A 51,231-nucleotide genomic window follows, 5' to 3' on the forward strand; every position below is an offset into this window, starting at 1 on the left:
CGAGCACTACACGCGCATTGCCGCCGGGCTGTACGCCGGTGCGCACGGTCTGGACCAGGCCTTTTCCTTCACGCGTGGCTTTCAGCGCCTCGACCCGGCGCGTCTGGCTGATGTCGATGACCACGCGCTCGGGGTTGTCCAGCGTGAATACGCTGTACTCGACCGGTCCGCTGAGATCGAACACGATGCGGGTCTGCTCGGGGCCGGCCCACAGCCGGATATCCTGCAGGCGCGCCAGTTCGGCCGCGCCCGCCGGCAATGCGCACAGCACCAGGACTGCCCACACTGCTCGCATCATCAATTGCCCGCCTCCACTTCGAGATAGAACCCGCGATGTCCGGTATCGCGACCGCCCCGTCGGTACCGTCGGCTCTGGGTCTATGCCGTGAACTGTAGTCCCGCGAGCCGGGTTCTGCAAGTATTTTTCGTTCAGAAACAGGGGGTCTTACAGCAATTCTGTAAACAAGCTTGAGAAGGCTTTCGTATCTTGCTACTAGATCGGGTGTGCTCAGGCCGATAAGCCACTAAGGATTGTGTTCCCCCGCAAGGAAACCCCAAGCAGACGGGCTTTGCGTCCCGCGGCCCAATGCTGCAGTTCGACCTGCAGATCGGCGGCCGGCAGACCCCCCTGCCCCCGTTCCGGCCATTCCACCAGGATCAGGTCCTGGTCCGGATCCAGATCCCGCAGCCCGAGGTACTCGAGTTCCTCTGCACCCGTGAGCCGGTAAAGATCCAGGTGGAAAACGCGGCGGCCAGCGATTTCATAGGGCTCCACCAGTGTGTAGGTGGGGCTGCGTACCCGCCCGGTATATCCGAGCGCCTGCAGCAGCGCGCGGGTCAGGGTGGTTTTGCCGGCACCCAGTTCGCCGCTGAGGTAGATCACTGCACCGCAGGGGCCCAGTGCCCGCGCCAGCGCCGCGCCGAGATGCTCCGTGTCCGCGGCGTCGGCCAGCGTGAAGTCGCGCGCGTTCATGGGTTGGCCAGGGCGCGGATCGACGGCAGCAGGTCGCTGGGCAGCAGGCCGCGCTCACCGCCCTGCGCCGCGGCCCTGTCGCCGGCCCGCGCATGCACGAACACGCCGATCCGTGCCGCAGTCGCGGTATCGAGACCTTGTGCACGCAGGCCTGCGATAACGCCGCACAGCAGATCGCCCATACCACCGACCGCCATGCCGGGGTTGCCAGCGTCGCACACATGCAGGACGCCACCGGGCGCCTGTACCAAGGTACCCGAGCCCTTGAGCACGGCGACGCCGCCATAACGTTCCGCCAGCGCCTGTACCGCGGCCGGACGATCCGCTTGTACGGCCGCGTTGTCGATGCCGAGCAGGCGCGCGGCCTCGCCCGGGTGCGGGGTCAGGATCCAGTCCTCACGTCGCCCCGGCTTCTGCGCCAGCAGGTTGAGCGCATCGGCATCCACGACCAGCGGTTGCACGCAGTTCCGCAGCCGCTCCCAGACGGCCCGGCCCCACTCCGACTGTCCCAGGCCGGGGCCGATCGCCACCACGCTGGCGCGCGCCAGCAGCGGCTCCAGCACGGAGAGCTGCTCGATGCCGTGGCACATCAGCTCGGGCCGCGCCTGCGGAATCAGCGCCGCATGCGCTGCACGGGTGGCGATACTGACCAGGCCGGCGCCGCTGCGCAGGCAGGCCTCGCCGGCCAGGCGGATGGCGCCGCTCATGCCGGTGTCGCCGCCGACCAGCAGCACATGGCCGAACCGCCCCTTGTGCGCATCGCGCGCGCGCGGCGGCAGCGCGGCGCGGCGATCGTCATCGCCGATGCGCCGTGCCGCAGGCTCGATGCCCGCGTACACCGCGGCCGGCACCTCGAGTCCTGCGAACACCAGCCGCCCGCAGTGCTGCGGCCCGGCGCCGGTCAGCAGGCCCAGCTTGAGGCCGATGAAACTGACGGTGACATCGGCCTCGACGGCGGCGCCCAGCACGCAACCGCGATCGGCATCGAGCCCGGAAGGAATATCCACCGCCAGCACACGCGCGCCGGCGGCGTGCCGCCGGTTGATCGCCTCGATCAGCTGCCGGTAACGGCCTTCGACGGGACGCGTCAGGCCGGTGCCCAGCAGCGCATCGACGATGACCTCGGCGTCGGCCAGTTGCTGCGCCTCGCCGGCTTCGATTCGCACGCCAGCCCGGTGGCAGGCCTCCAACGCCTGGGCCGCATCGCCGTGCAGCGCATTTGGCTCGGCGGCCAGCAGCACGCGCGCCTCCAGCCCTTCCGCGTGCGCCTGCGCGGCCAGCAGCAGGCCGTCGCCGCCATTGTTGCCGGAGCCGCAGAGGACCGCGACGCGCCGCGCATCGGGCCAACGCCAGCGCAGCTCGCGGAGCGCCGCGGCGGCGGCGCGCTGCATGAGCGTGTAGCCGGCGATGCCCTGCTGCTCGATCGCGCGCCGGTCCAGCTCACGGACCTGTGCGGCGCGGTAAAGCTCGGCGGGCAGGAGGCTCATCCGGCGGCCCGCAACCGTTCGAGCAGGGCCGGGAGGTCGGCGTCGGCCGGCCCGTCCAGCCCCGCTTGCATGCGGCCGGCCAGCTGCTTGCCCAGTTCCACGCCCCACTGGTCGAAGGCGCAGATGTTCCACACCAGGCTTTGCACATAGACCTTGTGCTCGTACAGCGCCAGCAGCGCACCCAGCGTGGCCGGCGACAGTTCGGGCATGAGCAGCAGGCTGCTCGGCCGGTTGCCCGGGAAAACGCGGTGCGGGATGGCGGTCTCCAGTTCGACACCGGCCAAGCCCCGTGCCGTCAGCTCGGCGCGGACCTCGCCGGCGGTCTTGCCGCGCATCAGCGCCTCGGCCTGCGCCAGGCAGTTGGCCACGCGTTGCCGCTCGCGCTCGTCATGGCGTCCCGAGAGCGGCAGGATGAAGTCCACCGGCTGCGGCTGCGGGCCCTGGTGCAGCAGCTGGAAGAAGGCGTGCTGCGCGTTGGTGCCGACATCGCCCCACACCACCGGCGCGGTGGCATAGTCCACCGGGTTGCCGTCGCGGTCCACCGCCTTGCCGTTGCTCTCCATCTCCAGCTGCTGCAGCCAGCCCGGGAAATGGCGCAGCACCTGGCTGTACGGCACCACCACCTGCGTCGGCAGGCTGAGAAAGTTCACGTTCCAGATGCCCAGCAGCGCCAGGAGCACGGGCAGGTTCTGCGCCAGCGGCGCGTCGCGGAAATGCCGGTCCATGGCATGCGCGCCAGCCAGCAGTTCGCGGAACGCGTCCATGCCCAGCGCCAGCGCGATGGACAGGCCGACTGCCGACCACAGCGAGTAGCGCCCGCCGACCCAGTCCCAGAACCCGAAGCAGCTCTCCGTGGGGATGCCGAAGGTGGCGGCCGCATCGAGATTGGTCGTGACGGCCACGAAATGCCGCGCCACTGCCTGCTCGTCGCCGAAGCTTTCCAGCAGCCAGGCGCGCGCCGCACGCGCGTTGGCCAGGGTTTCGGCGGTGGTGAAGGTCTTGGAGGTGACGATGAACAGCGTGCTCGCGGGCTTGAGCCCCGCCAGCACGCGGTCCAGCTCGTCCGGGTCCACATTGGCGACGAAATGCGCGCGCAGCCCGCTGCCGGCCGGCGGCGCCAAGGCCTCGCAGACCAGGCGCGGGCCCAGGTCCGAGCCGCCGATGCCGATGTTGACCACGTCCCGGATCGGGCGCTCGGAATAGCCGCGCCAGCGGCCACCGCGCACCGCTTCGCTGAACGCCTGCAGGCGCGCGAGCACGGCGGCGATATCGTCCATGACCGGCCGGCCCTGTACCGCCAGCGGCCATTCCGGCCGCCCGTCTGCGCCGAAATTGCGCAGGGCGACATGCAGCGCGGCGCGATTTTCAGTCGGGTTGATCGTGTCGCCGGCAAACATGGCCGCGATGCCCGCCTCGACCTGGCGGCTGCGGGCCAGATCGAGCAGCAGATCGAGGCTGCGGTCGGTGAGGCGCTGGCGGGAATAGTCGAGCCGGATGTCGGCGGCCTCCAGAGACAGGCGCTGGCCGCGGCCGGCGTCCTGCGCAAACAGCTCGCGCAGGTGCAGTGCATCGATCTCGCGCCGATGCGCCTGCAACGCCCGCCACGCGGGCGACTCGGTCAGTGCGGACATCATTCCTCCCGGAAGGATGCCCGACAGTCTAACCCAGTGAAGTCGGAAACCATCACGAACGTCATTCCGGCGCAAGCCGGAATCCAGCGCCTTTAGCAGGCTGTTGAAAAACACCACTCAGTGCCACGTGACCGTGTGGCAGGCAAGGCCCCGGCTTGCGCCGGGGTAACAGAAGGTCTGCAGTTCTCAGGCAGCCTGGACGGGAATGGCGTTGGTCGTGCGCACCACGTGGTTGTGCTGATCGAGGTAGATCAGCCGCGGCTTGTACACCGCCGCCTCGCCGGCCGGCATCTGGCCGTAGGCGCAGATGATCACGCGGTCCCCGGGACGCGCCTTGTGCGCGGCGGCGCCGTTGACCGAGATGATGCGCGAGCCTTCCTCGGCGCGGATGGCATAGGTGGTGAAGCGCTCGCCGTTGGTGATGTTGTAGATGTCGATCTGCTCGAACTGCAGGATGCCGGCCGCGTCCAGCAGGCGCCCGTCGATGGCGCAGGAGCCGTCATAGTCGAGTTCGGCGTGGGTGACGCAAGCCTTGTGCAGCTTGGCCTTGAGCAAGGTCAGGAGCATGGCGTATCTCGTCTTGACTAGTGGAGCGGGTGGCCCACCAAGACATACACCCGGCATCCAAAGGTTTTAGTTAGGCGGGCGGCCCACTAAGACATACGCCCGGCAGACCACGGCCTTGCTGCGGTCTGGGACTCGGAGTTTAGCCGATTTTGCGATTGCACAAAACAATTTTTATTTTCCTGCAATATCAGCGTAGTACGCGCAGATTGTCGATCAGCCGCGCACGGCCCAGCCAGGCCGCGACCAGGATCACCCGCTCCGCATCCCCCGGCGCCGGCGGGGCCAATTCGGGGCCCAGGATGCGGTAGTAGTCGGGCCGGAAACCGGCCTGCCGCAGGACCTCGGCCCCCTGCGCCTCCAGGCCGGCGAAGTCCTGGCTGCCGGAGCGCAGCTGTGCAGCGGTCGCCTGCAGGGTGCGGTAGATCAACGGCGCCAGGCGGCGCTCGTCCGCGCCCAGGTACTGGTTGCGCGAGCTCAGCGCCAGCCCGTCGGCATCGCGCACCGTGGGCACGCCGATGATCTCGACCGGCAGGTGCAGGTCGCGCGTCATGCGCCGGATGACCAGCAGCTGCTGGTAGTCCTTCTCGCCGAACAGCGCGACATCCGGCTGCGCCATGTTGAACAGCATGTTCACCACCGTTGCCACGCCGCTGAAATGCCCGGGGCGGAAGGCGCCGCAGAGGATGTCGGAAATGCCCGGCACTTCGATGCGGGTCTGCGCCTCGATCCCCCGCGGATAGACCTCGGCAACCGTAGGCATGAACAACAGGTCCGCGCCCGCGGCGCGCAGCCGGTCGGCGTCGGCCTCCGGCGTGCGCGGGTAGCGGTCGAAGTCCTCGTTCTTACCGAACTGCAGCGGGTTGACGAACACGCTGACCACGACGCGCGCCGCGTGCTGGCGCGCGCGGTTCACCAGATCGATATGACCGGCATGCAGGTTGCCCATGGTCGGCACCAGCGCCACGCGCTCGCCGGCGCGGCGCCAGGCGCCCACCTGCGCACGAAGTTCAGCGAGCGTGTCGAGAATCTGCATGGCGGTGGATTGTCGGGGAAAGGCGCGCGCCGCGCCAGACGCCGGGGGCGGTCAGCCGAAGCAGTGCTCCGGCGCGGGATAGCTGCGGTCCTTGACCGCGCGCACATAGGCCTGCACCGCGGCCTCGACACTCGCGGCGCCCTCCATGAAGTTGCGCACGAAGCGCGGCCGGCGACCGCCGCCGATGCCGGTCGGGATGCCGAGGATGTCGTACAGCACCAGGATCTGGCCGTCCACGTCCGGCCCGGCACCGATGCCGATCACCGGCACGCGCGCCTTGCGCGTGATCTCCGCGCCCAGGGCCGAGGGCACGCATTCCAGCAGCAGCATGTCGGCGCCCGCCTCCTGCAGTGCCTCGGCGTCGCGAAGCATGGCCCGGGCCGCGGCCTCTTCGCGCCCCTGCACCTTGAAGCCACCAGTCTTGTGCACCAGCTGGGGCTTGAGCCCGATATGCCCGCAGACCGGCACGCCGCGCTCGGTGAGGTAATGCACGATGTCGGCCTGGATCTCGCCGCCCTCGAGCTTGACCATCTTCGCCCCGCCCTCCTGCATCAGCCGCCCGGCATTCATCAGCGCCTGTTCGCGCGTGGCATAGCTCAGGAACGGCATGTCGGCCATCAGGAAGGCGCGCGCCAGCCCGCGTGCGGTCACGCGCGTGTGATAGACCATGTCGTCCATGGTCACCGGCACGGTGGTGGTCAGACCGTGGATCACCATGCCGAGCGAATCGCCCACCAGCACCACGTCCACACCGGCGCGGTCTTCCAGCGCCGCAAAGCTGGCGTCATAGGCGGTCAGGCAGGCGATCTTCTCACCCTGCGCGCGCTGGTTGCGCAGATCGCTCAGGGTGAGCGCCTTGGCGGTGTCAGTGGCCATCGAGGGCGCACTATAACCGAAGCCGCGCAACACAGCAGCCGGCGTTTTCAGCCCGCGATGCGCACGGGGGATGGGAACGGGGGTGCCTCAACCCGGCAGCTGGATCACGGGGTCGTCCGTGGCCAGCGCTTCCAGCAGTCGCTCGAAGTCGCACGGCGCGCTGACCAGGTCCATGCGCGCGCTGTCCACCGTGATCAGGCGCGCCGCGCGGTAACGGCCGAAGAACGCGGTATAGGCGGTCGCCACCTGGTTGAGGTAGAGCAGCGACAGCGCGTGTTCCTCGGGCCGCGCGCGCTGGCGCACGCGCTGCATCAGCACCTCGATCGGCGCGTGCAGGTAGATCACGCAGTCGGGCTGCGGCGCCTCCCAGGCCAGGCGCTGCCAGATCTGCTCGTACAGGTCCATCTCGTGGCCGTCGAGGTTGAGCTGGGCGAAGATGCGGTCCTTCTCGAACAGGAAGTCGGCCACCCACTGGCGCTGGAACAGGTGGCCCTGGCGCAGCTGCTCGAGCTGGCGTGCGCGCTGCAGCAGGAAGCACAGCTGTGCCGGCAGCGCGTTGGCGCGGCGGTCCTGGTAGAAGCGCTCCAGGAACGGGTTGTGCTCGGGCTGTTCCAGCAGCGGCTCGACGCCCAGCGCCGCCCCGAGCCGGTGCGCCAGCGTGGTCTTGCCGGCGCCGATCGGCCCATCGATCGCGATATAGCGCAGCGACTCTAGTCCCGCCATGACTCAAGACCCGTATCGTTCAGACGCTGTGTGAGCTCGCGCACCCGGCCGAGGCCGGGGATCTCGAGTTCCGGCGCGATGTCGCGCAGCGGATACAGCACGAAGTTGCGCTCGGCGAGACGCGGGTGTGGCAGCTTGAGTCCCGGCTCGTCCAGCACCGTGTCGCCATGGACCAGCAGGTCGAGATCCAGGCTGCGTGGCGCCCAGCGCGCGCCGCGCCGGCGGCCGTGCGCCGCCTCCAGCGCCTGCAGGGCCTGCAGCAGCTCGCGTGGGCTCAACCCAGTCTTCAAGAGCGCGACGGCGTTGCAGAAATCGGGTTGCGGCGCGGGACGGCCGTCCGGGCCGACGGCGACGCTGCGATACAGCGGTGAGCGGACCAGTAGCCGGGTGCGCGGCAACTGGCCGAGCTCGTCCAGCGCACGCCGGACGTGGATGGCGGGCTGGTCGAGATTGCTGCCCAAGGCAACCGCCGCGCGCGCAGCCTCAGCCGGGGGCATTGGGCGTAGCTCCCTGCCCGCCACCACGACGCCGGCGGCGGCGTCGCCGTCCGCGCCGCTGCGGAGGCTCGCCGCCCGGCGCCTGCGCCGTCATGCGATCGCGCACCTCGGGCGTGGCGGTCTGGAACTCGGTCCACCACTGCGCCAGCGCTGGATCGGCCTCGCCGGACTCGGCGCGCAGCAGCAGGAAGTCGTAGGCGGCGCGGAAACGCGGATGTGCCATCAGCCGGTGCGGGTTACGGCCGCGGCGGTTGTCGAAGCGCAGCTGCTGCTGCCAGATCTCGCGCATCGGCACGCTGAAGCGCTTGGGCAGCGCAATGACGGCGTTCTGCTGCTCGACCACGTCCTGCGCCGCCTGGGCCAGCGCCGCGTGCGGGTGCTGCCCGGCGGCGATGGCGCCCTCCATGCGCAGGCGCACCGGCTCCCACAGCAGCGCCGCGAACAGGAAGGTGGGCGTGACCGGTTTGTCCTCGGCGATGCGCTGCTCGGTATTGCGCAATGCACGGGTCAGCAGCGTCAGCGGGAAATCGCCGAGCTGCTGGGTCAGCGCCGCCTCGGTGAGCGGGAACAGCTGAGCGAACAGGCCGTAGTGCCGCAGCTTCTCGAAGGCCTCGAGGGCGTAGCGCGACAGCAGCAGCTTGAGGATCTCGTCGAACAGCCGCGCCGGCGGCACCTCGGCCAGCAGGGGGCCGAGCCGGAACAGGGGTGCCTCGGTGTCCGGGTGGATGTTGAAGCCGAGCTTGGCCATGAAGCGCACCGCGCGCAGCATGCGCACCGGGTCCTCGCGGTAACGGGTCTCGGCGTCGCCGATCAGGCGCAGCACGCCGGCCCGGATGTCGGCCATGCCGCCGACATAGTCCACGATCGAATAGTCCGCGATGTTGTAGAACAGCGCGTTGATGGTGAAGTCGCGGCGGAAGGCGTCGTCCTCGCGCGTGCCATAGACGTTGTCGCGCAGGATGCGCCCGCCCTGGTCGAGCTCGGCGTCGTCGTCCGGTGTGCGCGGCGCGGCGCGAAAGGTGGCCACCTCGATGATCTCGGGCCCCATGCGCACATGCGCCAGCACGAAGCGCCGGCCGATCAGCCGGCAGTTGCGCTTGAACAGCGCCTGCACCTCCTCGGGCCGCGCCGAGGTGGCGACGTCGAAGTCCTTGGGCTCATGGCCGAGCAGCAGGTCGCGCAGGCCACCGCCGACCAGATAGGCCTCGAAACCGGCGTCCTTGAGCGTGTACAGCACCTTCAGCGCGCCGCGCGAGATGCTGGCGCGCGAGATCGGGTGATCCGGGCGCGCGATGACGGTAGGCAGGGTAATGGCTGGAAATCCGAGTGTTGTGAGCGGCTTGTGCCCCCGCGGGGCGACGGTATAATACACGGCCGCCGCAATCCGGCGCATCCTCGCTCCCATCGTCTAGAGGCCTAGGACGGAGCCCTCTCAAGGCTTAAACCGGGGTTCGAATCCCCGTGGGAGCGCCATCTTCATGACGCAATCTGCCGCACAACCGCCTGTCCTTTGTAGCAAAAGCCTTCAGAAATTGAAGGCTTTTCGTTCAATTCGCTTGATGCAGACTTTACGTTCTGTGCCCCTTCAGGTCGCGGGAATCCCGTAGTACGGCACGCTGTGCTTGCACAATTTCATTGGAGATCTCATGGCACTGCAGTACGACCCACATACCTCAGAGATCAGCTACGAAGGCAAGGTTATCGGGAAATACGTATATATCGAGGGGGTTGCCAGGGTACAGTTCGACATCACCTACGAATGCGGCCAGGACGAGTGGGTTGTCCCATTGTCATGGTTCGACTACGGGCTTAATCAGCTGGAGAAGCACAAGCCGCGGAACCCGGTCATTGCACTGGTAGTAGAAACGTCGTCCAGTGACATCGAGGAGGAGTTTGAGGTAGTCCGCTTCCTGACAGAAAAGACGGTGAAGCAGGATGGATACGTCTGGCGCTTTCACAAGACGGACTCGGATACTTGGCCTTCTCTGCTTCATGCACACGACTACGATCAGAAACTTGTCCTTGATGCTCTGACCGGCGACATATACGACACAATGACGCGTCAACGTTGCAAACGTCTCAGCCAGAAAGGTCTCGAACAGATCTATCAGAAACTGCGGGCCTCCCGTGACTTTGCTGACAAACTTAATAAACTCGTCACTTAGCTGATCCGCTTCCGCTGTGTGTCGCTGGCACTGCGAGCAGCATTGACCGCCTCACGCCAGATGCCAAGATGCTCTTGCCGCCACCAAGTTTGAATTCCTTGTTTATGAAGTAAACGTTCTACCTTCCGTCTCGTGGGGGAGGCTCCGACCTTCACTAGTTCTCGAACTACACGGTTGATTACGGTCACGAAACGTTGATGCTTCTCGCGACGGCTCCTCTCGGTGAAATCTACATATCTTTTTCTCAGTAGTTCGTATTGGGCGGGAAATCGCGCTTTCAAAGATCCTGCGTCCACTTGCAGCAATCGCGCGATACGGCCTGGTGCGATACAGGCATCTGGACTTTCGCTATTGCAGAGTCGCAGCAACTTCACCGAGACATCGTTCCAATCCTTGAATTCGCGCGTGTCTCGCTGGGACCATACCCCTTTCGGTGCGGTTGCAGCACCAATATGGGGCTCCTCCGCCTCAATTAGCAAACTGTGTAGCGGTGTTCCGGAAACCCAGGCCAAGCGCGACAGATACTCCAAGGTGGGGACGATGTCAGATCGGAACCACATCCATACTGTATTCTTGGGTGCACCGATTAGCCTAGCCAGTTGAGTAATGTTTCCATCCGTCAGCTGTTCCAGGACGCGTTCAAGACACCTGAGCAAGCTGCTTGCCGTGCGCAATTGCGCCCCTGCGCTTGTCAATTGAATCGTTTTTGCCATCTCCTTCGCAGTCCAAATCTCCCACTCAGTAGCCCGCTCAACCCCGGCGCGAGTCCCTAGGAACGCCCCGCAGACAGAACAGTGGCCTGGCCTGTAGGAAGCTCCCAGCGGCCTCATCTGGGTCCCGCACCTGTGGCACGCCGTTGACAGAAGAACACCGTGATCTGGGCATGCGAAGACTGAACCCACCGACCATAGCAACTGCTCGTACAATGGTTCTTTGCGCTTCTCAACATCGTCCAAACAAAGAGCGCACCATGCTCGTTTCCGCCTGGATATACTTCCTGGCTGCATCATCACGTAGAGTCCGATCGTTGTACTCCGCAGATTAGCCTGCCCCGTTAGCTGAGTAAGGACGTCGAGCACGTCCGCAGTTACCCCGTTTCCAATGTTGATGGTGTTGTTGAGCAGCTTCGCACGCAGCGTTGGATAACGCGTTCCCTGATTCACCCTAGTTGAGCGCTTACCTACAGCGAGGCTCATGAGGTTGGTAACTGTTACATGGTGCGCTTCAGCGAGCCGCGCCACATAGCTCGCAAGACTCTCGACACGAGTGGTACCAAGGCCAAAGGGCCTCAGCCCGTACAATACGGTGCGAGGAGGCACTATCGGCTCATCGATTCTGGCTGCGAGAACAGCGGGTTTACGCGCCAAGTGCAGCCACCCCAACGGGATCGCGAACCGGATTTCGCGTGCCTGGACGCCTCCGGTCGCGTCTACGTGACTGCTTCACCGCTGATTCAACTGGCGCTGGTTGCGGGACTTTGACAGCTGACATCTCCTTCAGTAAAACATCGTTCGACGGTCCACCCAGACTCGATTCCCCCTGCGAAATCTCTTCCAGCATCATCGCAAGCTGGCGGTTGGTTAGCGCCCGGTTTTCAAGCACGGATTGGCCAATACTGCGGTCCCCCCTCTCGAGTGCTGTTCGCAATGCGTCACAAAGCCAGTCTTTGAGTACGCCTACGCAGCCGAGAGTCTTTAAAAACACCAAGTCCAGGTCCTGTAGGAAGCGTGCTGGCAGCTTCAGAGGCAGGTCAGCCGCCAGTGTGTCGAGAGCAGATGCAAAGGCGTCACGGTCGTCCGCAAGATCCGGAAAGTATCGAGGAATGTGAACAAGGTTGCGCCGCCGACTCAACTGGCCACTCAGATCAAGACCATCGAGCAGCTCATATGTACCGGACAGCACATGCTTGACGCCCGTAAGAGAAGCGCGAGTCTTGATGGTGTCAAGCTGACCGCGTAGACCGCGATTACTCGCAACCCGCAGAACATGCTGCGCTTCGTCAATAAACAATGCCTGGAGGCGACGGTGGGTCATGGCACTGTCGGCCGAATCCCTGAAGATGCTCAATGCCGGCGTCTTCGCCGTGCAGTTAGCCAGCAGAAAACGCGTTTGCGGGTCGAGCTCCACCTTCCGCTTCTTGTCGAGCATCGGTTCATTAAGCGCTTTAAGGATGTCCCGATAGAAGAGAACCCAATCGAAGATTCCGCGCTCCGGATGACGTAGCTCGACAAACACCACGGGTACGTATGACGGATCGGCTTTCATGGCTGCCAACTCTTGTTTCAGAATATTGGCGATGCAGATACGAATTAAACGTGTCTTACCGACACCGGTGGGTCCAACGAGATAGGTGATGGGCTTGTTCGGTGTGCCGCAAAGGATCGACATCAACTCGTCTTCGGCATCAGCCATGCGCGCATGCCGCACTATCTGACGACGAAATTCCTCAACAACATCGTCAATCTCTTTGCGCGAGCGTGACTTAGGATTTCTCATACACCCGCATCCTGATAATGTTGAAGCGGCTTGCGCTTCCGGCGTTGGATGCGAATAGATGGCGTGGCATCCACCTTCGCTGCTACAGCTATCGGCGGATTCAGATGACTCGCCCGATGCTCGCCATCGCGGAGTTGCTCCAGCGATTTCACTTCCGTCTGTTCGGCCTTGAGCAGGAACTGACCAAGTCGTGCGGCACTGGCAGACCTCGACTTCTCGACAACCTGACGACCCCGCATTAGCTCCTGACTGGCGCGCTGAACCTCGGATACCGTGCGGCCGTTGAAGACGTGGTAATACTCCGATCGACAAGTAAGCCACTGCCCCTCCACATAGGCATAGGCGACACCGGCGTTATAGGGGTCGTAGCGCACGGCGACGCGCTTATTGACGACTCCCGGTCGACGGAAGGCATCATTCCAATAATGCAGGTAATTCACCTTGATCCCTCGACTAGGGAGGACTTTTGCTCGTCCATTCCTAGTCGAAGGACAAGTGAGTAGCTCGAACATGCTGTCGTAGGGAATCAAAGTGAATTTGCGATAGCCCGACAACCGCAAGCCGTCCTCGAGTGCCTGCTTTGGGGTCATCCGCAGAGCCGGGTGAAGACTGGCTTCGTAGCACTCACGCAACCACCCATCAAATAGGCCGATGAAATCTGGAAGGGTCCATACGGCGAGCGACTTTGGGTTTACCATCTTCGTAACAGTCCGAACGTTACGCATGAGTTTGGTGTTCCCGCGGAGGTTGTGAATAAGCTGGCTTTGGCTGACTCCAAAGTGTCGCTCAACCACCGAGCCATTCCGCGACTGAGCCGCTGGCCGAATCTTCTGTGACCGCCTGAATGCAGCGAGTAGCGTTTGGAAATAGGCGCCCAGGAATTCTGCGCCGCGATCGGTCACGACGAACTGAGGAAGACGTCCATATCTGCGCACACAGTCGCGGAGCACCATCATGCAAGCGCGATGACTCGGCTTCTCGAACGAAATGCAGAACGCGATAACCATTCGCGTATGGGCATCAATCATGAGCGTCAGCCACGGTCGCCCGAGGTTGAGCCCTGATTTTGAGGCTACAAGCTCGATCTCCAGTTGCGTGTGGTCGATATGCGCAATCTCGAAAGGCCGGGACCCATGACGAGGCGTGCTCTGCTCCAGCAACCAGAAAAACTCTTCTACCTGATAGGCAGCGCGGTCACCTTCGCGCTTGCGCACCTGAGCAGCCCGAGGCCGCGCTCGAATCCTGGCGAGAAACGTCTTGAAGCTGGTTGTCGGTATCCCACGCTGCTCGGCGAGCTCCAAAAACTTCCCGTACACAGCCCAAGGTGTGGATGAGCGCAGGTCTTCGTACTTGGTCTCGGCAACCTCATTGATCAGGTCGAGGACGCTGGCCGGAAGGCGTTCGCCGCGCCGACCCTTGCGCTTGTGCTGAGGCAGCAACCCGACATAACCATTGCCATAGGTCTGCTCCGCGCTGCGGTACGCTGCAAGGTAACTGAACAACGTGCGGGCAGAGACATCTCCGCCCTGAACCTTTTGGCCTGCCAGATATGGCTCAATCAATGCTGATCGGCGGTTGGCTTCCTGCAGATCCTGTTTGCTGGCTCCGCGCAACAGAGCGTCGGCCGGATTTTCCCGTATCGCGATACTACGTATCGGCTGAATTCGCCCTTCAGCAATGCAACGCTCGAAATCGCCACGAGATAGTGTCGCAACCTTGCCGTCTTCGTTCTTCAGCGAGACCTCGTTGACACCCGTATTCACTACCTCCCAGTCCTTACCATCCCATGCCAGAGCAGTTCCTGTCTCAAAAACGATCTCGAGGTTGACCACCTCATGGGTCGTTTGCCTGCTTTTAAAAGCGCGATGGGCAGTAGCCGCATGTACATCACGGAACACTCGTACGTGTTCGCAGCTGGTCAGAGTTTCGTCATCCAGATTACAGATCAGGATATGCCTGGCGATCATCGCGTAAATTAGATCAGGGCCTGTATCACCTGCTTGCTGGAGCAGATCGCTGAGCATCAGGAAGCTCTGTCCCCTAAACAGCCGGACGATGCGAGCAACCTCCTCCGGATCCGGCGCCGGGGATCGTTCCGAAAGATAGTCCTCCAGGAACACCAGGTTCTGGTGCAGGACGAGGTCGATCTCGGCAGATGTGCGGACCCGGTAACCTAGTTGATACTGATTGGCATATTCCTCACCAGGAGGACACCTCCACCGCCCATCGGCGTCGCGCGCGTAGCGATGTGGTTGCTGCTTGGCGAGCCTTTCAAGTTCATCTTCGTACTTCCACTCTTCCCACCACATGCCATCTCGGCATATGACAAAGAAATCCGGGGTGTGCCATGTGCCAGTCTTACGCCCACCGCGGCCTTGCCAGCGCAAGATTATGCGCGGCGGTTGGTCGTAGAACTCGAGAACGTTGTCTTCGTATTCCTTCCGGTAGATGGCCGGGAGCTCAAGTGTATGGCTCTCGGCCTGAATCGTGAGTCCCATCTTCACACTGGGATAGCGGACGCAGACGTTCCCGCGTCCACCTTGTACGTTCCGTGACGGCGGCGAAGACCGAATCTGCTCAACGACCGAGCGCGCTGCCGCACTAAGGCTAAGTTTGTCGTAGAGAGCTGTAAGCTGTTCAGGTGCCAGCATGGATTTTTGTGCCCGGCGGGGCATGCGCCCCGCCATGGCACCCTTAGGTTACTGGAGCTATTTAAGCTGCTCGTTGCACACGGGTTTCCACTTCGCAATGAGGTCGGCTTCCTCCCTCTTGCGCGCTGCCTCATCACTCGATGAGACGTGTGCGTGGATGTGTGTAGCGCCGTTACGCCTGGCACAGGCCTCTTTCTCGTGATCAGCAAGCCTGTCTGCGAGGTTCTTGGTCTGGCCAATGTAAATGGGCACCCATCTGCCACTGCCAGGGGAGGTTTCCTTGGCATATATGTAATTACCCGAGGCCTCCTTCCAGGCCGTATTGAAGCCATGAATCCAATAGCCGTACTTCTGGCCAGATGCGCCTTCCCAATAAATATCCGGTTGACTCATTTCATTTCTCCACAATCCAAATATTCGACAGATCGAGCCAGATCAGGGCCGGTGGATCAGTTAAAATCTCCTTCAATGAAGCAGATGAATCAGTAGACAAAAAAACTCATGCGATTCGTAGATACGCGTATTCCACCCCACCGGTGGGGGCTGACATTTCCTGTCGCAGCAGATAACCCTTCTCCCACAGTGCCTTGAGCTTGGTGCTTGCGTTCTGGGCGGTCAGCTTCAGGGCCTTACACACTTCCGAGGTAAACACCGGGCTGGTTCGTCCGGAAACGTAGTCCAGTACGTCCCGTGTGCCGCGTGAAGCCTGAGGTCCAATCCAATCCACACGATTCTCATCCCAGATACAAAGCGGCTGGTCTTTCTTCAAGGCCGCTGCGTCCCAGTTCTCACGTAAGTCAGGATGCTGCACATGCACCAAGCAGAACCCCTTGTCCTTGCGATAGCGGCGCGCCAACTCGACTACCGATTCGCGAGGTGCCGAAGCATCTGTACGCTTCACTCGCTTCAACGAAATCTGAAACACCTTCACACCAGGATTAGCCTCGACAACCTGGAGCAGCCTAGCGTGGATTTCACGACCCTCATCTACGCCCCAGGCGTCATCACGCTCCATATAGTCACGCAAATCGATAAGGACATTCTGCTTCATTGAGATCATTGAATCAGATTCTTGGCCATTCGTCAAGCCGGAACATGAAACCAATATGAGTACCCGGCAATGAGGGGCGTCCTTCCAAGCACTGGGCGCGGTGCGGGCGATAGCCGTCCTGTGAAGGCAGAAGGTGCACCATGGAACGTTCCAGCCGGACGTTAAGTTCAGCATGTAAGCGAATCGCACAATCTGCGCTGCGCTTGAGTCCGGCCCCACGCCCACGTCCGTGACGCGATAGACCCTGCCGGAAGAGTTCGACCATCAGGTCGGTATCACTCAGCCGCACTAGCGTCGGGAACTCGCTCATCAAAGCGGGCCGCAGAGTATTCAGGACACCACGTCCGCTATCTGACACGGCAACCATGACAGAATTGGACTGCGCGTAAGTCTGTAGCGCGGCAAAACCATCAAGCCGCGTTTCACTGTGCTGGTAAATATTGTCGACTAGCTCAGCAAAAGCGGTAAAAATAGTGGTGTGGATCCTATCGCCTGCGCCGGCCTGCTGATGCTCGGCCCAGTGTGCAACCGAATCTGCGAGCCTGCCGGGCAGGCTACGGTCAATCGCTCCACCCGGCTGATATTTGATTGGCGCAATCTCAACCAGCGCGACACTGGACCCCCCATACTTTTTTGCACCGGAAATACTTGGTCTTTGTGGGATAACGTCAATGCCAGGATTCAAATGATCAAAGAAGCCCAGCCGATTAAGGTAAGTATAGGCGTTGCTACGCGTACTGCTAAAGTTCAAAGCAACAGCTCGTCCGGAGTCGGCAAGCTGATTGACGTAACTCAAGAGTCGTATCCCGGCATCCACCATCACTTTGCAGTCGTTGGCGACGTGAATCTCAACAGCATCGCATTCCTCGCCAAACGCGCGTGTGCAGCCTGATAACGAGCGCTCAAGACCTTCCCACCCGAGCCACCCAGCCCGGAATACGACTGAAAGCTTCATGGCCTTCCTCGCATTCCTACTACCCCATTGTTGTGAGCCTAGCCGCCTTCGATATGGCGTCAATCAACTAATCTTTGCCCCTTGAACCCCTAGTCCTGCGAGTATGCACTCCGAGCGACTGGACACGACTCACCCGAGACACGCTGGACCGGCTCAACTCTCTGAGAATCCCGCAATTCTCCGATGTTTGGACTTGGTGACATAAGTGCCGCAGCTGTTCCAGTTGGTCCTTCAGCCGTCGAAGATCGCGAATACGCTCGCTTACGTGCCCAACATGCGCGTCCAGCAACTCATTGACCCCGGCGCAGTTCCGACCAGGCGCGTCGCGAAACCTCAGCAGGGTGCGGATCTCGTCATGGGTCATGTCCAGAGAGCGGCAATGGCGGATAAAGGACAGTCGCTCGAGATGATTTCTTCCGTAGAGGCGATAGTTCCCAGCGGTACGCTTGGGTTTCGGCAACAAGCCCTCGCGTTCGTAATAGCGAATGGTTTCAACTTGGCAATCGGCCTGTTTTGCTAACTGTCCGATCCTGAGACCTGCGTTCATCTATCTGCTCACTTGCTTGCTTGACCCTATAGTAGCTACAGGGTGTTCAATGCTGCAATCAAGGCCATGTCCGACGCTCATGAACGATTCTTGCAGCGATAATTGCGCCACACGGCGAATCCCGGTTTCGCCGCGATTCCGGCGCGCGCTGTGGATCGCGCTGGTCGTCAACGCAGTCATGTTCGGGGTGGAATTCACCGCCGGCCTGAGCGCCGGGTCGGTATCGCTCTTGGCAGACGCGGTAGATTTCCTTGGCGATGCTGGCAACTACGGGCTATCCCTGTTTGTGCTGTCCATGCTGCCGGTCTGGCGTTCGCGCGCGGCCCTGCTCAAGGGTCTGACAATGGGTAGCTACGGCATTTACGTGCTGGGTCAGGCGGCCTGGAACGCCGCCGCCGGCGTCGTGCCGGAGGCGATGACCATGGGCGCCGTCGCTTTTCTGGCTTTGGCCGCCAACGTCTCCGTAGCGGCCCTGCTGTATGCTTTCCGCGAGGGCGATGCCAACATGCGCTCGGTGTGGCTGTGCTCGCGCAACGACGCCATCGGCAATGTCGCGGTCATGCTGGCGGCGGTGGGTGTGTTCGGCACCGGCAGCGCATGGCCCGACCTCACCGTCGCGATCGCGATGGGTCTGCTGGGCTTAACTGCCGCCTACAGCGTCATTCGTCATGCCCGCGCTGAACTCAAGGAAGAAACCTCGTCTGCATGAACAAAACTAGACCTAAGTGGTCCTACCTGCCTGGTTGACCGGAAACCACAAGCTGATAGCCTGATGCGCATGAATCGGTTTCGTACCAAGCACCATTGGCTGATGCTGTTGTGTATCGCCGTCATCGCACTGCGTGTGACTGGCATGCACCTGCACCTGTGCCTTGACGGCCAGGAACCGGCGCAGACTCTGCACTTGACAGATTCCGGCGTACATGACGACGAAGGGCACGCCGCCGGCGGGCATGCGGACGTGGACCTCAGCCTGCCCGGTGATGGCCTGGTCAAGAAACTGTCCGGCTTCGATTTGCCAGTTCTGCTGGCGTTCCTGGTCACGCTGGTAACGATTGTCCGCGCACCCATACCCTTGCGACCTGGTCCGGCCCGGATCCGATCGACTGCTTCGATACGCTTCTTCCAGCCGCCCCTGCGCGCACCGCCCATCTAAGCCTCCTCCGACGTTCATCCGATCGTTGACCGTCATGCCTGGAAGGCATGGCTGTGCCATTGGAGGCATTCATGCTATTCGCTCATACACGCGCAGCGTGCGCGAGTTTTCTGTTTTTGGGGCTGCTCGTCTGTACCGCAGCCCGGGCCGAAGCGCCACCGGCGGGACCGCCGCTGAGCTTGCGCGAGGCGGTGCAATTGACGCTGCAGCGCAATCCCGACCTGCAGGTCTTTGCCTTTGCATTGCGTGCCCAGGACGCGCGTACCCAGCAGGCCGGACTACGGCCGCCCCCAGAATTGTCGGCCGAGATCGAAAACGCCCTGGGCAGTGGCGAGACGAAGGGCTTCGATACCGCCGAAGCCACGTTCGCGCTATCCCAGGTGATCGAACTGGGCGGTAAACGCAGCCGCCGCATCGCCGCCTCCCAGCTTGGCCGTGAGGCACTGAGCGTCGAGCAGCAGGCGGCGCAGCTCGACGTCCTGGCCGAAGTGACCCGTCGCTTCGTACACGTGGCCTCGGATCAAGAACAGCTCGCGCTGACCCGACGCGCCACCGAACTCACCCGGACCACCGTCGCCGCCGTGCAACGGCGCGTCGAGGCCGCCAAGTCACCGGATGTCGAGCTGTACCGCGCCCGCGCATCGCTGACGCGCGCGGAGATCGACCTGAGGCATGCCGAACACGAGCTGCTCGCCTCGCGCCGCAAGCTGGCCGCGATGTGGGGAGAGCGGGAGGCGAGGTTCGGCACGGTAGAGGCCGACTTATACGCCATGCCAGCGCCCACCCCGTACGAGCAGCTGGTCGCACGCATGGCCGCGAACCCCGACTTCGTCCGCTTCGCGAGCGAGGCGCGGCTGCGTGACGCCGAGATCCGCCTCGCCGAGGCCCGCCGCCGGCCGGATGTCACGTTGACTGGCGGCATAAGGCGCCTGCAGGAAACCAGTGATACCGCCTTCGTTGTTGGATTCTCCGTGCCGCTGTTCGCCGGCCGCCAGGCGGCGCCTGCCATCGCCGAGGCGCAGGCACTGCGTGGGCAGACCGATGCCGAACGCGAGGCCGCTTTCGTCAAGGCCCAGGCGCAAGTCTACGAGCTGTACCAGGAACTGGCGCATGCCATCAACGAAACCGGCACGCTCAAGCAAGACGTGCTGCCACAAATGGAAGAAGCGCTCAAGCAGACCGAGTATGCCTACGACCGCGGGCGCTACAGCTATCTCGAGCTGGTGGACGGCCAGCGCGCCTATCTCGACAGTCAGCGCGCCTTGATCGAAGCCGCCACCACCGCCCAGACCCTCCAGGCCGAAATCGAGCGCCTGACCGGCGAACCACTCGCCGCCGGCGCGTACTGACGGAAATTACCCATGAAAAACTACAAACTGATTGTTCTCCTGGGTCTCACCCTGAGCCTCGGCGCCTGCGATACGTCCGGGCCCACGGCCACCAACGCAGAACCGACAGAAGCCTCTCACGCCGAGTCTGGACATGACGCACACGAGGGCGAAGAACCCCAGGAGTCCGAGGGACTCATCAAGCTGAGTGCCGGGCAGGCCACCGCCGCAGGTATCGAGATGGCGATGGCTGGTCCCGCCAGGATCCGCGAAGTCCTGACACTCTACGGCACGGTCCGGCCGAATGCCGAGCGCGTGCGTGACGTGACGGCGCGCTATCCCGGCATCATCCGCAGCGTGGCGCGGCGGGTGGGTGATGCGGTGCGCGAGGGCGAAACCCTGGCCATGGTGGAATCCAACGAGAGCCTGCGCACCTACCCCGTCGTCTCGCCACTGTCCGGTGTGATCACCGAGCGCCGCGCCAACCCCGGCGAGTACACCGGCGAAGGACCGCTGTTTGTCGTAACAGACCTGTCCAGCGTCTGGGTCGAGCTGTCGCTGTTCCCGCGTGATCTCGCCAAGGTGCACGTGGGCCAGCCGGTGCGCGTGCGCAATGTGGACGGCGGCATCGAAGCCAACGGCCAGATCGTCTATGTCGCACCACTCGGACAAGCCGAAAGCCAGACTTTGACCGCACGTGTGCTGATCGCCAATCCCGAGCGGCACTGGGCGCCTGGGCTGTATGTCACCGCCGAGGTCACCCTGGCCGAGTCTGAGGTGGCGGTGGCGGTCAAAAGTACCGCCCTGCAAACGGTTGAAAACCGCAGCGTGGTGTTTGTGGCCGAGGCTCGAGGTTTCCGCCTCCAGCCGGTCTCAACCGGGCGCAGCGACGGCGAATTCACCGAGATTACCCAAGGGCTCGCCTCCGGCAGCCGCTACGCCGCCGCCAACAGCTTCGTGCTCAAGTCGGAGCTGGGCAAGGGCGAAGCGGATCACGAGCACTGAGGCACAGTCATGATTGATGCATTGATCCGTTTGTCCATCGAGCGCCGCTGGGTGGTGCTGTTCCTGGTCGCCGTCCTCGCCGGGCTTGGCGTCTACAACTACCAGCGCCTGCCGATCGATGCCGTCCCGGACATCACCAACGTCCAGGTCCAGATCAACACCCAGGCCGACGGCTATTCGCCGCTGGAGGTCGAGCAGCGCATTACCTTCCCGGTGGAAACCGCACTGGCTGGCTTGCCACGTCTCGAATACACCCGCTCGCTGTCGCGCTATGCCCTATCCCAGGTCACGGTCGTGTTTGAGGACGGCACGGACATCTACTTCGCCCGCAACCTGGTTAATGAACGTCTGCAGCAAGTCAAAAGCCAGCTGCCAGCCGGGATCGAGCCGCAGATGGGCCCGATCGCGACCGGCCTGGGCGAAATCTACCTGTATACGGTTGAAGCCAAAGCCGATGCCCGACAGCCGGACGGCTCCGCGTATGACGCCACCGCCCTGCGCACGATCCAGGACTGGATCATCCGCCCGCAGCTGCGCCAGGTGCCCGGCGTCACCGAGGTCAATTCCATCGGCGGCTACGAGAAGCAGTTTCACGTGACGCCCGACCCGGCGCGACTCCTGGCCTATGGACTGGCGATGGAGGACGTGGTCAAGGCGCTGGACCAGAACAACGCCAATGTCGGCGCCGGTTACATCGAGAAAAGTGGGGAGCAGTATCTCATCCGTGTACCGGGTCAACTGGGCAGGATCGCCGACATCGGGAGCGTGGTCATCGCCAACCGGAGTGGCCTGCCGATCACGGTTCGCGACGTGGCCGAAGTGGGATTGGGCAAGCAGCTGCGCACGGGCGCCGCTACCCGCGACGGCCGGGAAACTGTGCTGGGCACGGCAGTGATGCTGGTGGGCGAGAACAGCCGAACCGTGTCCCAGGCCATCGCCGCGAAACTCGCCGAAATCAGCAAGACACTGCCCGTGGGCGTATCTGCGGAGCCGGTTTACGACCGCACCGTGCTCGTCAACAAGACCATCGCCACCGTGCAGACCAATCTGTTCGAGGGCGCGCTGCTGGTGATGGCGGTGCTGCTGCTGATGCTGGGCAATGTCCGCGCCGCGGTCCTAACCGCGCTCGTGATCCCGCTGTCCATGCTGATCCTGATCACCGGCATGGTCGAGAACAAGGTCAGCGCCAACCTGATGTCGCTGGGCGCGCTGGACTTCGGCCTGATCGTGGACGGAGCCGTGATCATCGTCGAGAACTGCATCCTGCGGCTGGCCCAGCGCCAGCATCATCTCGGGCGCGTGCTGGACACCGAGGAGCGCTTTCACACGGTGTTCGCCGCGACCCGCGAGGTGTTCACGCCGAGTCTGATCAGCGTGCTTGTTGTGGTGCTGGTCAACCTGCCGATCTTCGCCCTGACCGGTGTCGAGGGAAAAATGTTCCGGCCCATGGCCTTCACTGTGGTCGTGGCGCTACTCGGCGCACTGATCCTGTCGCTGACCTTCGTGCCGGCGGCGGTAGCCTTGCTGCTGGGCGGACACATCACTGAGAAAGAGAACTGGCTGGTGGCCTGGGCCAAGCGGCGTTATGCACCGCTGCTAGGCCTTGCCCTGCGCCACGGCGGGATCACCCTTGGCGTGGCCGTGCTGCTGGTCCTTGGCGCTAGCGTTTTGGCGCTGCGCATGGGTGCCGAGTTCATTCCCAGCCTGGACGAGGGCGATATTGCGGTACAGGCCCTGCGCATCCCCGGCACTAGCTTGACGCAATCGGTGGACATGCAGCTGCGGCTGGAGAAGGCCGTGGCCACCCTGCCCGAGGTCAAGACCGTGTTTGCGCGCGTGGGCACGGCGGAGGTGGCTACCGACCCCATGCCGCCCAACATTGCCGACGGTTACGTCATGCTCAAGCCACACGAAGAATGGCCCGACCCGTCCAAGCCCAAGTCACAGTTGCTGGAAGAGCTGGAAAAGGTGCTGGAGTCCCAGCCCGGCAATGCCTACGAGATCTCCCAACCCATTCAGCTACGCTTTAACGAGCTGATTTCCGGCGTGCGCTCCGATCTGGGCATCAAGGTCTATGGCGATGACCTGGAGCAGCTTCTTGCGATCGGCAACCGCATCGCCGCCGTGCTCAATGGGATTCGGGGCGCAGAAGGCGTCAAGGTAGAGCAGGTTGCGGGCCTGCCGGTGCTCGCCATCGAACCCAACCTTGCCGCGATGGCCCGGTTCGGGCTCAACGTCGCCACGGTGCAGGACGTCCTGGCCGCGGCCCTGGGCGGCGAAGAAGCGGGCGCGGTGTTCGAGGGCGATAAGCGCTTTGCGATCGTGGTACGTCTGCCGGAAGCCCGGCGCGACGATCTGGACATGCTGGAACGGATGCCGATCCCCTTACCGCGTGGTGGCTACGTGCCGTTGTCGGAGGTAGCGAAACTCAACCTGGCGCCCGGCCCCAACCAGATCAGCCGCGAAAACGGCAAACGGCGCCTGGTGGTGAGCAGCAACGTGCGCGGGCGCGACCTAGGCACCTTTGTGACCGAGGTGCGGGGGAAAGTGGAATCGGGCGTCAAGCTGCCCAGCGGCTACTGGCTAGACTACGGCGGCACCTTCGAGCAACTCCAGTCGGCGGCACGTCGTCTGCAACTCCTGGTACCGGTGACGCTGGTGATGATCTTCGGCCTGCTCATGCTGACCTTCGGCTCGGCCAAGGATGCCCTGCTGGTCTTCAGCGGGGTGCCATTGGCGTTGACAGGAGGCGTTGCGGCCTTGTGGCTACGCGATATTCCGCTTTCGATTTCCGCCGGCGTAGGCTTCATCACCCTGTCGGGTGTTGCGGTGCTTACCGGCGTGGTGATGGTGTCTGCCTTCCGGCATCTACTGGAGGAAGGCCGGAAGCTCGGCGATGCCATTATCGAGGGTGCGCTCCTGCGTCTGCGGCCGATCCTGATGGTAGCGCTGGTTGCCAGCCTGGGCTTCCTGCCCATGGCGCTCAACACAGGGACCGGGGCGGAAGTCCAACGGCCGTTGGCCACCGTGGTCATCGGTGGCATCATCTCGGCGACACTGCTGACCCTTCTGGTGCTGCCTGTGCTCTACCGACTAACCTATCGAGGTGAGCGATGACTGGTCAAAGGACCGTCATACTGCGGGCATTCTTTGCCGGTTGGTGGCATCTCGTCCCAGCCCGGCGCGCGGATTGGCCTGGGGGAGCCACGGATCAATGCCTCCAGCGTCAGGCGCCTGGTACTACGGCGAGCATCTCGCTTGATGCGGCGCAGTTTTCTCATCTGGATATTACGAGCGTGCGGGTTGGTGCGCATACGATCGGGGGGCTGGCTTTTCCACGACCGCATCTACAAGTATGAGCCACTCTCGATTGCCCCGAGAACTTTTGCGACCGCACCAAGACCAGCGGGTGTTCCAAGCAGATCAATTGGTCTTTTCCCACCGAGCGCCGGTTGCGGCCGCCTAAGCCATTTAGCGAGCCACTTCTCCGTGTCGAAATCCTTCGCGCTGCTGGACGCGATCTCCTGCGCCATCGCTAGGAGCCGGGCCTTCGCGAGCACTGAATGGTCATGGACTTGGCTGCGCATGGCCCTTCGATGCTTGCTCGATTTTAGTCTTGGCTTTTTCACACGGCGATTATACGCACACCCGACGCAGACAAGACCCCGAACTCCTGATGTTGAACCTGCCCCTAGACATATGGACTCACGCGACTCTGGCTCTTGCTGGTTTAGCAGCGAAATCACGGACGGCACATATTCCTCACTCCGACCAACCTCAGGCGGCTTACCGAGGCTTAGCTGGGTGTAAATGGCCACAATATATTCCTTCAATTTCAAACTGTTCCCGTCGCAAGTCAATGACAATGGGCGCATTGTCAGGATTCCGAGAAACCAGTGACACCAATGGTCCGCTCTGCTGGAACACTTTTATTGTGATCTCTGGACCAGACGCTGGAAATAATTTGGCCACAACAATCTGGCCGTTGTCGGCGCTGGTAGTCGCGCGCACTCCTACCCAGTCGCCATCCTGTATACCCATGTCCTTCATGCTGTCACCAACGATGCGACGCAGATACTGCGCCTTGGGACGGAAGAGTCGTGTATCTACGCGGTAGTAATCATCGATGTCAGTAGTAGCCAATAGCGGCGGACCTGCGGCGACTCGTCCAACTAAGGGGAGCAGATCCTCAAACGGCGCATGGGTCACATCGCGCATGAGCTGAATGCCCCTATATTCGCCGGTCAGCTTCAGATAACCCTTCGCCTCCAGTGCGCGCAAATGTTGCTGTACTGTGGCGCGATTACATTTTCTGAAATGTGCAATCTCCGCTCTGGTCGGGGGCATTTGGTTACGTGCCATGAACCGCTGTATCAGGTCCAAGACCTTTTCCTGAGCGATTGAAAGCGGTGGTCGATCTTGCATTAATACCATACAGTTGTATGGTATCATTATTTATGAGGCACTACCTACAATCCGCATGGGAGGTCTGATGTCGCAGGCAAGCCGAATTGAATGGACGGAAGCAACCTGGAACCCAACCGTCGGTTGCACCAAAGTCTCGCCCGGCTGCAAGCACTGCTATGCAGAGACCTTGGCGAAGCGGCTGAAGGCGATGCAAACACCAGGCTATGAAAATGGCTTCAATCTCACCCTGCTAGCACAGCGCCTTGAGGAACCGCTCAAGCGAAAGCGACCGACGGTTTACTTTGTCAATTCAATGTCCGACTTATTCCATGCCGGCGTCCCCGACGCCTATATTGACCAAGTCATGGATGTCATTGCCCGGTCACCACGTCATACGTTTCAGATACTCACCAAACGAGCCGATCGCATGGCGAGCTATTTCAAGCACAGGCCGGTCCCGACCAATGCCTGGCTTGGCGTATCGGTAGAAAACAGAAAACATGGTGTACCTCGTATCGCTTACCTGCGTCAGGTGGCCGCACGCATCAGATTTCTATCGGTAGAACCTCTCCTTGAAGACGTGGGGGAGCTTGATCTAACTGATATTCACTGGGTCATCGTGGGCGGTGAATCGGGGCCTAAGGCAAGACCCATGAACCGTACCTGGGTGCTGGACATAAAGCGCCAATGCCGCGCTCACGGTGTACAGTTCTTCTTCAAACAATGGGGCGGATGGGGGGCCGATGGTAAACGTCGATCGAAAAAGGCCAATGGACGACTGCTTCGCGGACGCACCTGGGACGAAATGCCGAGGTTATCGGCAGACGCGTAAGCACGTATGACCCGCCGGCCATACAGTTGGAAGAATGGCCCGGACGAGATCCAGCAACATAGCATCGCGAAACACGAGGTGCTTCGTGCATACCTCGCCCGCTACTTCGCAACCCTTGTAAGCTACCCGCATCAGGATAGCCTGCGTCTAACCTTGGTTGACGGCTTCGCTGGCGGTGGTCTCTATATACACAGCGATACGCGGCAACCGGTGCTTGGCAGCCCCTTTATCTGCCTTGATGCAGTACGAGAGGCTGAAGCGCTCATCAATCTAGAGCGGCGCAAGCCCGTAAAACTCGATGTCAGTTACTTCTTCATCGAGAAGGACAGGCACGCCCATAAGCATCTCGACAAAGTGTTGCGGGATCACCAGTTCGGGAACAGGATCGGCGTCGATATTCATCTCCGTCATGCGCGTTTCCAGGATCAGGCGCAGGATATTATTAATTTCATCAGGGAGCGCAGTCCGCGAAACGGACGCTCGATATTTATCCTTGATCAATACGGGTATTCGGACGTTCCACGACCGCTGATCCACAGTATCTTCTCCAGCCTGCCGCGCGCCGAGGTCATACTGACCTTCGCAGTCGACTCGTTCCTGAACTATGCCAGCGACGGCGCTCTGACGAAGCAGTTGTTAGACGACATAGGCATTCCAGAAATCTTGAGAGGGCGAAGCATCGATGAGATCAAGAACTCAGAAGCGGATTGGCGCCTCTTCATTCAGAGCGGTCTCTACCATGGCCTAGTCACAGGCTGTGGCGCTCGCTACTTCACGCCATTCTTCATACGTAACAAGCGTGGGCACGGCGACTACTGGCTACTACATCTCTCGCAGCATGCGCGGGCCCGTGACGTGATGACCGAAGTACATTGGGCCAACCAGAACTACTTCATTCATTACGGCGGTGCGGGTCTGGACATGTTCCAGATGGTGGGATATGACCCTGATCATGACGCAAAATTCAGGGGACAGCATGGGCTGGGCTTCGAGTTTGATGATGTCGCGCGCGGGCGCAGCCTGCAGGCGTTAAAGGAGCAAATACCCACCTGTATCTATGCGAATGACGAGGGATTGACGTTTGGTGAGCTATTTGCAGCCACCTGCAACGGCTCACCAGCATCCGCAGAGATATACAAAGAAGCGGTGCAAACGCTAATCCAGGAAAGGATCATCGAAGTGGTCAGTGAAGATGGCACGGTCCGCCGATCTGCGCAACAGATTCGGTATTCCGACCGGCTTATAGCGCCAGACCAACGGAGCCTGTTCCTCCCCTGACTGGTCGCGGATCGAGGCAGTGGCAATCACATCGATTTCTCAGGAGCGATTCAGCGCACTTGCCATGTTCGCTCGCCATCCGACTCTGATACTGATTTCAGAGGAACTGGAATGGTTCGCCGATGACCATGAACGAGTGCTTGGCGTTGTCACGAAACATCGTGAGGACCAAGATTACATGTTCGCCATACTGGGGCGGGACGAGAACCGGCGCTTTCGTTGCATAGATGTCTGTACCGAGTGTTACCCGACCCCAGGGCGTGCGCGTAGTGCGTTGATCGCCGCCATGGAACGAAATGCCAAGCTTTCGGACGAAGCCTATTGGCAGGGCGACGCTGGGCCGCGTGGTGTCGATCTATTTGAACCAGTGGCGCGTGAAGAGGAAATGCACCCGGGGTTCAGGGCAGCTGCCAAATCCGAGCATTTTTCGCCAGCTAGGGAACTTCTGTCGGAGCTAATGCACCACTGGCGCGACGTGGACGGTAATTTCGTTCAGCAGTTTCAGACGACGGGCTTTGACGCCAGGATATGGGAACTGTACCTGCACGCAATGCTTGTTGAGCAGTTTCTGCTCGTTGAGCGACCACAGCCATCCCCAGACTTCTTTGCGCACCGCGGCCCTAATGGAGGGTTCTTTCTTGAGGCCGTGACAGTGGGTGGTAATCCATCGGATGAGCAGCCTTCACTAGTCGATCCAATGACGTTACGTCCCACGAAGTCTCCGGAAGAGGTGCGGGCAATCCTCAGTCATGAGATGCCTATTCGCTACGGCAGCCCATTGTTTTCAAAACTCAAGAAGGCCTATTGGGAGCGACCCGAGGTCGCAGGCCATCCGTTGGTATTCGCTATAGCTGACTTCCACGAGCCATTCGCCATGACTTGGAGCGGCACTGCTCTCTTTGAATACCTATACGGGGTACGCCACGACTTTAGTTATTCAGAGGATGGAAAACTGCTTATTTCAGCAATGAAGATCGATACACATAAGCACGGGCAAAAGAAGGTGCCATCTGGGTACTTCTTCCAGCCATACGCCGAGAATGTCAGTGCAGTGCTCTTTTCCGCGACTGGGACAATCAGCAAATTCAACAGGATGGGCAAACTTGCTGGCTTCGGTTCACCGCGTGTCACGCTCCACCGGATTGGGACCTGCCAGGATCACGACCCCGATGCGTCAATGCCAAGACAGTTCGCCTTCGAAGTGGTGCCCGGCCAAATCAGGGAAACATGGGTTGAGGGGGTATCCGTGTTCCATAATCCAAATAGCAGGCACCCATTGGATCCAAACTTTCTGCCTGGCGCTGGGCACCATTTCTTTCGAAATGGCCGGATAGAGAGCATCGTTCCAGATTTTCACCCGTTCTCGTCGGTTACCCTTAATACCATTGTCGGCAAGTGATGCCGGACAAACCAGACCATAAACTGCGTCTACTGAAGTTTACTCGTACAAATCTGTTGGTATATGAAGACTATTAGGTAAATAGAAGTGCCTCGCGCCACCAGAACCTTCGCTTTCTTTGACGTTTGGCTGCAAGCTATAGGTAAAAAATGCCTGAGCACTTATGGGGAAAACCACACCGCCCGCCTCGCCCGCCGGCCTGCTGCCGCGCCTGGGCGCCGCGCTGTACGACCTGCTCTTGCTGCTGGCCTTGTTCTTCCTGGCCACCGCCCTGGTCGATCCGCTCATGCCACAGGATCACGTACCGGCGGGTTCGCTCTGGTTCCAGCTGTATCTGCTGCTGGTCGCCTTCCTCTTCTACGGCTGGTTCTGGACCCACGGCGGACAGACTCTGGGAATGCGTGCCTGGCGCCTGCGCGTGGTCACCCGCGACGGTGCCGCGCTGCGCTGGCCGCGCGCGGCCTTGCGCTTCCTGGTCGCGGTGCCCTCATGGCTCAGTCTGCTCGGGCTGCTGTGCTGCGCAATCGATGGCCACGCGCTGCACGACCGGCTCAGCGGCACACAGACGCTCAGGCTGCCGAAACCTTAGTCGCGCAGCGGGCGCAACACCCGCAACACCGGCGCAGGCCAATTGAGATAGCTCAGCCAGGCCAGTGCGGTCGCAGCCAGTACGGCGGTCGGCAGCCAGGCGCAGAGTAGCGGCGACAGGCCGTACACGAGGCCGGTACTCAGGGTAAGCTCATTGAGCAGGAAGAACAGCACGCCGACCACCATGCCGACGAACATGCGCTGCCCGGCGCCGGTGCTGCGCAACGGCCCGACCACGAAGGGGATCGCCAGCACCGCCATGACCAGTACCATGATCGGCACCGCTGCCTTGTTCCACAGCGCCATCTGGTACTGGCTGGTGTCCAGCCGGTACCGCTCCATGTAGCGTGTGTATTCGTACAGGGTGCGCATCGTCTGGCGTTCCGGCGGCAGCACGGACACCTGCAGCAGCGCCGGGTTGAGATTGGTGTTCCAGTCCATGCGCGGCAGCTGGTAGGAATGCAGGCGTTCGCCGCCGAACTCGGTGTAGCGCACCTCGAGCAGCTCCCAGCGTCCCTCCGCATAACGCGCGTTGGCCGCCTCGACGGCGATCTGCAGATCCCGTTGCGGGCCGAAGCGATACAGGCTGATGTCCTCCAGCAGCTGCGTGCTGACCACCTTGCCGACCCGGATGAAGCTGTCACCGTCGCGCAGCCACAGGCCACCCTCGAGCGTGATCCATTCGCCCTCGATGTTGTGCAGCGCCCGCAGGCGGTGCTCCAGCGCCTCGGCGCGGGGCGCCAGCCATTCACTGATGAACACGCACAGCAGCGCGAACAACAGTCCTGCGCGCAGCATGGAAGTCGCCAGCCGCATCAGCGACACGCCGGCTGCGCGCATCGCCACCAGCTCGCTGCCGCTGGCCAGCGCACCCAGGCCCAGCACCGAGCCGAGCAGCACGATGATCGGGAACAGCTCGTAAACGCCTCGCGGCAACTGCAGCACCACGAACTGCAGCGCCAGCAACAGGCCGTAGTTGCCCTTGCCCACCTCGGCCAGCTCGTCCACCAGGCTCAGGACGGTCGAGGTGGCCACGATCGCCAGAGCCACGATCAGCGTCGCACCGACCACCGAGGTCAAGATATAGCGGTGAACCAGATTCATGCGCGCTGCGCCTGGCGCCGGAGAGACGGCCACAGCTGCCCGGGCCAGAACACCCAGGCGATGAGCCCCAGCGCCAGGGCATGGATCCACCAGATGCCGATGGACGCGGGCAGCTCCTCCTGCGCCACCCACACTGCCGCCGCGGCGAGCAGGTTGGAATACAGCAGGTAACACAGCATGCCGACCACCAGCCGACCGTAACGGCCCTGACGCGGCGAAACCTGCGCCAGCGGAACGGCCAGCAGCACCAGGATGATGACCATCAGCGGCAGTGAGACGCGCCGCTGGATCTCGGCCTTGTCCGCCGCGGCGTCCGAGGCCAGCAAGACTGGGGTCGGCGTCGAATTGCGATTCAGGTTGAATTCGGACCGGGGCACGGGCAGGTGCAGGCCGTGCTGGCGGAAGCGTGTGATCTGGTAGTCGCTCTCGCCGGCATTGCCTTCGTAGCGCGTGCCCTCCACTAGCAGCAGGTCGCCCTCGCTGGTGGCCATGTCCAGGCGCTGGAAACCCTGCTCCGCGCGGATCAGCTTGACGCCGTCGCGACCCCGGAACCAGACCAGCACGTTACGCATCTCCCGCTGGTCGGCGGACACGTGTTCCGCCCACACGGCACCGCGACCACCGGCCAGGATCTGGAACTGGCCGGAACCGGTCGCGGCCAGGTTGGTGGCGAAGCGCGCATCCGCGCGCAGCTGGCTGGCCCGGCGCTTGGCCGCGGGCTCCAGCGTGAGGCTGAGCCAGGCGGTCAGCAGCGCCAGCACCAAGCCGAACAGCAGGAACGGCCGGTACAGTCGCGCCAAGCCGATGCCGCAGGCGTTGATGACCGCCATCTCGTTGTCGCGGTACAGACGGCCCAGCGACAGCAGGATCGCCAGGAGCAGCGAGATGGGGATCAGCGTCTTGAAGTAACTGGCACTGGTCGCGCCGACCAGGCTCAGGAGCAGTGCCCGCTCGAACTCGCCGCTGGCGGTGCGCGCCAGCAGCTGCGAAAAGGTGTTGCCGAGCATGATCGCCGCCAACACGACCGTGACCGCCAGCCAGGTCTTGAAGGTCTCGGACAGCAGGTAGCGGTCGATCAGGGTCAGGCGCATGGGGTGTATTTTCTCACCATATCCGTAAAATAGTCTCGTCCTGCGAAACGCACGCGTTTTTTCCGGTTTTGACCCGAGTGCAGCGGCGGTTCGTCCATGTTTTCAAGCCGCTGGCGTACCCGAGGGCGGCGGCAACCTCTCCACCAACCCCTGGGCCCGAGGAAGCGAGCGATGGAGTATTTTGTCAAGAGCGGTCATGCGGAAAAGCAGCGCGCAGCCTGCGTCGTGGTCGGCATTTTCTCACGGCGGCGTCTCTCGTCATCGGCCAGCGCCCTGGACAAAGCCAGCGATGGCGCGATCGCTGGCGTCATGCGGCGCGGCGACATGGACGGCGACCTCGGCCAGACACTGCTGCTGCACGGACTGCCGGGCCTGCTGTGCGATCGTGTCCTGCTGGTGGGCTGCGGGCGCGAGCGCGATTTCGACGAAGCCGCCTTCCGTAAGGCCAATGGCGCCGCGGCCCGGGCACTGCAGTCGACCGGCGCTCTCGATGCCGCAAGCTTTCTCACCGAGCTCGAAGTCAAGGGCCGCAACCCGCGCCGGAAAGTCGCCCAGGCCCTGCTCGCGACCGCCGAGCGTCTCTACCGCTTCGACGCCTGTAAGGGCGACTCCTCTGCGCGTGCCCGCACTCGCCTGGAGCGGCTGACCCTTCACGTCGAGCGACGCAGCGATCTGCCGGCGGGTGAAGCGGGACTGCGCGAAGCCGTGGCGATCAGCCGTGGAGTGAACTTGGCCAAGGATCTCGGCAATCTGCCCGGCAACATCTGCACGCCGGCCTATCTGGCCGAGCAGGCGCGCGAGTTGGGCAAGCGCCACGGCAAGATCCGGGTCAAAGTGCTGGAGCAGGCCGAGATGGAAAAACTCGGGATGGGCGCGCTGCTGTCGGTCGCCAAGGGCAGCCGCCAGCCGCCCAAGCTGATCGTCATGGAATACCACGGCGGCAAGAAAGGTGACAAACCACTGGCACTGGTCGGCAAGGGCCTGACCTTCGACGCCGGCGGCATCAGCCTCAAGCCCGCGGCCAAGATGGACGAGATGAAGTACGACATGTGCGGCGGCGCGGCCACGATCGCCGTGATACAGGTCGCCGCCGAGCTGGCCCTGCCACTCAATCTGGTGGGCGTGGTGCCGGCCTCGGAGAACCTGCCGGACGGCGCCGCCAACAAGCCCGGCGACATCGTCAAGTCCATGGCTGGTATCACCATCGAGGTGCTCAACACCGACGCCGAGGGTCGCCTGATCCTGTGCGATGCGCTGACCTATGTCGAGCGCAACTATGAACCCGAACTCGTGATCGACATGGCCACACTCACGGGTGCCTGTGTAGTGGCGTTGGGTCCGCATGCCAGTGGCCTGTTCAGCAACACGCCGGCGCTGACACGCAAGCTGCTCGCTGCCGGCGAGGACATCGGCGACCGCGCCTGGGAACTGCCGCTGTGGGAAGACTACCAGGAGATGCTCAAGAGCCCGTTCGCGGACGTGGCCAACGTCGGCGGTCGCGACGCCGGCGCCATTACCGCCGCCTGCTTCCTGCACCGTTTCACGCGCAAGCTGCGCTGGGCGCATCTGGACATCGCCGGCAGCGCCTGGGTCAGCAGCGGTGCGAACAAAGGTGCCACCGGGCGCCCGGTGCCGCTGCTGGCGCAGTTCCTGCTCGATCACGCAGCCCGCACCGGCCATGACTAAGATCGGTTTCTACGTGCTGCAGTCCGAAACCGCGGAGGGCAACGGGCGGCTCGGCTTGGCCTGCCGCATCGCCGAGAAAGCCCTGCGGGCCGGCAGCGGCGATGGCCAGCGTACCTACATTCACTGTCCCGATGAGGCCACGCTCGATGTGCTGGACGATCTGCTCTGGACCTTCCGCCAGGGCAGCTTCGTGGCGCACGAGCGGCTGGACCAGGTGCGCGACTGGCAGGACACCGCGCCGGTCATCCTCGGCTGTACCGAGCCGCCGTCGACGCTGAGCCAGGTGCTGATCAACCTCGCCGACCAGGTGCCGCTGTTCTTCAGCCGCTTCGAACGCGTGGCGGAGATCGTCGACCCCGCCGGGCGCGAAGCGGGGCGGCAGCGTTACCAGTTCTACAAGGATCGCGGCTACCCGCTGGAAACGCACAAGATCGAGTCCGACTGACGCGCATGGACAAAACCTTCGAACCGAAATCCATCGAGGCGAGATGGTACCCCCTGTGGGAGAGCCGCGGCTGGTTCGCGCCCCGGGGCGGTCCGAACGCTCCGGCTTACTGCATTATGATTCCGCCGCCCAACGTGACCGGCAGCCTGCACATGGGCCATGCGTTCCAGGACACGCTCATGGACGCGCTCACGCGCTACCACCGCATGCGGGGCGAGGCCACGCTGTGGCAGCCGGGCACCGACCATGCCGGCATCGCCACGCAGATGGTGGTGGAGCGGCAGCTCGCCGCGCAGGGCGTCACGCGCCATGACCTCGGCCGCGAGAAGTTCATCGAGCGCGTGTGGCAGTGGAAGGCCGAGTCCGGTGGCACCATCACGCGCCAGCTGCGCCGCCTCGGCGCCTCGGTGGACTGGTCGCGCGAGCGCTTCACCATGGACGAGGGCCTGTCGCGGGCCGTGACCGAAGTGTTCGTGCGCCTGTACGAGAAGGGGCTGATCTACCGCGGCCAGCGGCTGGTGAACTGGGACCCGGTCCTGCACACCGCGGTGTCCGACCTCGAAGTGATGTCGGAGGAAGAATCCGGGCAGTTGTGGCATCTGCGCTACCCGCTGGCCGATGGCAGCGGTCACCTCATCGTCGCCACGACGCGCCCGGAGACGATGCTCGGCGATACCGCCGTGGCCGTGCATCCGGAAGACGAGCGCTATCGGCATCTCATCGGCAGGACCATTCGCCTGCCGCTCGCCGACCGCGAGATCCCGATCATCGGCGACGCATACGTGGACCCGGCCTTCGGCTCCGGTTGCGTGAAGATCACGCCGGCGCACGACTTCAACGACTATGCCGTAGGCCAGCGCCACGGCCTGCCGATGATCAACATCTTCACGCCGGATGCGTCGCTCAACGACAGCGTACCGCCGACCTACCGCGGCCTGGACCGCTTTGTCGCGCGCAAGCGGATCATTGCCGATCTCGAGGCGGCTGGGCTGCTGGACAAGGTCGAGCCGCACAAGCTGATGGTGCCGCGTGGCGACCGCACGCACGCGGTCATCGAGCCCTATCTCACCGACCAATGGTACGTGAGGGTCGGCCCGCTGGCGGCACCGGCCATCCGGGCCGTGGAGGACGGCCGCATCCGCTTCGTGCCGGAGAACTGGAAAAAGACCTACTTCGAGTGGATGCGCAACATCCAGGACTGGTGCATCAGCCGTCAGATCTGGTGGGGCCATCGCATCCCTGCGTGGTACGACGAGCAAGGCAACATTTACGTCGGCCGCAGCGAAGGCGAGGTGCGCATCAAGCACCGGCTGGCGGCGGAAGTGAAGCTCAGCCAGGACGAGGACGTGCTCGATACCTGGTTCTCCTCCGCCCTGTGGCCGTTCTCGACGCTCGGCTGGCCGGAGCAAACACCGGAGCTCAAGACCTTCTACCCGACCAGCGTGCTGGTCACCGGCTTCGACATCATCTTCTTCTGGGTTGCCCGCATGATCATGATGGGCCTGGAATTCGCGGGCGAGGTACCGTTCCGCGAGGTTTATATCCACGGCCTGGTGCGCGATGCCGAGGGCCAGAAGATGTCGAAGTCCAAGGGCAACGTGCTCGACCCGCTGGACCTCATCGATGGCATCGACCTGGAATCGCTGGTCGCCAAGCGTACCAGCGGCCTGATGCAACCGCAGCTGGCGCAGAAGATCGAAAAGGCCACGCGCAAGGAGTTCCCCGAAGGCATCGCCGCCTACGGCGCGGATGCGCTGCGCTTCACCTTCGCCGCGCTGGCCACCAGCGGCCGCGACATCCGCTTCGACACCGGCCGGGTTGCCGGCTACCGCAACTTCTGCAACAAGCTGTGGAATGCGGCGCGTTACGTGCTCATGCAGTGCGAAGGCAAGGACTGCGGACAGGATACTGCGGCGCCCGTCGAGCCATCGCTGGCCGACCGCTGGATCGTCTCACGCCTGCAGCATGCCGAGGCCGAGGTGTGCAAGCATTTCGACAGCTATCGTTTCGATCTTGCTGCGCAGACCATCTATGAATTCGCCTGGTATGAGTTTTGCGACTGGTACCTGGAACTGTCCAAGCCTGTGCTGCAGCAGGGTAGTGAATCCCAGCAGCGTGGTACCCGTCGCACACTGGTACGCGTACTGGAAACGTTACTGCGTCTTGCGCACCCGCTGATGCCCTTCATCACCGAAGAGATCTGGCAGCGCATAGCGCCACTGGCCGGACGCAGGGGCGAGACCATCATGCTGCAGCCCTACCCGCGGGCGGATGCGTCGAAACGTGACCCGCAGGCCGAGTCGGAAATGGCCTGGCTGCAGGGTTTCATCCTCGGCATCCGCCAGATCCGCGGCGAGATGGACATCGCGCCCGGCAAGCCGCTGCCGGTGCTGGCCATGAACGCCAGTGCGGAGGATCGCGAGCGTACGGTACGGCATCGTGCGCTGATCGATTTCCTCGCGCGCGTGCAGGACATCCGCTTCCTCGCCGACGGCGAGCCCGTCCCCGAATCGGCCACGGCCCTGCTCGGTGAGATGAAATTGCTGGTGCCGATGGCCGGGCTGATCGACAAGACCGCGGAGATCGCACGCCTGCAGAAGCTGATCGAAGGCAAGCGCAAGGTCATCGATGGCAGCGAGCAGCGTCTGGCCAACCCGCAGTTCGTCCGCAATGCGCCGGCGGCGGTAGTGGAGAAGGAGCGCACCACCTTGGCCGAACAGCAGCGCGCGGTCAACGAGCTGGAGGTCCAGCTCGCCCGCATCCGGAATTTGTAAGCGCTGCACACAGGGACACGGTCGCGCCGCGCCCCCATGTCCCGGATACAAGACGGCGGTGGCTACCTTACGAGGCGCAGTTGCAGACGGCGCCTGGGCTTGCGCGGCGACTCCTCCGGCTGCGGCTTGCCGGCCGCAGCGGCGGCACGGGCCGCGATGCGGTCCAGACAGCCGTCCAGCGTCTGGCTGATCATGGTCTGGTTGCGGATCATGGCCAGCTTGGGCCAGGTCGAACGCTCACCCTCGAGAATGTAGTCCTCCACCTCGGCCACGCTCGGGTTGGCCGCCAAACGCAGGTAATTGATCAGCTTGAAACGCGGCAGGATGGTGACGTTGCCGCGGTAGTCCTGATCCAGCAGTGCATGCGCGTCACTCAGACGCCGGCGTACAGGCTCGATGGGTGCATACCTGCCACCGACCTTGGCCGCGTACTGCAGCTGCGAGCGGACGTTCGACAGCAGGAAGTTGCGTGGCTCGTACAGGAAGGTGTCCTGCTCGCTGCCCTTGAGCTGCATGAATGGGAGCACCAGCGGATTGGTCTGGCTGACGATGGTGTGGTTCACGTTGTGCAGCCGGCGCAGGCGCAGGATCGGCAGGTCCGACTTCATGCTGCCGTCCACCCATTTCTGGGTCGGCATGAACGGCACCTTCTTGCCGTCGTCGTCACGCGTCATCAGCATCTGCGGCGGGAACACGAACGGCACTGCGCAGGACGCCAGTACCGCCTCGCGAATGTATAGGTGCGGAAAAGTCAGGTAGTTGAGCAGGCGCGGGATCTGGTTGGTGTGCGCCGGCGACACGGTGATGTTGACGATGCAGCGCGTGTGCTCGTAGGCCTCGGCGAAGGTCATGTCGGGGATGATGCTCTCGATCGCCGCGCGCAGCTGGTTGTCGTCCATGATCACGCCGCGACGCACCGCGGCACTCATGCGCAGCAGCGCCCAGAACTTCACGCTGAAGCGGCGCGGGTCGAAGACCTTGTCCAGCTCGTCGTCCTTCACCGTGCCCAGGCCGGCAGCCACCATGGCGCCGGCGCTGGAGCCGGAGATCACCCGCGGCAGCAGCCCCTGCTCGCGCAGCGCCTTGATCACGCCGATGTGGAAAAACCCCATGGTCGCGCCGCCCGAAAGCACCAGCGCGGAGCGGCCGAAGGAGAGCGCCACGTCCTGGAAGAATTTGTTCTTCTCTTCCGTGGACAACTCGGGGAAATCCGTGTCGCAGAGGTAGTTGAGGGTGGAGGCCAGCGTGTCGAGATAGTCCTGCACCAGGTACTTGGTCCCGACGCGGCTGTGGTGATAGAGCTCGGGATTGCTGATGTTGCCGAGATTCCAGTGCATGCCCTGGCGAAGGTAATGCACCAGCTTGAGCACGTCGTCGCGGTTGCGATACTTGCGCAACGTCTGCAGGCGGTCTCGGATCAGCGCGTAATCGTAATCGGGGGAGACCTCGTCCTCGCGCCAGGTCTCCATGCCTTCCCAGCGGTCGAGCTCCTGGGCAGCCTCGAACCAGGTCTGGTAATCGCGGGCCTGGGCCATGGCCTGCTTGAGTTCGGTGACAACGGAAGACATGGGGGTCAGACTCCTGAAACCGTCACGTGACGGTCACGGCCGATTCTAACCGGCGCTAACCCCTGCTGCCAGCGTAAAAATCATCCATAAGGCTGCGCGCGCGCCGGCAGACTGTTACCGTATGCACTGATTCAGCCGTCGGCAATACAATAGGAGAATCCGTCAGTTATGAAGCAAGCGCTGGATCTTGCCCTGACCCAGGCCGGGCGCGTCATTCTGGGTAAGTCGCGGCAGCTCCGGCTGGCGGTCGCCTGCCTGCTCGCACGCGGTCACCTGCTGATCGAGGACATTCCCGGCGTGGGCAAGACCACGCTGGCCCAGACCCTCGCGCGAGTGCTGGGTCTGCAGTTCCAGCGTATCCAGTTCACCAGCGACCTGCTGCCGGCCGACATCCTGGGCGTCTCGGTCTATGAGCAGGCGCGCGGCGGCTTCCAGTTCCACCCGGGCCCGATCTTCGCCCAGCTGGTGCTGGCCGACGAGGTCAACCGCGCCAGCCCGAAAACCCAGAGCGCATTGCTGGAGGCGATGGAAGAACGCCAGGTCACCATCGATGGCCAGACGCGCATCCTGCCGAATCCTTTTTTCGTCGTCGCCACGCAGAATCCGAATTACCAGATCGGCACCTTTCCGCTGCCGGAATCGCAGCTGGACCGCTTCCTGATGCGCGTGGAGCTGGGTTACCCGCCGGCAGAGGCCGAACACGCCCTGCTCAGGGAACAGGACCGGCGCGAGCTGCTGGCGACGCTGTCGCCGGCACTGTCGCCGGCCGACCTGCTGGAGCTGCAGGCGGCAGCGGGCCGCATCACGGTCAGTGACGCTCTGGTCGAGTACCTGCTGGCGATCGTACGGCACACACGCGAAAATCCGCGCTTCCGCGAGGGCCTGTCGCCGCGCGCGGGGCTTGCGCTGCGGCGCAGTGCCCAGGCCTGGGCACTGATGGACGGCCGCGGCAGCGTGCTGCCCGAGGACGTGCAGGCCGTGCTGCCCGCGGTGGTCACGCATCGCCTGCTGCCGGAGGATGGGGCCGAGCAAGCCGATGGCGCGCAGCTGGCGCAACAGCTGCTGGAATCGGTACCGATCCCGTAACGTGCGCCTGTCACCGCGCCAATACCTCCGTCGCCGGATCCGCGAATACATCTTCCGCCGCATCCGGCGCGTGCCGGGGCCGGTGACCGTCCGCCGGCAGCGCATCTATATCGTGCCGACGCGCTTCGGCTACGTCTTCGGGCTGATGCTGTTCGTGATGCTGCTGGGCGCGATGAACTACAGCAACAGCATGGCCTTCGCGCTGACCTTCCTGCTGGCGGGACTCGGCCTGGTATGCATGCACCACACCCATCGCAACCTCGTGCACCTGTCGGTGCGCGCAGGACGCCATGCACCCGTGTTTGCGGGCCATGACGCCCAGTTCCAGCTGGTGCTCGACAATCCGGCTGCCGCGCACCGCTATGCACTGGTCGCCAGTCCGGTCGATGACGAGCAGAACCCACTGCACTTCGACGTGCCGGCCCACGGCAGCGCCCTGGCGCGGCTGCTGTTGCCCGCGCCGCGACGCGGGCTGCTGCCGGCACCGCCCTTTCGGCTCTACACCGAGTATCCGCTCGGGCTGTTCCATGCCTGGACCTGGATCGAGCTGGACATGCAGTGCGTGGTCTATCCTGCGCCGGCGGACAGCCGCCTGCAGCCGCCGCCGGCGCCAGGCGGCGACAGCGGCATCCCCGACCGCATCGGCGGCAAGGAGGATTTCATCGGCCTGCGCAACTACCAGCGGGGCGATGCCTCGCGCCTGATCCACTGGAAAACACTGCCGCGCACGGGGCAGCTGATGGTCAAGCAGTTCGCCGACCCGGTACAGCGCGAGCTGTGGCTGGACTGGGACAGCCTGGCCGGCATGGACACCGAGGCGCGCCTGTCGCAGCTGTGCCGCTGGGTACTCGATGCGCACCGGGCCGGCAAGAGCTACGGGCTGGCGCTGCCGGGAACCCGACTGCCGCCCGCCAGCAGCGAACAGCACCGGCATGCCTGCCTCGAGGCGCTGGCGCTGTTCCAGGGCGGGACGGTCGCGACATGAGCGCAACGCCCAACCTGATCGCGCATCGGCTCGCAGCGCACCTGTCGCCGGATCCCTCGCCGCCAGGCGAGGCCGCGCTGCCGAACTGGACGTTGCTGCGCCTGCTGGCCTGCCTGGCGGTCGTCATCCTGCCGCATTTCCAGCGCCTGCCGGTGTGGGCCTCGGTGCTGGTGACGGCGGTGCTTGTCTGGCGCGGCCTGGCTGCGCTGCGGCGCTGGCCGCTGCCACCCGCCTGGTTGCGCAGCATACTGGCCTTTGCGGCGTTCGCCGGCCTGTTCCTGAGCTATGGCCGGATCAACAGCAGTGAGGCCGGGGCCGGGCTGCTGGTGGTCATGGTCGCACTCAAGCTGACCGAGATGAACCGCCTGCGCGACTGTGCCATCGTGCTGATGCTCGCCTATTTCATCCTGGTCACGCATTTTCTGGCCTCGCAGGAAATCGGCACCACGGCTTATGTCTTCGCCAGCGCCTGGCTGGTCACTGCCCTGCTGCTCGAGGCCAGCCACCCGCAGGGGCCGCTGCCTCCGCGCGCGACGTTGCGCGAGGGCGCTACGCTGCTGCTGCAGGCCGTGCCGCTGATGCTGCTGATGTTCGTGCTGTTCCCGCGCATCCCGGGCCCCTTATGGGGCGTGCCGGCCGACACGCACAGTGCACGCATGGGCCTCAGCGGCTCGATGGAGCCCGGAACGATCAGCCAGCTCAGCCGCTCCGACGAGATCGCCTTCCGCGTGGTGTTTCTCGACCCGGTGCCGCCGCCGAACCAGCGCTACTGGCGCGGCCCAGTGTTGTGGAACTACGATGGGCGCGCCTGGGGCGCCGGCCATGAAACGCCCGCGGCGACGGCCCTGCCGGCGCCACAATCCTTGGGCGGCGGCGTACGCCAGGAAATCATGCTCGAACCACACGACCAGAACTGGCTGCTGGCGCTCGACCTGCCGGCACAGGGCCCGCCACAGTCCATTCAGGGCAGCGGCTATCAACTGCTGAGCAGCCGACCGCTGCGCGAGCGGCAGCTGTACCAGGTGCTCTCCTATCCGCGTTACCGGCTGCAGCCGGAGCTGCCGGAGCCCACGCGCCAGCGCGCCCTGCAGCTGCCGCGCTACGGCAATGCGCGGTTGCGCGCCCTGGCGCAGGAATGGCGTGCGCGATCCCGCAGCGACCGCGACGTGGTCAACGCCGCCCTGCGCATGTTCAACCAGGAAGCGTTCGTGTACACGCTGCAGCCGCCGCTGCTCTCGCGCACCAGCGCCATGGACGATTTTCTGTTCAACACGCGACGCGGCTTCTGCGAGCACTACGCCAGTGCCTTCACCCTGCTGATGCGCGCGGCCGGCATCCCGGCGCGCGTGGTGACCGGCTATCTGGGCGGTGAGTTGAATGCCGCCGGCGGGCATTTCACCGTACGGCAGTCGGATGCGCACGCCTGGAGCGAGGTCTGGCTGCCGGGCGAAGGCTGGGTGCGCGTGGACCCGACCGCCGCGGTGGCGCCGCAGCGCGTCGAATCGGGACTCGCCGCCGCCCTGCCCGACAGTGAGGCGGCACTCGTCCGGCGCGGCAGCGACATCTACTGGGTGTACCAGCTCGAGAGCTACTGGGAATGGACCAACGCCATCTGGAACCGTTCGATCCTGGCCTATGGCCCCGAGCTGCAGCAGCAGTTCCTCGAACGCTTCGGCATCCGCGACTGGTACCGGATGACGCTGGTGCTGACCGCACTGGTGGTCGGCTTTCTCGCGCTGCTGGGCGCGGTGCTGCTGTGGCAGGCACGGCCGCGCGGCATCGACGACCCGGCGCTGCGCGAATGGGCGCGCGTCGGCCGGGCGCTGGCGCGCCGCAATCTGCCCCGGCTGCCGCACGAGGGCCCGCGCGATTACGCCGAGCGCGTGGCCCGCGCACGGCCGGATCTCGCCGCCGACATGGATCGCATCAGCGGCCTGTACATCGGCCTGCGTTATGCCGGCGTGGACGACAGGGCCGCCTTGCGGCAGCTGCGGGACTACGCGCGCCGCTTCAAGCCTTAGAACCCATCTCATAATCCCCCGCGAGCCGCGTTACGGGTCGAAATGCGCGGATGCAAGGCGCGCGGCGCAGCCCATACTGGAAGGGTCTGGGCAAGCCGCGCAACACAGCAGCCGCGCATTTCGGCCGTAACCCTTCGGGACCGGGCGCTTTTGGCCCATGGCTTTGTTGCGACTCGCTCGTGTACAGTCAGTACACCACGCTCGTCGCGCCGCGCCCTGGGCCAAAAGCACCACGGTCGCGGCCGCGCGGGATTATGAGATGGGTTCTAGTCACGTCCTTCTGGCAGACATACTGAACAGCCCGTCAAACGGCATGTCCCTCGAAGTGCGCACTATTTGGCAACCTGATCAGTAAGACCCCAGCAAGCAAGAACGCAACTCACGCCGCCTGGGGCGCGGTATGGCGCTGGTGCAGGAAGCGCAGCACCTCGGCGCGGCAGTGGTTGTACCGCGCGTCGTCGGCCAGTTGTACGCGCCGGCGGGGACGGTCCAGCGCCACTTCCAGAACCTGCCCGACCGAGGCGGCCGGGCCGTTGGTCATCATGACGATGCGGTCCGACAGCAGCACCGCCTCATCCACGTCGTGCGTCACCATGATCACGGTGCTGCCGAGCCGCTGCTGGATCTCCATCAGCGAATCCTGCAGGCTGGCACGGGTGAGCGCGTCCAGCGCACCGAAGGGCTCGTCCATCAGCAGCAGCTTGGGTTCCATGGCCAGCGCACGCGCGATGCCTACGCGCTGCTTCATGCCGCCGGACAACTCGTGCGGATGCCGATTGCGCGCGTGGGCAAGGCCCACCAGTTCCAGCGCCGCCTCGCTGCGCCGGCGCAGCTGCGCCCGGCGCTCGCGGCCGCCAAACACCCGCTCCACCGCCAGGTGCACGTTGCCGTAGGCCGTCAGCCAGGGCAGCAGCGAGTGGTTCTGGAACACGACCGCACGATCCGGTCCCGGGCCATGAATCTCGCGGCCGTTGAGTATGGCGCCGCCCTGCGTCGCCTCGACCAGCCCGGCGACGAGGTTCAGCAGGGTGGACTTGCCACAGCCGGAGTGGCCGATGATCGAGACGAATTCGCCCTGCGCGACCGCAAGGTTAATGTTCTCGATGGCACGGAAGCTGCCCTTGCGGGTCTTGAACTCGACCGTCGCGTGATCGATCTGAAGAAACGTCATTTCAGGCTCCCGCTCGCCCGTTCTGGAAATTGCGCGTCACGCATGACTAACGGCCCCGGTAATCGAAGCGCGCGGCCATGCGGCTCATGCCGGTCTCCAAGAGCAGGCCGATGCTGCCGATGACAAAGATCGCGATGATGATGTGTTCCATGTTCAGGTTATTCCACTCATCCCAGACCCAGAAGCCGATGCCGGTGCCACCGGTCAGCATCTCGCTGGCCACGATCACCAGCCAGGCGATGCCCAGCGCCAGCCGCGCGCCGGTCAGCACGTAGGGCACGGTGGCCGGCAGCAGGATGCGGATAAAGACCTTCCACTCCGGCAGCTTCAGGACGCGGGCGACGTTGAGGTAATCCTGCGGCACGCTGGCCACGCCGGCTGCGGTATTCATCACCATCGGCCAGATACTGCAGATGAAGATCACGAAGATCGCCGCCGGGTCCGCGGCCTTGAACACCGCCAGCCCGATCGGCAGCCAGGCCAGCGGCGATACCGGCCGCAGCAGACTGATGATCGGATTGAAGGCGCGGCTCAGCATCAGAAAGCGCCCCAGCAGGAAGCCCAGCGGAATGCCGGCCAGGGCCGCGAGGCCGAAACCGAGCGCGACGCGCTTGAGCGAGTTGTAAACATTCCAGCCGATACCCTGGTCGTTCGGCCCGTTCCGATAGAACGGATCGCTGAACAGCAGTTTCGCCGCCTCCCAGGTCTTCGTCGGGCCCGGCAGATAGTCGGTACCCGAGGCCACCGCCGACCAAACTGCCGCAAAGACCACCAGCCCGAGCAGGGGCGGCAGCAGGCGCGCGAACGCGCCCTGCAGCCACGCCTGTACTTCGGGGCGCTGCAGCAAGGGCACGAAGGCCGCCCGTTCTGAGGCGGCTTCCGTTGCCGATTGCGCGGCTGCGGTGTCGGCACGTACCCGATCGCCGGTATAGCCGGCCATCGCGACGACTTTGGGGCTCAAGGCATGCATGGTGCAATCTCCGCGGGTGCGTTCATGCCCGGAGCTTGAAACCGGCGGCATACTCGGCCGGTCTGGCCGGATCGAAGGTCACGCCGTCGAACAGCGTTTCGGTTTTCAGCGGGCTGGCCGGCACCGAGATGCCCATCGCCTTCGCCACCTCGGTATAGATCGCCACCTGGTTGACCTGCCTGGCGACCGCGAGATAGTCCACGTCTTCCTTGAGCAGGCCCCAGCGCCGGTGCTGGGTCATGAACCAGATGCCGTGCGACAGATAGGGGAAGTTCACCTCGCCGTCATTGTGGAACTTCATGAAGTCCGGGTCTTTCCAGGACTTGCCCGCGCCGTCTTCGTACTCGCCCAGCATGCGGCCGAGGATCACCGGCGGCGGCGCGTTGACATAGGACTTGCCGGCGATGATCTCGGACACCCTGGCGCGGTTCGCCAAGGTGTCGATGTGCCGCGAGGCCTCCAGCACGGCCCGCATCATCGCGCGGGTGGTGTTGGGGTACTGGTCCACGAACGCCCGGGTCGTGCCCAGCACCTTCTCCGGGTGATTCTTCCAGATCGCCTGCGTAGTGGTCGCAGTGAAGCCGATCTTGTCGAAGATGGCGCGCGCGTTCCACGGCTCGCCCACGCAATAGCCATCCATGTTGCCGACGCGCATATTGGCCACCATCTGCGGCGGCGGGATGGTGATGTTCTTGACGTCGACGAAGGGATCGATGCCATGCGCTGCCAGCCAGTAGTACAGCCACATGGCATGCGTGCCAGTCGGGAAGGTTTGCGCAAAGGTGTATTCGCGCCCCTTCTTGTCGATGGCCGCCTTGAGGCTGGTGCCATCCTTCACACCCATGTCGCGCAGCTTGTTCGACAGGGTGATGGCCTGGCCGTTGTGGTTGAGGCCCATCAGAATGGCCATGTCCTTCTTTTGCGAGCCGATGCCCAGGTGCGCGCCGTAGATCAGGCCGTACAGTACGTGCGCGGCATCCAGCTGGCCGAGGATCAGCTTGTCGCGTACCGCCGCCCAGCTCGCTTCCTTCGAAACCGTGACGTTGAGCCCGTACTTCTTGTACAGGCCGAGCTCACCCGCCATCACCACGCTGGCGCAGTCGGTCAGCGGGATGAAGCCGATCGCCAGATCGGTCTTCTCCGGTGCATCGGAGCCGGCCGCCCAGGCCACGCTCTGCAGCCAGCCCGGCACCAGGCCGGACAGCCCAGTGCCGCCCGCCGCCACTGCGGCGCCCTTGAGGAAGCGGCGGCGCGAACCACTGGCCGGCTTCTGGGTATCTTTGTCGCTCATGGCATAACTCCCGTCCTGAAGGTGTTCGTGCTGATACGGCCGCGGAAGCGACCCTCGTCAGAACTTGTACTCGGCCTGGACCCAGAGCTTCTCCGTGTCCACGGCGAAGTCCTTTGCGCTGTAGTCGGCATACTTGAGCATCACGCTCAGGTTGTCGTTGATCGGCCGCGACAGGCTCGCGTCCCACTCGTCGCCGAAATCCGCACCGCCGCTGTCGGCAGAGAAATCGTGGTACACGGCGAGGAAGCTGAACTTCTCCACCACGGCACCCAGGCTCAGATAGGCGTCCTGCACGCCGGCGGCGGGCGTGTTGAGGAACACGTCCGCCCAGCCCTGGAAGGCGTGCAGGGTCGCGAGCGGGGTCTGGAAGCCGTACACGCCGTCACCGCCGAGCACTTCGTAGCCCAGCTTGCCGGTCACCGCCTGGTAAGCCGCACCCAGCTCGACCAGCCGGTAGTCGGCCTCCACGCTGTCGGGCGAATCCTTGTGGCGGTCCTGGCTGGCGTACTCGAGCGCGTACAGGAACTTCACCGGCGCCAGCGGTACCGCGCCGGTGGCGCGCAGGCCGTAGGTCCGGGTGTCACGCCGCGCCGCCAGGTCCTGGTCGAAGTCCACGAAATAGGCGTAGCCCGCCAGATTGAGCGCTTCCGAGCGCGCCCAGGCCAGGTTCAGCAGGTCGCCCTGCAGCTGGAAGTCGCCGCCGAAGATGTTGTTGGCGTTGGTCAGGTGGGCATAGTGGATCGTGAGTTTCGGCAGCGCGGTATTCACCACCGACAGGCCGTCATAAGTCATCTCGTTCTGCCGCCAGCCGACGTTGCCGATGAAGCGGTGGTTGTCCAGCACCAGCCGCTGGCGGCCATACTTGAGCACGGTCTTCGGGATGCCGGCATAGCGCAGCCAGAACTGGTTGAGCTCGGTGTCTTCCGGATCCGCGATCAGCGAGAAGCCCGTCTTGCCGTTGCAGCCATCGCCAAAGAACGGCGCGCCGGCGCCGGGGCAGCTGTTGTAGTCTTCGCCGCCCAGGGCATGCACATCCTCGAGCTCGACCATCAGGTCCAGGTCATTCCACTTGGCGGTCGTATAGCCCAGGCGCGTGCGCAGGGTCAGCGCATCGGCGTTCTCCAGCGCGTTGTCCTGCTCGACGTCTTCGTAGCGCAGGCGCAGATCGAGGTTCGGCGTGCCGCCGGACAGCGCGTAGCGCAGCATGTCCAGCGATTCCGCCGCCGTGCCCATGCCGGTGCCGGCCAGCAACAGCAAGCCCATGGTCCATCGGCTCCCGTTCAACATCGTGTTCTCCCGTCGTTGCCCAAACTGATGCCCATAAAAAAGGCGCCCCGCGCGGTCTTCAGCCGCAAGCGAGGCGCCTTTGCCCGGATCGGTTGTTTCAGGGCCGGATTGCCGGCCCGGCTCTGCTAAAGCAATTGCGATGCCAACTTCTCGAGTTGCCCCCCAAGGACACCGGCCCTCCTCAGCCAATCGCCTGATTGAGCAGGGCTTGTGCCACGTCCGCCAGCTTCAGCCTGCGGTCCATCGCCAGACGGCGCAGCCGTGCGTAAGCCTCGCGCTCACTCAGCGCCTGACGCTCCATCAGCAGGCATTTGGCGCGATCGACGATCCGACTTTCTTCCAGCGAGTCCTGCATCCGCGCCAGTTCGGCCTGCAGGCGACCGTGGGCGCGGAAATGGCTGACCGAGACCTCAACCAGTGAACGCACCAGCGCTGGCGAGGCGCCGGTCACGGTGTAGGTGCTGATCCCCGCTTCGAGTGCGGCATGCGCCAGGCGCTGATCGTCCTGCTCGCTGAGCAGCACCGTCGGCCGCGGAAAACGCTGGTTGAGCAAGGCCAGGCCTTCCAGCGTATCGCGCCGCGGCGAATCGGCATCGATGAGGATGGCGTCGGGCAGGTGCCGTTTCACGGCCTCGACCATATCATCGCCGTCCGTGACCACGGCCACCACGCGGAAGCCGCTGGCCTCGAGCACGGACGGCAGCCGTGACCCACCCACGCGGCGCGCATCGACCAACAATACCCTGAGCGGCATGGCACACCCGGAGCCTTTGCGCTCCCGGAACAACTGCCAGCTGCCAGAGCAATTTGCGTGCCGGGCACGTTTTGCAAAGGGGGACAGCGGCTTAGCGCTGTTCGATGCGCTCCGGCTCGGGCACTTTCCAGAGCAGCCATGCACCACTGACGAACAGCAGCAGCACGGCCAGGATCGACAGCCGCGAGCTGCCGGTGAGGACGGCGGTCCAGCCGACCAGCAGCGGCCCGATGATCGCCGCGAACTTGCCGAGCATGTTGTAGAAGCCGAAGAACTCGCCGGACTTGCCCGGCGGGATCAGGCGCGCGTAATAGGAGCGGCTGAGCGACTGCACCCCGCCCTGCACCAGCCCGATGGTAATCGCCATCAGGTAGAACTGGCGCTCGTTCTCGAGGAAATACCCCCAGACCGTCACGCCCATGTAGACCGCGATGCCCAGCAGCAGCGCGCGCTTGGTGCCGATCGCGCCCCCCAGCCAGCCGAAGGCGATGGCCGCGGGGAAGCCGACGAACTGCACGATGAGCAGTGCGACGATCAGGCTGGTCGGCTCGAAGCCGAGCGCCATGCCGTAATCCACCGCCATGCGGATGATGGTGTCGACGCCGTCGATGTACAGCCAGTAGGCGCACAGGAACAGCAGCACCGTGCGCAGCTTGCGGATCTCGGCAAAGGTGTCCGCCAGCTGCCGGAACCCGCCACGCACCGCCTCCAGCCAGCCGGCCGGCCTGTCCGTCACCTGCTCGCGCACGTTCACGAACAGCGGCAGCGAGAACAGCAGCCACCAGACCGCCACCGTGAGAAAGGACAGGCGCACGGCCGCAGCGGCGTCGGCCAGCCCGAACCACTGTGGCTTGAGCGTCATCAGCACGTTCACAGCGAACAGCAGGCCGCCGCCGAGATAGCCCAGGCCGTAGCCGAGCGCCGATACGCGGTCGTAGTCGCGCGGGCGCGCGACATCCACCAGCAGCGAGTCGTAGAACACGATACTGCCGGAAAAACCGATGGCGCCGAGCACGAACAGCAGCGCCGCCTCGAACCACATGCCCTTGCCGACCAGGTACAGCCCGGCGGTGGCCAGCACGCCGAGAATCATGAAACAGGCCAGCAACCGCTTGCGCGCCCCGCCACGGTCGGCGATCGCGCCGAGCGTCGGCGCCAGCAACAGGATCACCAGGCTCGAGGCGGAATTGGCAATGCCGAGGTGGAAGGTGCTGGTGGTGGCCTCCTGGCCGGCGCTCCAGTACTGCTTGAAGAACAGCGGGAAGAAACCCGCCAGCACGGTGGTGGCAAAGGCCGAGTTGGCCCAGTCGTAGAAGGCCCAGGACAGAATCTGGCGGCGTTCGCTCACAGGCGCTGGCCCAGCACCAGCGCGTCTTCGCGGCCGCCGATCGCAGGATAGTAGTTGCGCCGCTCGCCGATCTCGTGGAAGCCGGCATTCTGGTACAGGGCGATCGCCGCCTGGTTCGACTTGCGCACCTCCAGCAGCACCCATTCCACCGCGTGCTGGCGCGCCTGGGCCAGCAGGTGCTCGAGCAGGTATTCGCCGACCCCGCGCCGGCGACAGTCGGGGCTGACGCAAAGATTGAGGATATGCGCCTCGTCCATGGCGTAGGACATCAGCGCATAGCCCTGGATCTCGCCCAGGGTGTTGGTCGCCACCCAGCTGCTGTAGCCCATGCGCAGGCAGTCGCGGAAGATGCCCTCGGACCAGGGGAAATCATAGGAACGGCCCTCGATCGCCAGCACTGCGGGCAGGTCGCTGCGGTGCATCTCCCGGCAGCGCAGCAGGCTTTTCGGCTGCGCGCTCATGCGACTTCCCTCAGCAACGCCCGCGCGCGCTTGAGGTCGTCCCAGGCGCGCCCCTTCTCGCGCGGGCTGCGCAGCAGGTAGGCCGGGTGATAAGTCACGATGACCGGGATGCCCTGCGCCCCGTAGCGGTGCACGGGCCCGCGCAGCTTGCCGATCGGCGCGTCGGTCATGAGCAGGTTCTGCGCGGCGATGCGGCCGACGGCGATGATGAGCCGCGGCTGCAACAGCTCGATCTGGCGCTCCAGATAGGGCCGGCAGGCGGCGGCCTCGTCCGGCTGCGGATCGCGATTCTCCGGCGGACGGCACTTGACGATATTGGCGATGTACACGCCCTGCGCCGCCGTATCCGACTTGCGGTCCCGGCCGATGGCCAGCAGCATGCTGTCGAGCAGCTTGCCGGCGCGGCCGACGAAGGGCTCGCCGAGGCGATCCTCGTCCGCGCCCGGCCCTTCGCCCACCACCAGCAGCGGCGCCGTGCGCGAGCCGACGCCGAACACGGTCTGGGTGCAGCCGGCGCGCAGGCGGCATTTCGTGCAGACCTTGACCGTGGCGGCCAGGGCTTCCCAGTCCATGCCGGCCGTCGCGCCCGTCGCCTGCCCGCCCGCCGGCGTGGATGTCATGGGCGCCGCCTCGACCTCGGGTTCGGGTGCCGGCTGGCCACGCAACTGCCAGACCGGGATACCCAGGGCATCGAGATACTGCTTGCGGCGCTGCGCATCCATGCCGCAAATACTATCGCCTTACACCGTTTCGTACATCTGCGGATGCATGCGCTCGGCCGGCTGCTGCAGCCGGTTCAGGGCATTGATATAGGCCTTGGCCGAGGCGATGACGATATCGGTGTCGGCACCCTGCCCGTTGACCACCCGCCCGCCTTTCTGCAGCCGCACCGTGACCTCGCCCTGGGCGTCGATGCCGCGGGTGACGTTGCTCACCGAGTACAGCAGCAATTCGGCGCCGCTGCCGATGATCTTCTCGATCGCGCCGTAGGTGGCGTCCACCGGCCCGCCGCCCTCGGCCTCGGCCGTGTGTTCCACGCCGTCCACGCTCACGCAGACCTGGGCGACGGGTTTGGTGCCGGTCTCGATGCCGACCTTCAGGTATTGCAGTGCGAACCGATCGGCCACGTGCGCGGCGCCGGTTTCGCTCATCAGCGCCTGCAGGTCCTCGTCGAAGATCTCGTGCTTCTTGTCGGCCAGCTCCTTGAAGCGCGCGAAGGCCTCGTTCAGCTCGGCCTGGCTGTGGATCTTGATGCCCAGCTCCTCCAGCCGCTGCTTGAACGCGGTGCGACCCGAGTGCTTGCCCAGCACCAGCTTGTTGGCGGCCCAGCCCACGTCCTCGGCACGCATGATCTCGTAGGTCTCGCGGTGCTTGATCACGCCGTCCTGGTGGATGCCGGACTCGTGCGCGAAGGCGTTGGCCCCGACGATGGCCTTGTTTGGCTGCACCGGATAACCCGTAATCGTCGAGACCAGCTTGGAGGTCGGCACGATCTGGGTGGTGTCGATGCGCGTGTCCAGGCCGAACTGAACGAGGCCTTCGCG

46 protein-coding genes and 1 tRNA gene are annotated in these 51,231 nt (G+C 63.8%); 17 read left to right on the top strand and 30 right to left on the bottom strand.

What is annotated here, in order from left to right:
- From VNJ47_07130 to pcnB, 10 genes are all read right to left on the bottom strand, one after another.
- Window positions 1-298: AMIN domain-containing protein (locus VNJ47_07130; protein ID HXG28603.1), on the bottom strand; the 298-nt coding region annotated here is incomplete at its 3' end.
- Between the two features lie 210 nt (window positions 299-508).
- Window positions 509-973, bottom strand: coding sequence for a tRNA (adenosine(37)-N6)-threonylcarbamoyltransferase complex ATPase subunit type 1 TsaE (gene tsaE / locus VNJ47_07135; protein ID HXG28604.1), 465 nt, complete (start codon window positions 971-973; stop codon window positions 509-511).
- The gene (locus VNJ47_07140; protein HXG28605.1) at window positions 970-2,460 is read right to left on the bottom strand and encodes an NAD(P)H-hydrate dehydratase; all 1,491 of its coding nucleotides are present in this window, start codon (window positions 2,458-2,460) and stop codon (window positions 970-972) included. Before VNJ47_07140 ends, tsaE begins: the two co-directional genes overlap by 4 nt.
- Complete coding sequence (gene pgi / locus VNJ47_07145) at window positions 2,457-4,091, bottom strand: glucose-6-phosphate isomerase (protein ID HXG28606.1); 1,635 nt, start codon at window positions 4,089-4,091, stop codon at window positions 2,457-2,459. Before pgi ends, VNJ47_07140 begins: the two co-directional genes overlap by 4 nt.
- A gap of 186 nt (window positions 4,092-4,277) precedes the next feature.
- Complete coding sequence (panD, locus tag VNJ47_07150; GenBank protein ID HXG28607.1) at window positions 4,278-4,658, bottom strand: aspartate 1-decarboxylase; 381 nt, start codon at window positions 4,656-4,658, stop codon at window positions 4,278-4,280.
- Between the two features lie 187 nt (window positions 4,659-4,845).
- Window positions 4,846-5,691 carry a pantoate--beta-alanine ligase gene (gene panC / locus VNJ47_07155; GenBank protein ID HXG28608.1) on the bottom strand — a complete coding sequence of 282 codons (846 nt, stop codon included), beginning with the start codon at window positions 5,689-5,691 and terminating at the stop codon, window positions 4,846-4,848.
- Window positions 5,692-5,742: 51 nt separating this feature from the next.
- Complete coding sequence (gene panB, locus VNJ47_07160; protein HXG28609.1) at window positions 5,743-6,567, bottom strand: 3-methyl-2-oxobutanoate hydroxymethyltransferase; 825 nt, start codon at window positions 6,565-6,567, stop codon at window positions 5,743-5,745.
- Between the two features lie 87 nt (window positions 6,568-6,654).
- Window positions 6,655-7,290 carry a deoxynucleoside kinase gene (locus VNJ47_07165; protein HXG28610.1) on the bottom strand — a complete coding sequence of 212 codons (636 nt, stop codon included), beginning with the start codon at window positions 7,288-7,290 and terminating at the stop codon, window positions 6,655-6,657.
- On the bottom strand, window positions 7,278-7,787 hold the full coding sequence (gene folK, locus VNJ47_07170) for a 2-amino-4-hydroxy-6-hydroxymethyldihydropteridine diphosphokinase (GenBank protein HXG28611.1): 510 nt from the start codon (window positions 7,785-7,787) through the stop codon (window positions 7,278-7,280). The genes VNJ47_07165 and folK overlap by 13 nt, the downstream gene beginning before the upstream one ends.
- Window positions 7,774-9,180 carry a polynucleotide adenylyltransferase PcnB gene (gene pcnB, locus VNJ47_07175; protein ID HXG28612.1) on the bottom strand — a complete coding sequence of 469 codons (1,407 nt, stop codon included), beginning with the start codon at window positions 9,178-9,180 and terminating at the stop codon, window positions 7,774-7,776. Before pcnB ends, folK begins: the two co-directional genes overlap by 14 nt.
- Window positions 9,181-9,184: 4 nt before the next feature.
- Between pcnB and VNJ47_07180 the strand changes: the two genes are divergently transcribed.
- Both VNJ47_07180 and VNJ47_07185 read left to right on the top strand, forming a co-directional pair.
- Window positions 9,185-9,260 (top strand) — tRNA-Glu (locus VNJ47_07180).
- Between the two features lie 173 nt (window positions 9,261-9,433).
- Complete coding sequence (locus VNJ47_07185; protein ID HXG28613.1) at window positions 9,434-9,952, top strand: hypothetical protein; 519 nt, start codon at window positions 9,434-9,436, stop codon at window positions 9,950-9,952.
- On the opposite strand, the gene VNJ47_07190 is transcribed toward VNJ47_07185, so the two are convergent.
- From VNJ47_07190 to cadR, 7 genes are all read right to left on the bottom strand, one after another.
- Entirely contained in the window at window positions 9,949-10,665 is a 717-nt protein-coding gene (locus tag VNJ47_07190; GenBank protein HXG28614.1) for a hypothetical protein, read from the bottom strand. The two genes, VNJ47_07185 and VNJ47_07190, sit on opposite strands and share 4 nt — an antisense overlap.
- Before the next feature lie 643 nt (window positions 10,666-11,308).
- Window positions 11,309-12,448, bottom strand: a complete 1,140-nt coding sequence (locus tag VNJ47_07195) for an ATP-binding protein (protein ID HXG28615.1) — start codon at window positions 12,446-12,448, stop codon at window positions 11,309-11,311.
- Window positions 12,445-15,135: a DDE-type integrase/transposase/recombinase gene (locus tag VNJ47_07200; GenBank protein HXG28616.1), complete on the bottom strand. Its 2,691-nt coding sequence runs from the start codon at window positions 15,133-15,135 to the stop codon at window positions 12,445-12,447. Before VNJ47_07200 ends, VNJ47_07195 begins: the two co-directional genes overlap by 4 nt.
- 21 nt (window positions 15,136-15,156) lie before the next feature.
- Window positions 15,157-15,492 carry a hypothetical protein gene (locus VNJ47_07205; protein HXG28617.1) on the bottom strand — a complete coding sequence of 112 codons (336 nt, stop codon included), beginning with the start codon at window positions 15,490-15,492 and terminating at the stop codon, window positions 15,157-15,159.
- A gap of 106 nt (window positions 15,493-15,598) precedes the next feature.
- On the bottom strand, window positions 15,599-16,150 hold the full coding sequence (locus VNJ47_07210; GenBank protein ID HXG28618.1) for a hypothetical protein: 552 nt from the start codon (window positions 16,148-16,150) through the stop codon (window positions 15,599-15,601).
- Window positions 16,151-16,163: 13 nt separating this feature from the next.
- Window positions 16,164-17,105, bottom strand: coding sequence for a hypothetical protein (locus tag VNJ47_07215; protein ID HXG28619.1), 942 nt, complete (start codon window positions 17,103-17,105; stop codon window positions 16,164-16,166).
- Window positions 17,106-17,172: 67 nt separating this feature from the next.
- Window positions 17,173-17,652 carry a Cd(II)/Pb(II)-responsive transcriptional regulator gene (cadR, locus tag VNJ47_07220; protein HXG28620.1) on the bottom strand — a complete coding sequence of 160 codons (480 nt, stop codon included), beginning with the start codon at window positions 17,650-17,652 and terminating at the stop codon, window positions 17,173-17,175.
- 79 nt (window positions 17,653-17,731) lie between these two features.
- Between cadR and VNJ47_07225 the strand changes: the two genes are divergently transcribed.
- The 5 genes from VNJ47_07225 to VNJ47_07245 all read left to right on the top strand — a co-directional run bounded on the left by VNJ47_07225 (window position 17,732) and on the right by VNJ47_07245 (window position 24,258).
- Window positions 17,732-18,361 carry a cation transporter gene (locus VNJ47_07225; GenBank protein ID HXG28621.1) on the top strand — a complete coding sequence of 210 codons (630 nt, stop codon included), beginning with the start codon at window positions 17,732-17,734 and terminating at the stop codon, window positions 18,359-18,361.
- Between the two features lie 69 nt (window positions 18,362-18,430).
- Entirely contained in the window at window positions 18,431-18,808 is a 378-nt protein-coding gene (locus tag VNJ47_07230) for a hypothetical protein (protein ID HXG28622.1), read from the top strand.
- A 71-nt stretch (window positions 18,809-18,879) separates the two neighbouring features.
- On the top strand, window positions 18,880-20,157 hold the full coding sequence (locus tag VNJ47_07235) for a TolC family protein (protein ID HXG28623.1): 1,278 nt from the start codon (window positions 18,880-18,882) through the stop codon (window positions 20,155-20,157).
- A 12-nt stretch (window positions 20,158-20,169) separates the two neighbouring features.
- Window positions 20,170-21,141, top strand: coding sequence for an efflux RND transporter periplasmic adaptor subunit (locus tag VNJ47_07240; protein ID HXG28624.1), 972 nt, complete (start codon window positions 20,170-20,172; stop codon window positions 21,139-21,141).
- A 9-nt stretch (window positions 21,142-21,150) separates the two neighbouring features.
- Window positions 21,151-24,258, top strand: a complete 3,108-nt coding sequence (locus VNJ47_07245; GenBank protein HXG28625.1) for a CusA/CzcA family heavy metal efflux RND transporter — start codon at window positions 21,151-21,153, stop codon at window positions 24,256-24,258.
- Window positions 24,259-24,927: 669 nt separating this feature from the next.
- Here the strand turns inward: VNJ47_07245 and lexA are convergent.
- Complete coding sequence (gene lexA, locus VNJ47_07250; protein HXG28626.1) at window positions 24,928-25,593, bottom strand: transcriptional repressor LexA; 666 nt, start codon at window positions 25,591-25,593, stop codon at window positions 24,928-24,930.
- Window positions 25,594-25,633: 40 nt separating this feature from the next.
- On the opposite strand from lexA, the gene VNJ47_07255 reads away from it, so the two are divergent.
- From VNJ47_07255 to VNJ47_07270, 4 genes are all read left to right on the top strand, one after another.
- On the top strand, window positions 25,634-26,380 hold the full coding sequence (locus VNJ47_07255; protein HXG28627.1) for a phage Gp37/Gp68 family protein: 747 nt from the start codon (window positions 25,634-25,636) through the stop codon (window positions 26,378-26,380).
- 6 nt (window positions 26,381-26,386) lie between these two features.
- Window positions 26,387-27,658, top strand: a complete 1,272-nt coding sequence (locus VNJ47_07260; GenBank protein ID HXG28628.1) for a three-Cys-motif partner protein TcmP — start codon at window positions 26,387-26,389, stop codon at window positions 27,656-27,658.
- 19 nt (window positions 27,659-27,677) lie between these two features.
- Complete coding sequence (locus VNJ47_07265) at window positions 27,678-29,057, top strand: hypothetical protein (protein ID HXG28629.1); 1,380 nt, start codon at window positions 27,678-27,680, stop codon at window positions 29,055-29,057.
- Between the two features lie 163 nt (window positions 29,058-29,220).
- Window positions 29,221-29,646 carry an RDD family protein gene (locus tag VNJ47_07270; GenBank protein HXG28630.1) on the top strand — a complete coding sequence of 142 codons (426 nt, stop codon included), beginning with the start codon at window positions 29,221-29,223 and terminating at the stop codon, window positions 29,644-29,646.
- On the opposite strand, the gene lptG is transcribed toward VNJ47_07270, so the two are convergent.
- Both lptG and lptF read right to left on the bottom strand, forming a co-directional pair.
- Window positions 29,643-30,749 carry an LPS export ABC transporter permease LptG gene (gene lptG / locus VNJ47_07275; GenBank protein ID HXG28631.1) on the bottom strand — a complete coding sequence of 369 codons (1,107 nt, stop codon included), beginning with the start codon at window positions 30,747-30,749 and terminating at the stop codon, window positions 29,643-29,645. The genes VNJ47_07270 and lptG overlap by 4 nt on opposite strands.
- Window positions 30,746-31,840: an LPS export ABC transporter permease LptF gene (gene lptF, locus VNJ47_07280; GenBank protein HXG28632.1), complete on the bottom strand. Its 1,095-nt coding sequence runs from the start codon at window positions 31,838-31,840 to the stop codon at window positions 30,746-30,748. Before lptF ends, lptG begins: the two co-directional genes overlap by 4 nt.
- 171 nt (window positions 31,841-32,011) lie before the next feature.
- Here lptF and VNJ47_07285 point away from each other — a divergent pair, with 171 nt between their 5' ends.
- Genes VNJ47_07285 through VNJ47_07295 form a run of 3 tightly spaced genes read left to right on the top strand, consistent with a single transcriptional unit; the run spans window position 32,012 to window position 36,745 of the window.
- Window positions 32,012-33,526, top strand: a complete 1,515-nt coding sequence (locus VNJ47_07285; protein HXG28633.1) for a leucyl aminopeptidase — start codon at window positions 32,012-32,014, stop codon at window positions 33,524-33,526.
- Complete coding sequence (locus tag VNJ47_07290; GenBank protein HXG28634.1) at window positions 33,519-33,971, top strand: DNA polymerase III subunit chi; 453 nt, start codon at window positions 33,519-33,521, stop codon at window positions 33,969-33,971. The genes VNJ47_07285 and VNJ47_07290 overlap by 8 nt, the downstream gene beginning before the upstream one ends.
- A 5-nt stretch (window positions 33,972-33,976) precedes the next feature.
- A complete protein-coding gene (locus VNJ47_07295) occupies window positions 33,977-36,745 on the top strand; it encodes a valine--tRNA ligase (GenBank protein HXG28635.1) in 2,769 nt (922 codons plus the stop codon).
- A gap of 62 nt (window positions 36,746-36,807) precedes the next feature.
- On the opposite strand, the gene VNJ47_07300 is transcribed toward VNJ47_07295, so the two are convergent.
- Window positions 36,808-38,313 carry a DUF3336 domain-containing protein gene (locus tag VNJ47_07300; GenBank protein ID HXG28636.1) on the bottom strand — a complete coding sequence of 502 codons (1,506 nt, stop codon included), beginning with the start codon at window positions 38,311-38,313 and terminating at the stop codon, window positions 36,808-36,810.
- A 168-nt stretch (window positions 38,314-38,481) separates the two neighbouring features.
- Here VNJ47_07300 and VNJ47_07305 point away from each other — a divergent pair, with 168 nt between their 5' ends.
- The 3 genes from VNJ47_07305 to VNJ47_07315 are packed head-to-tail and all read left to right on the top strand — an operon-like array spanning window position 38,482 to window position 42,405.
- Complete coding sequence (locus VNJ47_07305; protein HXG28637.1) at window positions 38,482-39,399, top strand: MoxR family ATPase; 918 nt, start codon at window positions 38,482-38,484, stop codon at window positions 39,397-39,399.
- 1 nt (window position 39,400) lies between these two features.
- A complete protein-coding gene (locus VNJ47_07310) occupies window positions 39,401-40,384 on the top strand; it encodes a DUF58 domain-containing protein (protein HXG28638.1) in 984 nt (327 codons plus the stop codon).
- The gene (locus VNJ47_07315) at window positions 40,381-42,405 is read left to right on the top strand and encodes a DUF3488 and transglutaminase-like domain-containing protein (GenBank protein HXG28639.1); all 2,025 of its coding nucleotides are present in this window, start codon (window positions 40,381-40,383) and stop codon (window positions 42,403-42,405) included. The genes VNJ47_07310 and VNJ47_07315 overlap by 4 nt, the downstream gene beginning before the upstream one ends.
- A 379-nt stretch (window positions 42,406-42,784) precedes the next feature.
- Here the strand turns inward: VNJ47_07315 and VNJ47_07320 are convergent, their stop codons facing one another.
- The 9 genes from VNJ47_07320 to VNJ47_07360 all read right to left on the bottom strand — a co-directional run.
- Window positions 42,785-43,576 (bottom strand): ABC transporter ATP-binding protein, encoded by a 792-nt coding sequence (locus tag VNJ47_07320; GenBank protein HXG28640.1) that lies wholly within the window; start codon window positions 43,574-43,576, stop codon window positions 42,785-42,787.
- Window positions 43,577-43,622: 46 nt separating this feature from the next.
- Window positions 43,623-44,546, bottom strand: a complete 924-nt coding sequence (gene ntrB / locus VNJ47_07325) for a nitrate ABC transporter permease (GenBank protein ID HXG28641.1) — start codon at window positions 44,544-44,546, stop codon at window positions 43,623-43,625.
- Window positions 44,547-44,568: 22 nt separating this feature from the next.
- Window positions 44,569-45,837 (bottom strand): CmpA/NrtA family ABC transporter substrate-binding protein, encoded by a 1,269-nt coding sequence (locus VNJ47_07330; GenBank protein HXG28642.1) that lies wholly within the window; start codon window positions 45,835-45,837, stop codon window positions 44,569-44,571.
- A gap of 57 nt (window positions 45,838-45,894) precedes the next feature.
- A complete protein-coding gene (locus tag VNJ47_07335) occupies window positions 45,895-47,100 on the bottom strand; it encodes an alginate export family protein (protein HXG28643.1) in 1,206 nt (401 codons plus the stop codon).
- A gap of 205 nt (window positions 47,101-47,305) precedes the next feature.
- Window positions 47,306-47,878 carry an ANTAR domain-containing protein gene (locus tag VNJ47_07340; GenBank protein ID HXG28644.1) on the bottom strand — a complete coding sequence of 191 codons (573 nt, stop codon included), beginning with the start codon at window positions 47,876-47,878 and terminating at the stop codon, window positions 47,306-47,308.
- Between the two features lie 91 nt (window positions 47,879-47,969).
- Window positions 47,970-49,226 carry an MFS transporter gene (locus VNJ47_07345; protein HXG28645.1) on the bottom strand — a complete coding sequence of 419 codons (1,257 nt, stop codon included), beginning with the start codon at window positions 49,224-49,226 and terminating at the stop codon, window positions 47,970-47,972.
- Window positions 49,223-49,687, bottom strand: coding sequence for a ribosomal protein S18-alanine N-acetyltransferase (rimI, locus tag VNJ47_07350; GenBank protein ID HXG28646.1), 465 nt, complete (start codon window positions 49,685-49,687; stop codon window positions 49,223-49,225). Before rimI ends, VNJ47_07345 begins: the two co-directional genes overlap by 4 nt.
- Window positions 49,684-50,409, bottom strand: coding sequence for a uracil-DNA glycosylase (locus tag VNJ47_07355; GenBank protein ID HXG28647.1), 726 nt, complete (start codon window positions 50,407-50,409; stop codon window positions 49,684-49,686). The genes rimI and VNJ47_07355 overlap by 4 nt, the downstream gene beginning before the upstream one ends.
- Before the next feature lie 18 nt (window positions 50,410-50,427).
- On the bottom strand, window positions 50,428-51,231 hold an 804-nt coding region (locus VNJ47_07360; protein HXG28648.1), incomplete at its 5' end, for an alpha-isopropylmalate synthase regulatory domain-containing protein.

The sequence above is a fragment of the Nevskiales bacterium genome (assembly GCA_035574475.1).
In the GTDB taxonomy this organism is placed as follows: Bacteria; Pseudomonadota; Gammaproteobacteria; order Nevskiales; family DATLYR01; genus DATLYR01.

What these genes read in the sequence shown, in the direction of transcription:
- tsaE (HXG28604.1), bottom strand. Translation starts at nt 973, where the DNA reads ATGAACGCGCGCGACTTCACGCTGGCCGACGCCGCGGACACGGAGCAT.
- VNJ47_07140 (HXG28605.1), bottom strand. Translation starts at nt 2,460, where the DNA reads ATGAGCCTCCTGCCCGCCGAGCTTTACCGCGCCGCACAGGTCCGTGAG.
- pgi (HXG28606.1), bottom strand. Translation starts at nt 4,091, where the DNA reads ATGTCCGCACTGACCGAGTCGCCCGCGTGGCGGGCGTTGCAGGCGCAT.
- panD (HXG28607.1), bottom strand. Translation starts at nt 4,658, where the DNA reads ATGCTCCTGACCTTGCTCAAGGCCAAGCTGCACAAGGCTTGCGTCACC.
- panC (HXG28608.1), bottom strand. Translation starts at nt 5,691, where the DNA reads ATGCAGATTCTCGACACGCTCGCTGAACTTCGTGCGCAGGTGGGCGCC.
- panB (HXG28609.1), bottom strand. Translation starts at nt 6,567, where the DNA reads ATGGCCACTGACACCGCCAAGGCGCTCACCCTGAGCGATCTGCGCAAC.
- VNJ47_07165 (HXG28610.1), bottom strand. Translation starts at nt 7,290, where the DNA reads ATGGCGGGACTAGAGTCGCTGCGCTATATCGCGATCGATGGGCCGATC.
- folK (HXG28611.1), bottom strand. Translation starts at nt 7,787, where the DNA reads ATGCCCCCGGCTGAGGCTGCGCGCGCGGCGGTTGCCTTGGGCAGCAAT.
- pcnB (HXG28612.1), bottom strand. Translation starts at nt 9,180, where the DNA reads ATGCGCCGGATTGCGGCGGCCGTGTATTATACCGTCGCCCCGCGGGGG.
- VNJ47_07185 (HXG28613.1), top strand. Translation starts at nt 9,434, where the DNA reads ATGGCACTGCAGTACGACCCACATACCTCAGAGATCAGCTACGAAGGC.
- VNJ47_07190 (HXG28614.1), bottom strand. Translation starts at nt 10,665, where the DNA reads ATGGCAAAAACGATTCAATTGACAAGCGCAGGGGCGCAATTGCGCACG.
- VNJ47_07195 (HXG28615.1), bottom strand. Translation starts at nt 12,448, where the DNA reads ATGAGAAATCCTAAGTCACGCTCGCGCAAAGAGATTGACGATGTTGTT.
- VNJ47_07200 (HXG28616.1), bottom strand. Translation starts at nt 15,135, where the DNA reads ATGGCGGGGCGCATGCCCCGCCGGGCACAAAAATCCATGCTGGCACCT.
- VNJ47_07205 (HXG28617.1), bottom strand. Translation starts at nt 15,492, where the DNA reads ATGAGTCAACCGGATATTTATTGGGAAGGCGCATCTGGCCAGAAGTAC.
- VNJ47_07210 (HXG28618.1), bottom strand. Translation starts at nt 16,150, where the DNA reads ATGAAGCAGAATGTCCTTATCGATTTGCGTGACTATATGGAGCGTGAT.
- VNJ47_07215 (HXG28619.1), bottom strand. Translation starts at nt 17,105, where the DNA reads ATGAAGCTTTCAGTCGTATTCCGGGCTGGGTGGCTCGGGTGGGAAGGT.
- cadR (HXG28620.1), bottom strand. Translation starts at nt 17,652, where the DNA reads ATGAACGCAGGTCTCAGGATCGGACAGTTAGCAAAACAGGCCGATTGC.
- VNJ47_07225 (HXG28621.1), top strand. Translation starts at nt 17,732, where the DNA reads ATGAACGATTCTTGCAGCGATAATTGCGCCACACGGCGAATCCCGGTT.
- VNJ47_07230 (HXG28622.1), top strand. Translation starts at nt 18,431, where the DNA reads ATGAATCGGTTTCGTACCAAGCACCATTGGCTGATGCTGTTGTGTATC.
- VNJ47_07235 (HXG28623.1), top strand. Translation starts at nt 18,880, where the DNA reads ATGCTATTCGCTCATACACGCGCAGCGTGCGCGAGTTTTCTGTTTTTG.
- VNJ47_07240 (HXG28624.1), top strand. Translation starts at nt 20,170, where the DNA reads ATGAAAAACTACAAACTGATTGTTCTCCTGGGTCTCACCCTGAGCCTC.
- VNJ47_07245 (HXG28625.1), top strand. Translation starts at nt 21,151, where the DNA reads ATGATTGATGCATTGATCCGTTTGTCCATCGAGCGCCGCTGGGTGGTG.
- lexA (HXG28626.1), bottom strand. Translation starts at nt 25,593, where the DNA reads ATGATACCATACAACTGTATGGTATTAATGCAAGATCGACCACCGCTT.
- VNJ47_07255 (HXG28627.1), top strand. Translation starts at nt 25,634, where the DNA reads ATGTCGCAGGCAAGCCGAATTGAATGGACGGAAGCAACCTGGAACCCA.
- VNJ47_07260 (HXG28628.1), top strand. Translation starts at nt 26,387, where the DNA reads ATGACCCGCCGGCCATACAGTTGGAAGAATGGCCCGGACGAGATCCAG.
- VNJ47_07270 (HXG28630.1), top strand. Translation starts at nt 29,221, where the DNA reads ATGGGGAAAACCACACCGCCCGCCTCGCCCGCCGGCCTGCTGCCGCGC.
- lptG (HXG28631.1), bottom strand. Translation starts at nt 30,749, where the DNA reads ATGAATCTGGTTCACCGCTATATCTTGACCTCGGTGGTCGGTGCGACG.
- lptF (HXG28632.1), bottom strand. Translation starts at nt 31,840, where the DNA reads ATGCGCCTGACCCTGATCGACCGCTACCTGCTGTCCGAGACCTTCAAG.
- VNJ47_07285 (HXG28633.1), top strand. Translation starts at nt 32,012, where the DNA reads ATGGAGTATTTTGTCAAGAGCGGTCATGCGGAAAAGCAGCGCGCAGCC.
- VNJ47_07290 (HXG28634.1), top strand. Translation starts at nt 33,519, where the DNA reads ATGACTAAGATCGGTTTCTACGTGCTGCAGTCCGAAACCGCGGAGGGC.
- VNJ47_07295 (HXG28635.1), top strand. Translation starts at nt 33,977, where the DNA reads ATGGACAAAACCTTCGAACCGAAATCCATCGAGGCGAGATGGTACCCC.
- VNJ47_07300 (HXG28636.1), bottom strand. Translation starts at nt 38,313, where the DNA reads ATGTCTTCCGTTGTCACCGAACTCAAGCAGGCCATGGCCCAGGCCCGC.
- VNJ47_07305 (HXG28637.1), top strand. Translation starts at nt 38,482, where the DNA reads ATGAAGCAAGCGCTGGATCTTGCCCTGACCCAGGCCGGGCGCGTCATT.
- VNJ47_07315 (HXG28639.1), top strand. Translation starts at nt 40,381, where the DNA reads ATGAGCGCAACGCCCAACCTGATCGCGCATCGGCTCGCAGCGCACCTG.
- VNJ47_07320 (HXG28640.1), bottom strand. Translation starts at nt 43,576, where the DNA reads ATGACGTTTCTTCAGATCGATCACGCGACGGTCGAGTTCAAGACCCGC.
- ntrB (HXG28641.1), bottom strand. Translation starts at nt 44,546, where the DNA reads ATGCATGCCTTGAGCCCCAAAGTCGTCGCGATGGCCGGCTATACCGGC.
- VNJ47_07330 (HXG28642.1), bottom strand. Translation starts at nt 45,837, where the DNA reads ATGAGCGACAAAGATACCCAGAAGCCGGCCAGTGGTTCGCGCCGCCGC.
- VNJ47_07335 (HXG28643.1), bottom strand. Translation starts at nt 47,100, where the DNA reads ATGGGCTTGCTGTTGCTGGCCGGCACCGGCATGGGCACGGCGGCGGAA.
- VNJ47_07340 (HXG28644.1), bottom strand. Translation starts at nt 47,878, where the DNA reads ATGCCGCTCAGGGTATTGTTGGTCGATGCGCGCCGCGTGGGTGGGTCA.
- rimI (HXG28646.1), bottom strand. Translation starts at nt 49,687, where the DNA reads ATGAGCGCGCAGCCGAAAAGCCTGCTGCGCTGCCGGGAGATGCACCGC.
- VNJ47_07355 (HXG28647.1), bottom strand. Translation starts at nt 50,409, where the DNA reads ATGGATGCGCAGCGCCGCAAGCAGTATCTCGATGCCCTGGGTATCCCG.